Source organism: Streptomyces sp. NPDC001828, from assembly GCF_042892175.1.
GTDB lineage: Bacteria > Actinomycetota > Actinomycetes > Streptomycetales > Streptomycetaceae > Streptomyces.
In genome coordinates, this window is record NZ_JBIATV010000012.1 from 1 (window position 1) to 56,386 (window position 56,386).

51 protein-coding genes are annotated in these 56,386 nt (G+C 72.3%); 32 read left to right on the plus strand and 19 right to left on the minus strand.

Going from position 1 to position 56,386, the window contains the following annotated elements; genetic code table 11:
* The first annotated feature begins 564 nt into the window (after positions 1-564).
* The 7 genes from ACFYZA_RS28785 (at position 565) to ACFYZA_RS28815 (ending at position 11,264) form a co-directional block, all read left to right on the plus strand.
* A complete protein-coding gene (locus ACFYZA_RS28785) occupies positions 565-1,329 on the plus strand; it encodes a MerR family transcriptional regulator (protein ID WP_388493539.1) in 765 nt (254 codons plus the stop codon).
* Between the two features lie 521 nt (positions 1,330-1,850).
* The gene (locus ACFYZA_RS28790; protein ID WP_388493540.1) at positions 1,851-2,549 is read left to right on the plus strand and encodes a pentapeptide repeat-containing protein; all 699 of its coding nucleotides are present in this window, start codon (positions 1,851-1,853) and stop codon (positions 2,547-2,549) included.
* 106 nt (positions 2,550-2,655) lie between these two features.
* Positions 2,656-2,988 carry a hypothetical protein gene (locus tag ACFYZA_RS28795; protein ID WP_388493542.1) on the plus strand — a complete coding sequence of 111 codons (333 nt, stop codon included), beginning with the start codon at positions 2,656-2,658 and terminating at the stop codon, positions 2,986-2,988.
* Between the two features lie 13 nt (positions 2,989-3,001).
* Positions 3,002-4,366, plus strand: a complete 1,365-nt coding sequence (gene eccD, locus ACFYZA_RS28800) for a type VII secretion integral membrane protein EccD (RefSeq protein ID WP_388493543.1) — start codon at positions 3,002-3,004, stop codon at positions 4,364-4,366.
* A 552-nt stretch (positions 4,367-4,918) separates the two neighbouring features.
* Entirely contained in the window at positions 4,919-5,842 is a 924-nt protein-coding gene (locus tag ACFYZA_RS28805; protein ID WP_382600580.1) for a type VII secretion protein, read from the plus strand.
* A complete protein-coding gene (eccCa, locus tag ACFYZA_RS28810; protein WP_388493545.1) occupies positions 5,839-9,840 on the plus strand; it encodes a type VII secretion protein EccCa in 4,002 nt (1,333 codons plus the stop codon). The genes ACFYZA_RS28805 and eccCa overlap by 4 nt, the downstream gene beginning before the upstream one ends.
* Positions 9,837-11,264 carry a DUF6177 family protein gene (locus ACFYZA_RS28815; protein WP_388493546.1) on the plus strand — a complete coding sequence of 476 codons (1,428 nt, stop codon included), beginning with the start codon at positions 9,837-9,839 and terminating at the stop codon, positions 11,262-11,264. The genes eccCa and ACFYZA_RS28815 overlap by 4 nt, the downstream gene beginning before the upstream one ends.
* Before the next feature lie 165 nt (positions 11,265-11,429).
* Here ACFYZA_RS28815 and ACFYZA_RS28820 read toward each other — a convergent pair whose 3' ends face one another.
* Positions 11,430-12,518: a PP2C family protein-serine/threonine phosphatase gene (locus ACFYZA_RS28820; RefSeq protein WP_388493548.1), complete on the minus strand. Its 1,089-nt coding sequence runs from the start codon at positions 12,516-12,518 to the stop codon at positions 11,430-11,432.
* A gap of 99 nt (positions 12,519-12,617) precedes the next feature.
* On the minus strand, positions 12,618-13,733 hold the full coding sequence (locus ACFYZA_RS28825; RefSeq protein ID WP_388493549.1) for a Ku protein: 1,116 nt from the start codon (positions 13,731-13,733) through the stop codon (positions 12,618-12,620).
* A 59-nt stretch (positions 13,734-13,792) separates the two neighbouring features.
* Here ACFYZA_RS28825 and ligD point away from each other — a divergent pair, with 59 nt between their 5' ends.
* Complete coding sequence (gene ligD, locus ACFYZA_RS28830) at positions 13,793-14,677, plus strand: non-homologous end-joining DNA ligase (RefSeq protein WP_388493550.1); 885 nt, start codon at positions 13,793-13,795, stop codon at positions 14,675-14,677.
* Positions 14,674-15,594, plus strand: coding sequence for an ATP-dependent DNA ligase (locus tag ACFYZA_RS28835; RefSeq protein ID WP_388493552.1), 921 nt, complete (start codon positions 14,674-14,676; stop codon positions 15,592-15,594). The genes ligD and ACFYZA_RS28835 overlap by 4 nt, the downstream gene beginning before the upstream one ends.
* A gap of 46 nt (positions 15,595-15,640) precedes the next feature.
* Here the strand turns inward: ACFYZA_RS28835 and ACFYZA_RS28840 are convergent, their stop codons facing one another.
* From ACFYZA_RS28840 to ACFYZA_RS28850, 3 genes are all read right to left on the minus strand, one after another.
* Positions 15,641-16,786 carry an RNA polymerase sigma factor gene (locus ACFYZA_RS28840; protein ID WP_388493777.1) on the minus strand — a complete coding sequence of 382 codons (1,146 nt, stop codon included), beginning with the start codon at positions 16,784-16,786 and terminating at the stop codon, positions 15,641-15,643.
* A 20-nt stretch (positions 16,787-16,806) separates the two neighbouring features.
* A complete protein-coding gene (locus tag ACFYZA_RS28845; RefSeq protein ID WP_382600593.1) occupies positions 16,807-17,214 on the minus strand; it encodes a YciI family protein in 408 nt (135 codons plus the stop codon).
* 149 nt (positions 17,215-17,363) lie between these two features.
* Positions 17,364-18,167 (minus strand): nuclease-related domain-containing protein, encoded by an 804-nt coding sequence (locus ACFYZA_RS28850; RefSeq protein WP_382600595.1) that lies wholly within the window; start codon positions 18,165-18,167, stop codon positions 17,364-17,366.
* Between the two features lie 155 nt (positions 18,168-18,322).
* On the opposite strand from ACFYZA_RS28850, the gene ACFYZA_RS28855 reads away from it, so the two are divergent.
* From ACFYZA_RS28855 to ACFYZA_RS28890, 8 genes are all read left to right on the plus strand, one after another.
* A complete protein-coding gene (locus ACFYZA_RS28855; protein WP_382600597.1) occupies positions 18,323-18,625 on the plus strand; it encodes a zinc-ribbon domain-containing protein in 303 nt (100 codons plus the stop codon).
* A gap of 226 nt (positions 18,626-18,851) precedes the next feature.
* Positions 18,852-19,475 (plus strand): class F sortase, encoded by a 624-nt coding sequence (locus tag ACFYZA_RS28860; RefSeq protein ID WP_388493554.1) that lies wholly within the window; start codon positions 18,852-18,854, stop codon positions 19,473-19,475.
* A gap of 73 nt (positions 19,476-19,548) precedes the next feature.
* A complete protein-coding gene (locus tag ACFYZA_RS28865) occupies positions 19,549-20,322 on the plus strand; it encodes a hypothetical protein (protein ID WP_388493778.1) in 774 nt (257 codons plus the stop codon).
* Positions 20,319-21,638, plus strand: coding sequence for an ATP-binding protein (locus tag ACFYZA_RS28870; protein ID WP_388493555.1), 1,320 nt, complete (start codon positions 20,319-20,321; stop codon positions 21,636-21,638). Before ACFYZA_RS28865 ends, ACFYZA_RS28870 begins: the two co-directional genes overlap by 4 nt.
* Before the next feature lie 100 nt (positions 21,639-21,738).
* Complete coding sequence (locus tag ACFYZA_RS28875) at positions 21,739-22,080, plus strand: SH3 domain-containing protein (RefSeq protein ID WP_382594324.1); 342 nt, start codon at positions 21,739-21,741, stop codon at positions 22,078-22,080.
* Positions 22,081-22,251: 171 nt separating this feature from the next.
* The gene (locus ACFYZA_RS28880) at positions 22,252-23,640 is read left to right on the plus strand and encodes an FtsW/RodA/SpoVE family cell cycle protein (RefSeq protein ID WP_382594321.1); all 1,389 of its coding nucleotides are present in this window, start codon (positions 22,252-22,254) and stop codon (positions 23,638-23,640) included.
* A complete protein-coding gene (locus ACFYZA_RS28885) occupies positions 23,637-25,100 on the plus strand; it encodes a penicillin-binding transpeptidase domain-containing protein (protein WP_382594318.1) in 1,464 nt (487 codons plus the stop codon). The genes ACFYZA_RS28880 and ACFYZA_RS28885 overlap by 4 nt, the downstream gene beginning before the upstream one ends.
* Before the next feature lie 58 nt (positions 25,101-25,158).
* Positions 25,159-25,626 carry a DUF3291 domain-containing protein gene (locus ACFYZA_RS28890; protein ID WP_167156959.1) on the plus strand — a complete coding sequence of 156 codons (468 nt, stop codon included), beginning with the start codon at positions 25,159-25,161 and terminating at the stop codon, positions 25,624-25,626.
* Between the two features lie 3 nt (positions 25,627-25,629).
* Here the strand turns inward: ACFYZA_RS28890 and ACFYZA_RS28895 are convergent, their stop codons facing one another.
* Together ACFYZA_RS28895 and ACFYZA_RS28900 are read right to left on the minus strand one after the other, a co-directional pair.
* Complete coding sequence (locus ACFYZA_RS28895) at positions 25,630-26,229, minus strand: Uma2 family endonuclease (protein ID WP_388493557.1); 600 nt, start codon at positions 26,227-26,229, stop codon at positions 25,630-25,632.
* Positions 26,230-26,349: 120 nt separating this feature from the next.
* Positions 26,350-27,456 carry a ferritin-like domain-containing protein gene (locus ACFYZA_RS28900; RefSeq protein WP_189761812.1) on the minus strand — a complete coding sequence of 369 codons (1,107 nt, stop codon included), beginning with the start codon at positions 27,454-27,456 and terminating at the stop codon, positions 26,350-26,352.
* Positions 27,457-27,646: 190 nt separating this feature from the next.
* Between ACFYZA_RS28900 and ACFYZA_RS28905 the strand changes: the two genes are divergently transcribed.
* The 4 genes from ACFYZA_RS28905 to ACFYZA_RS28920 all read left to right on the plus strand — a co-directional run bounded on the left by ACFYZA_RS28905 (position 27,647) and on the right by ACFYZA_RS28920 (position 30,911).
* Complete coding sequence (locus tag ACFYZA_RS28905) at positions 27,647-28,576, plus strand: diiron oxygenase (RefSeq protein WP_167156964.1); 930 nt, start codon at positions 27,647-27,649, stop codon at positions 28,574-28,576.
* Between the two features lie 29 nt (positions 28,577-28,605).
* Complete coding sequence (locus ACFYZA_RS28910; RefSeq protein ID WP_382594307.1) at positions 28,606-29,331, plus strand: TetR/AcrR family transcriptional regulator; 726 nt, start codon at positions 28,606-28,608, stop codon at positions 29,329-29,331.
* 10 nt (positions 29,332-29,341) lie between these two features.
* Positions 29,342-29,641, plus strand: a complete 300-nt coding sequence (locus ACFYZA_RS28915; RefSeq protein ID WP_388493559.1) for a hypothetical protein — start codon at positions 29,342-29,344, stop codon at positions 29,639-29,641.
* A 100-nt stretch (positions 29,642-29,741) separates the two neighbouring features.
* Positions 29,742-30,911, plus strand: a complete 1,170-nt coding sequence (locus ACFYZA_RS28920) for an NlpC/P60 family protein (protein WP_388493561.1) — start codon at positions 29,742-29,744, stop codon at positions 30,909-30,911.
* Here the strand turns inward: ACFYZA_RS28920 and ACFYZA_RS28925 are convergent.
* The 5 genes from ACFYZA_RS28925 to ACFYZA_RS28945 are packed head-to-tail and all read right to left on the minus strand — an operon-like array spanning position 30,908 to position 36,459.
* Entirely contained in the window at positions 30,908-32,149 is a 1,242-nt protein-coding gene (locus tag ACFYZA_RS28925) for a styrene monooxygenase/indole monooxygenase family protein (protein ID WP_388493563.1), read from the minus strand. The two genes, ACFYZA_RS28920 and ACFYZA_RS28925, sit on opposite strands and share 4 nt — an antisense overlap.
* Before the next feature lie 48 nt (positions 32,150-32,197).
* The gene (locus ACFYZA_RS28930) at positions 32,198-32,815 is read right to left on the minus strand and encodes an ATP/GTP-binding protein (protein ID WP_388493565.1); all 618 of its coding nucleotides are present in this window, start codon (positions 32,813-32,815) and stop codon (positions 32,198-32,200) included.
* A complete protein-coding gene (locus tag ACFYZA_RS28935) occupies positions 32,796-33,203 on the minus strand; it encodes a DUF742 domain-containing protein (protein ID WP_382594295.1) in 408 nt (135 codons plus the stop codon). Before ACFYZA_RS28935 ends, ACFYZA_RS28930 begins: the two co-directional genes overlap by 20 nt.
* Positions 33,200-33,718 carry a roadblock/LC7 domain-containing protein gene (locus ACFYZA_RS28940; protein WP_382594292.1) on the minus strand — a complete coding sequence of 173 codons (519 nt, stop codon included), beginning with the start codon at positions 33,716-33,718 and terminating at the stop codon, positions 33,200-33,202. The genes ACFYZA_RS28935 and ACFYZA_RS28940 overlap by 4 nt, the downstream gene beginning before the upstream one ends.
* Positions 33,715-36,459 (minus strand): nitrate- and nitrite sensing domain-containing protein, encoded by a 2,745-nt coding sequence (locus ACFYZA_RS28945; RefSeq protein ID WP_388493566.1) that lies wholly within the window; start codon positions 36,457-36,459, stop codon positions 33,715-33,717. Before ACFYZA_RS28945 ends, ACFYZA_RS28940 begins: the two co-directional genes overlap by 4 nt.
* Before the next feature lie 337 nt (positions 36,460-36,796).
* Here ACFYZA_RS28945 and ACFYZA_RS28950 point away from each other — a divergent pair, with 337 nt between their 5' ends.
* Complete coding sequence (locus tag ACFYZA_RS28950) at positions 36,797-37,615, plus strand: hypothetical protein (RefSeq protein ID WP_388493568.1); 819 nt, start codon at positions 36,797-36,799, stop codon at positions 37,613-37,615.
* Here ACFYZA_RS28950 and ACFYZA_RS28955 read toward each other — a convergent pair.
* A complete protein-coding gene (locus ACFYZA_RS28955) occupies positions 37,612-38,064 on the minus strand; it encodes a MarR family winged helix-turn-helix transcriptional regulator (protein ID WP_388493780.1) in 453 nt (150 codons plus the stop codon). The genes ACFYZA_RS28950 and ACFYZA_RS28955 overlap by 4 nt on opposite strands.
* Before the next feature lie 294 nt (positions 38,065-38,358).
* On the opposite strand from ACFYZA_RS28955, the gene ACFYZA_RS28960 reads away from it, so the two are divergent.
* Both ACFYZA_RS28960 and ACFYZA_RS28965 read left to right on the plus strand, forming a co-directional pair.
* Positions 38,359-39,192, plus strand: coding sequence for a lysozyme (locus ACFYZA_RS28960; RefSeq protein ID WP_382594285.1), 834 nt, complete (start codon positions 38,359-38,361; stop codon positions 39,190-39,192).
* 124 nt (positions 39,193-39,316) lie between these two features.
* Complete coding sequence (locus tag ACFYZA_RS28965) at positions 39,317-40,120, plus strand: trypsin-like serine peptidase (protein WP_382594282.1); 804 nt, start codon at positions 39,317-39,319, stop codon at positions 40,118-40,120.
* A gap of 34 nt (positions 40,121-40,154) precedes the next feature.
* Here the strand turns inward: ACFYZA_RS28965 and lon are convergent, their stop codons facing one another.
* Entirely contained in the window at positions 40,155-42,569 is a 2,415-nt protein-coding gene (gene lon, locus ACFYZA_RS28970) for an endopeptidase La (protein WP_382594279.1), read from the minus strand.
* A gap of 280 nt (positions 42,570-42,849) precedes the next feature.
* Between lon and ACFYZA_RS28975 the strand changes: the two genes are divergently transcribed.
* Complete coding sequence (locus ACFYZA_RS28975) at positions 42,850-43,524, plus strand: GNAT family N-acetyltransferase (protein WP_388493570.1); 675 nt, start codon at positions 42,850-42,852, stop codon at positions 43,522-43,524.
* A gap of 30 nt (positions 43,525-43,554) precedes the next feature.
* Here ACFYZA_RS28975 and ACFYZA_RS28980 read toward each other — a convergent pair whose 3' ends face one another.
* Positions 43,555-44,376: a rhomboid-like protein gene (locus ACFYZA_RS28980; protein ID WP_388493572.1), complete on the minus strand. Its 822-nt coding sequence runs from the start codon at positions 44,374-44,376 to the stop codon at positions 43,555-43,557.
* 255 nt (positions 44,377-44,631) lie between these two features.
* On the opposite strand from ACFYZA_RS28980, the gene ACFYZA_RS28985 reads away from it, so the two are divergent.
* The 4 genes from ACFYZA_RS28985 (at position 44,632) to ACFYZA_RS29000 (ending at position 51,480) form a co-directional block, all read left to right on the plus strand.
* A complete protein-coding gene (locus ACFYZA_RS28985; RefSeq protein ID WP_388493574.1) occupies positions 44,632-45,300 on the plus strand; it encodes a spermidine synthase in 669 nt (222 codons plus the stop codon).
* A 90-nt stretch (positions 45,301-45,390) separates the two neighbouring features.
* Entirely contained in the window at positions 45,391-46,128 is a 738-nt protein-coding gene (locus ACFYZA_RS28990) for a response regulator transcription factor (RefSeq protein ID WP_053730675.1), read from the plus strand.
* A complete protein-coding gene (locus tag ACFYZA_RS28995) occupies positions 46,125-47,315 on the plus strand; it encodes an ATP-binding protein (RefSeq protein WP_382594228.1) in 1,191 nt (396 codons plus the stop codon). Before ACFYZA_RS28990 ends, ACFYZA_RS28995 begins: the two co-directional genes overlap by 4 nt.
* 280 nt (positions 47,316-47,595) lie before the next feature.
* Positions 47,596-51,480, plus strand: a complete 3,885-nt coding sequence (locus tag ACFYZA_RS29000; RefSeq protein WP_388493575.1) for a multifunctional oxoglutarate decarboxylase/oxoglutarate dehydrogenase thiamine pyrophosphate-binding subunit/dihydrolipoyllysine-residue succinyltransferase subunit — start codon at positions 47,596-47,598, stop codon at positions 51,478-51,480.
* A 98-nt stretch (positions 51,481-51,578) separates the two neighbouring features.
* On the opposite strand, the gene ACFYZA_RS29005 is transcribed toward ACFYZA_RS29000, so the two are convergent.
* Positions 51,579-51,815 (minus strand): DUF6191 domain-containing protein, encoded by a 237-nt coding sequence (locus ACFYZA_RS29005; protein WP_382594222.1) that lies wholly within the window; start codon positions 51,813-51,815, stop codon positions 51,579-51,581.
* 259 nt (positions 51,816-52,074) lie between these two features.
* On the opposite strand from ACFYZA_RS29005, the gene ACFYZA_RS29010 reads away from it, so the two are divergent.
* A complete protein-coding gene (locus ACFYZA_RS29010; RefSeq protein WP_018102711.1) occupies positions 52,075-52,260 on the plus strand; it encodes a DUF6104 family protein in 186 nt (61 codons plus the stop codon).
* Positions 52,261-52,300: 40 nt separating this feature from the next.
* Here ACFYZA_RS29010 and ACFYZA_RS29015 read toward each other — a convergent pair whose 3' ends face one another.
* Positions 52,301-53,119, minus strand: coding sequence for a hypothetical protein (locus ACFYZA_RS29015; protein ID WP_388493578.1), 819 nt, complete (start codon positions 53,117-53,119; stop codon positions 52,301-52,303).
* A 237-nt stretch (positions 53,120-53,356) separates the two neighbouring features.
* On the opposite strand from ACFYZA_RS29015, the gene ACFYZA_RS29020 reads away from it, so the two are divergent.
* Together ACFYZA_RS29020 and ACFYZA_RS29025 are read left to right on the plus strand one after the other, a co-directional pair.
* Entirely contained in the window at positions 53,357-54,289 is a 933-nt protein-coding gene (locus ACFYZA_RS29020; RefSeq protein ID WP_388493580.1) for a DUF4097 domain-containing protein, read from the plus strand.
* Position 54,290: 1 nt separating this feature from the next.
* On the plus strand, positions 54,291-55,307 hold the full coding sequence (locus ACFYZA_RS29025) for a helix-turn-helix transcriptional regulator (protein WP_388493581.1): 1,017 nt from the start codon (positions 54,291-54,293) through the stop codon (positions 55,305-55,307).
* Between the two features lie 286 nt (positions 55,308-55,593).
* On the opposite strand, the gene ACFYZA_RS29030 is transcribed toward ACFYZA_RS29025, so the two are convergent.
* Both ACFYZA_RS29030 and ACFYZA_RS29035 read right to left on the minus strand, forming a co-directional pair.
* Positions 55,594-56,145 (minus strand): Clp protease N-terminal domain-containing protein, encoded by a 552-nt coding sequence (locus ACFYZA_RS29030; protein WP_388493583.1) that lies wholly within the window; start codon positions 56,143-56,145, stop codon positions 55,594-55,596.
* Positions 56,145-56,354 carry a helix-turn-helix domain-containing protein gene (locus tag ACFYZA_RS29035; RefSeq protein ID WP_053730665.1) on the minus strand — a complete coding sequence of 70 codons (210 nt, stop codon included), beginning with the start codon at positions 56,352-56,354 and terminating at the stop codon, positions 56,145-56,147. Before ACFYZA_RS29035 ends, ACFYZA_RS29030 begins: the two co-directional genes overlap by 1 nt.
* Between the last annotated feature and the right edge of the window lie 32 nt (positions 56,355-56,386).

Below are 56,386 nucleotides of genomic sequence, written 5' to 3' on the forward strand. Positions count from 1 at the left end.
CGGGCGCTTCCCTTCGGTATTTCGTGTTCCCGACTCTATCAGACTCTTTCGTGTCCGATTTCCTCGGTGCCTTTCAGGTTCTCCCTCTCGGGTTTCCCTTTCCGGCGGCTCCGACTCTATCAGATCCTTTCGGTCCTGATTCCCGGTCGAAATCGGGTTGTCTTCCCGGCTGTTGGGCCGTTTCGACGTTCCGAACTCTAGCGGATCCGTCCGGCGATTCGTAATCGAGTCTCCGGTCCGGCCGGAAATGGAATTCGGCATGCCGAATTCACCCCGGTCGGGGGCCGTGCTGAGTTGGGAGTGCCGCAGAATCTGCGGCGGATGGTCGGCGCGGAACCGTCCCGGCTGCGCGACAACTCGGAGAACATTACACGAGGTTCCAGGGGGTCTGTGTCCGCCCCCTCGCCTCTCTGTGCGGTCTCCCCGAGTCCCTTCACCTCGGCGGCGCAGAGGCTCGGCGGCGCGACGGCAGGGCGGCGGGGCTTGCGGCTTCCGTTGCGTCAACTCCTACCGTCCTCGGTGTGGCCGGAGACGGACTCCGGCCCGGTGATGGGAGGCACGGCCATGGCCTGGTCGATCGCGGATGTGTCCCGGATGTCCGGGGTGACGTCCCGGACGCTGCGGCACTACGACGAGATCGGTCTGCTGCCGCCCGCCTGGATCGGGAGCAACGGGCACCGCTACTACGAGCAGGCCGATCTGCTGCGGCTCCAGCAGATCCTGCTGATGCGCGAGCTCGACCTGGGCCTCCGGGAGATCCGGGCGGTGCTGGACAGCCAGGTCGACCGGGTGGCGGTCCTCCGCGAGCACCACCAGCGGCTGCTCGCGGAACGGGACCGGCTCGGCACCCTGGCGCGCACGGTCGGCCGCACCATCGGCGAACTGGAAGAGGCAGAGGAGAACGACGACATGGCGACGATCAATCGCCCGGAGAATCTGTTCGAGGGGTTCGAGCCCTCGGCGGAGGAGAACGACAAGGTGCGCGAGCGGTGGCCGAAGGCGTGGGAGCAGTCCCGGCAGGCCGTCGACTCGATGACCGCCGAGGACACGGAGCGGTGGCAGCGTGAGGTGACGGCGCAGATGATCCGGTTCGCGGAGTTCATGGTGGCCGGCACTCCGGTCGACGACCCCGCGGTCCAGACAGAGGTCGGCCTCCACTACCGGAGCGTCTGCCGGTTCTGGACGCCGAACGCGGTCGCGTACAAGGGTCTTGGACGGACCTATGTCGAGGAGGCGGGGATGCGCGCCAACTACGACAAGATCGCCGACGGTCTGGCCGAATACCTGCGGGACGCGATGGTCGCGTACGCCGACGCCAAGCTGAGCTGAGCCAAGCTGAGCTGAACCGACGGCCGACCGACGGCCCGGCATGACGTCGGGGGGCTGCAGACCCCCGATCGCCCGGGCCCCGTCGCCCGTCCCGGCTGTGCCAAGTTGGTAACCGTTCGTCTCGCCGCCGCTTCGCCAGGCCGTCGCGCACCTGGGATTTCCGGGGTTCGGGCGGACCCGGACGGGCGGGATCGGCGTTGCGCGTGCAATCCCCTTTGGGTACACATGGACGAGGCGCGCCACGGTGTCGGCCGGGTGTTCGGATCCGGCGGGCGGTCGGGGGTGGATGTCACTTCAACGCCAGTGGCCACGAGCAGGAGTCCGACGCCCACGGGGGGGCATGACGGCGGTCCGCTTGGGTGGACGCTACTTATACGGGGGACCACAGACATGGATCACAACTTGGACCGGCACCCGCACCGCGTACGCGACGGCCGCGGCCGCGCGGTGAAGGCCGCCGTGGCCGGGTTCGCCGTCGACGCCATCGGCTGACCGAGATCGTGTCCCGGGATGCCTCGGTCGTGGGTGCCGAGTTCGTGCGCATCGACTTCTACCGCTGCCACATGGAAGGCGCGGAGCTCGACGGCGCGGATCTGACCGGGGCCTGCCTGGTCAAGGCCGTCCTGGACGGGGGCTTCCTGCGGGGCGCGCGGCTCGACGGCGCGGACCTGGGCGGCGCCGAGCTGTACGAGGCCGATGCCCGGGGAGGCTCGCTGCGCGGTGCCCGGCTCGACGGGGCCTCACTGGTCCACACCCAGTTGCAGGGCGCCGACCTCACGGGCGCCTCCGTGAAGGAGACCTGCTTCGAGGTCGTGGTCGACGAACACACCGTCCTGCGTGGCCTGTCCGGCTCGGTGTACGGGCCGGTGCTCGTGGAGAGCGAGGGGCGTCGGCGCGAAGTGGGCGGGCGAGCGCTGGAGTTGTGGCTCGGCGGCCGTGGCGCCGATGTGCGGGTGATCGACCCGGCGTCGCCGAAGGTCACGTACTACGCGAAGATCTCCGAGGGACACCCTCGTGAGAGCCCGCGCGGTATTGCCCGGCGGCGCATTCTCGACGGGGTCGGCTGCGACGAGGCTTTCACGCGGAATCTGCGCTGGGAGCCGACCGACTACCTCCGCCTCTACGAACTCGGGCACAACGAGATCGACCATGTGGAGATCACGGAGGTGGAAGCGGACGCTTTCGTCCTGGCCGTGATCGCGGAATTCGGGGGGCGATGAGCATGATTGACGCCCCAACAGAACCAGCCCGCACCGTTGTTGTCGCGGTGCTGTTCACGTCGAGGCACCGTAAGTCGAGGCACCGTAAGAAGGAGATTCACCGCGCATGACTGCCGCGCAGGACTACGACAGCCAATTGCTGGAGTCAGTTTCGGTACGGCGCCGGCGGCTTCGCGATGCCCTGTTGTTCGGGGGGCAGCGCGGGCGGCGGTCGGTCGACGAGCGGCTCGGGAAACTGTTCGCCGGAATCGTGATCGCGGCGGTGTTGTGCGCGGGGTGTGTGGGCTGGTCGTTCATTTCGCACAAACTCATCGGCAAGACCCCGTACGGGACTTCGGTTCAGCCGACGTCGACGCCCTCTTCGCAGGCCTCATCCCCGCCCTCTTCTCCCGCTTCTTCATCCGCTTCTTCGCCCGCCGTGAAGTCTTCGGCCCGATGATAGGTTCGCGCACGTGATAGCTACGGGATCGGTGAGCCGTACGGCATTGAGCCGGGTCACTCTGGTAGGTGCACAGCGTCGGGTCGATCTCGTTCTGCCGGCCGAAGAGCCCATTGGGCTGTTGCTGCCGGAAGTCATGCGCCTGCTCGGGGACGCCCCCGGAAGCCGGCCGATGCTGCGGCATCTGACGACGGCCGACGGTTCGGTGCTCGCGCAGGACTCGACGCTGGCGTCCGCGGGTGTGCCCGATGGCGCGGTGCTGCGGCTGGTGCGGGTCGAGGACGCGCCGTCGGCGCCCGTCGTGCACGACGTCACCGACGAGGCCGCGGACGATCTCGACGTACGGGCCTGGCGCTGGCGGCCGTCCGCGCGGCGCGCGGTCGCGGGGTTCGCGACGCTCGGCTGGGCGCTCGCCGCCGGGGCGCTCGCGCGCCAGGAGTTCACGCTGTCCTCGGTCGGTGCGGTGCTGCTCGCCGTGGCCGGGGCCGGCGCGGTCGCGGGGGCGGTGCTCGGCCGCGTCGGGCAGCGCGGGCCCGCGACCACACTGATCGTCACGGCCGGGGCGCTCGGCGTGCTCGGGGCGTGGACGCTGGCCGACGCGTACGGCTGGTCGGGCGGGGCCCGGCTCGGCGCGGTCGGCGCCGCCCTCGCGGTGGCCCTGCTGCTGCTCGGGCTGTTCTCGCCGCTCGGCCGTGGCGGGCTCATCGGAGCCGGGGCGGTGGCCGGGGGCGGTGTCTGCTGGGAGGCCGTGCTCGCGTCGCAGTCGGGTGCGGGGACCGCACTCGGGCAGGCGCGGGCCGGGGCGATCGTGCTGGTCGTGTCGGCCCTTGTGCTCGGGGTGCTGCCGCGTCTCGCGCTGATGGCGTCCGGGCTCTCCGGCCTGGACGACCGGCGCTCCGGCGGCGCTTCCGTCAGCCGCTACCAGGTGTCGACCGCGCTGGCGGCCACCCACCGCGGGCTCGCCCTCGCGACGGTCGTCGTGGCCGGCTGCGCGGCGGTCGCCGGGACGCTGGTGCTGCGTACGCCGACCGTGTGGACGGTTCCGCTCGCCTCCGTCCTCGCCGTGGTGCTCGCCCTGCGCGCGCGGGCCTATCCGCTGGTCCCGGAGGTCGTGGGCCTGTTCGCGGCGGCCGCCGCGGTGGCCGGGCGGCTCGTCTGGGTGTGGTGGGAGCGCAGTGGCACGGCCGGTCCGCCGGCCGTGCTCGTGGTGCTCGCCCTGGCGCCGGTCGCGGTGCTCCTGATCCAGCCGCCGGACCATGTGCGGGTCCGGCTGCGGCGGTTCGGCGACGCGCTGGAATCGATCGGCGTGATCGCACTGTTCCCGCTGGTGCTCGGGGTGTTCGGCGTGTACGGGCGACTGCTCGGCACGTTCGCGTAGGTACGCGTAGGTATGCGCAGAGGTCGGGATGTGGCTGTGGGCGGTGCGGACTGGCAGCGCGATGTGCTGCGCGAGCTGGGCGGGAACGGCTCGGCGCCGGTAGCGCCCCCGGGCACGGATGCCCCGGCGGCGTACTCGGGTGATTCGCCCGCCGCACAGCCCGGTGCGGGGCATGCCACAGGGTCCGGTCCCCGGCCCTACGCCGGTCCTGCGGAGGGGGCCTTCCGGATACGGCCGCTCGAAGCCCGGCAGGACGGTGGACCCGACGAGGGGCCAACTGCCTTTCCTGGCAAGGGAGTTGAGCTTTCCAACACGGCTGACGCCGGACCCGGCCGCCCCTCGGCCCCCGCAGCCCCCTCGGCACCTCCAGTCCCCTCGGCCCCCGCGGCCCCCTCGGCACCTCCTGCGCCCTCGGCCCCCGCAGCACCCGCCCCCGCCGATCCGAGGGAGGCCGCCCCCGCGCGCGCCCGGCGGCCCGGTGCCCCCGGCTCCGGGCGGCCCGCGACCCTTCCCGGGATACGCGTCCCCGGCGGGCGCGACACCGCCGTGCCGATGACCACCCCCGAGTCCGTGCCCACCGTCGATCCCCGGCTCGCCGTGGCGCTCGGGCGGCCCGTGCACGGGGACTCGGTGGCCAAGCGGGCCGGGCGTTCGGTGCGCAAGCTCGGTGCCTCCGCCGCGCAGGACGTCGCCGAAGAGACGCGGATCGGGCGGGAGTTGCAGCAGCCCGTCACGACCGGGCGGCTCATCGCGGTCACCTCCATCCGGGGCGGGGTCGGCAAGACCACCGTCGCCGCCCTGCTGGCCCGCAGCTTCAACCACTACCGGCACGATCCCGTGCTCGCCCTGGAGGCGGACGGCGCGCTCGGCACCCTGCCGGTGCGGCTCGGCGCCGAGTCGGTGCGCTGGTCCTGCGTCGACCTCGCGCACATCCTCACCCCGGCGATGCAACTGACCGACGTCACCGGCTACCTCGTGCCGATCGCGGACGGCGGCTGGCTGCTGCCCGCGAGCCAGGGCCGCCTCGGCGCACCCCTGAACATGCGCACGTACCGCACCGTGACGCTCGCGCTGCGGCGCTACTTCGCGGTGAGCGTGGTCGACTGCGAGACGCTGCCGGGCGAGGTGGCGCGTACCGCGATGGACACCGCGCACGCCCGGGTCGTGGTCGCCCCGATGACCGCGGAGGGCGTCGGCGGCACCCGGCTCGTGCTCGACTGGCTCGCCCAGCTCCCGCACGCGGCGCTCGCCACGACCGTGGTGGCTCTCACCGCCAACTCGCCCGACACGACACTGGACTTGAAGACCGCCACCGCGCATCTGCGGGAGGCGGGCGTCAGCGTGGTCCCGGTCCCCTACGACCGGCATCTGGCCCAGGGAGGCCCCATCCAGACCGCACTGCTCGGCCGGGCCACCCGGCGGGCCGCCGTCGCGCTGGCCGCCGAAGCGATGGAGCGGGCGGTGAGGGCACGATGACACCGCACCTGGTCCACCGCCCGGCCCGTTCGACCCGGCCGGCCGCACCGGCCGCGCCGCGCGCCATCGAACCGCCGCCGAACCTGCCCGAGGGCAAGACCGGCACGGCCGCCACCGCGCTGCTGCCCATGGCCGGCGTGATGAGCTCGGTCGTCATGATGACGGTGATCCGCAACAGCCAGTTCGCGGGGCTCGGCGCCATCGTCCTGGTCGTGGCGCTGCTCGGCGCGGTCGCGCTGTTCCTGTCCCAGCGGGGCAAGGCGCAGCGCACCCGGCGCACCCAGCGCGAGCGCTATCTGGAGTACCTGGAGGAGCAGCGCGAGGAACTCAGCGCCGTGGAGCGGGAGTCGAGGCTGCGGGCCCGGCTCCTGAACCCGCCGCCGCAGGCCCTGTACGACGTGCTGCGGGATCCGGCGCGGCTGTGGGAGCGCCGGCGCGGTGACGCCGACTTCCTGCGGGTGCGGGTGGGCACCGGCACCGTACCGGCGCAGGACCTGTCGATCGGGCAGAACAGCGCGCAGGGCGTCCTCACACCGCCGGACCCGTTCATGCTGAACGAGGCGCGGGCCCTGGTGGCCCGGTACGCCACGGCGACGGAGTCGCCGTTGACGGTGCCGCTCGACCGGGCCGCGGACGTGAGCGTGGTCGGCGACCGCGAGGGCGTGCTGCGGGTCGCGCGGGCGCTGCTCGTGCAGGCGGCCGTCACGCACGCCCCCGACGATCTGGCGATCGCCCTGGGGGTGCCGGGCGAGCTGCTCGCGGACTGGGAGTGGGCGAAGTGGCTGCCGCACGTCCTGGACGCGCTGGAGAGCGACGGCCCGGTGGCCGCGCGCCGGATCGCACCGAGCATGCCGCAGCTGGCCCGTCTGATGCGCTCGGACCTGCGCCGCCGTGCCTCGTACGCGGCGGAGGTGCGCCGGGGTCTGTCGGACCGCGACGCGCTGACGATGACCGACCGGCTGCTCGTGGTGAGCGACGCGTACGGGTCTCCCGCCGAGGAACTGCCCAGGCCCGACGCGGCAGTTGGGCTGACCGACATGGGTGTGACGGTGCTGCATCTGCTGGAGCGGCAGGTGGACGAGCCGGACCACGTCGGCGTACGGATCAGCGTGGACGGCGACAGCGTCACGGTCGAGGACCTGCGCGATCCGGCGAACCCGGCCCCGCCGGTGTCGTACGGGCTCTGCGACGAGGTGGGCCCGGCCGGCGCCGAGGGCCTCGCGCGGATGCTGGCGCCGCTGCGGCTCTCGGCGGAGTCGGTGGCCGACGGCACCCCGGTGACCGGCCCGGTGGACTTCCCTGCGCTGCTCGGCATCGACGATCCGGCGGACCTGGACATCGACCGGCTGTGGGCGCCGCGCGGCGAGCGGGCGTTCCTGCGGGTGCCGATCGGCCTCGACGACCGGCACCAGCCGGTGCTGCTCGACCTGAAGGAGTCGTCCGAGCTGGGCATGGGCCCACACGGCCTGTGCGTGGGCGCGACCGGCTCCGGCAAGTCCGAACTGCTTCGCACCCTGGTGCTCGCGCTGGTCGCCGGGCATCCGCCGGAGGATCTGGCGCTCGTCCTGGTCGACTACAAGGGCGGCGCGACCTTCGCCCCGTTCGCCGAACTGCCGCACGTGGCCGGGGTGATCACCAACCTGGAGAACCAGGCCGGTCTCGTCGAGCGGGTGCACACCAGCCTGGCGGGCGAGGTCAAGCGGCGTCAGCAGGTGCTCAAGGACGCGGGCAACGTCGCCGACATCGGCCACTACGCCGCGCTGCGCGCCGAGCGGCCCGGTCTCGAACCGCTTCCGCACCTCTTCGTGGTGATCGACGAGTTCGGTGAACTCCTCACCGCGAAGCCGGACTTCATCGACCTGTTCCTGTCGATCGGCCGGATCGGGCGTTCCATCGGCGTCCATCTGCTGCTGTCCAGCCAGCGCATCGAGGGCGGCAAGCTCAAGGGCCTCGACACCTATCTCTCCTACCGGCTCGGCCTGCGGACGTTCTCCGCCGACGAGTCGCGCACGGTCCTGGACACCACGGACGCCTTCCATCTGCCGCCGCTGCCCGGATTCGGCTATCTGAAGGTCGACACCTCCACGTACGAGCGCTTCAAGGCGGGGTACGTCTCGGGCGCCCACCGGGGTCCCGCCGTGCTGGAACAGCAGGACGACACCCCGCTCGCCCGTCCGTACGAGGCCTTCAACTCCCCCGCACAGGAAGCGAGTCCGGAGGATTCGGAGCCCCGGATGCGCGAGCGGGAGACCGGGCCGACCGTCATGTCGGCGATGGTCGACCAGCTGCGCACGGCCGCCGCGCCGGTCCGCCGGATCTGGCTGCCGCCGCTGCCCGGGGCGATCAGCCTCGACGCGGCGGCGGGCCCGCTCCAGGTGTCCGAGCACGGCCTGCGACTCAGCCACGCCCCGGGGCCGATGCGGGTGCCGCTGGGGGTGCTCGACGATCCGGGCCGGCAGTGGCAGGGTCCGTGGACCCTCGATCTGACGGTGGCCGGCGGGCACGTGGCCGTCATCGGCGGCCCGCAGTCCGGCAAGACGACCCTTCTGCGCACCCTCGCGCTCTCCCTCGCCCTGACCCACACCCCGGCCCAAGTCGCGCTCTACGGGCTCGACTTGGTGGGCGGCGGGCTCGCGGCGCTCGCGGGCCTTCCGCACGTCGGCGGGATCGCGGGCCGCGCCGACCACGAGCGGGCCGCGCGTACGGTCGCCGAGGTGCGGGCCATGCTGGCCGCCCGCGAGGCGCTGTTCCGCGAGCACGGCATCGACTCCGTGGACGAGCTGCGCAGCCTGCGCGCCCAGGGCCGCCTGCCCGAACTCGGCTCAACCGACGTGGTGCTGCTCATCGACGGATACGGGGCGCTGCGCGACGAGTTCGACGACCTGGACGACGCGCTGGCCGACCTGCTCAAGCGCGGCAGCGGCTACGGCATCCACGTCGTGGCGGGCATGCTGCGCTGGAACGACGTGCGGATCGCGACGCAGTCCATGTTCGGTACGCAGCTGGAGCTGCGGCTCAACGACCCCTCCGACTCGGCGATCGACCGCAAGCTGTCCCAGACGCTCGCCGTGGACTCTCCGGGGCGGGTCCTCACCCACGGCAAGCTGTTCGCGCAGGCCGCGCTGCCGCGCACCGACGCGGTGGCCTCGGCGGCCGACCTCGGGCCCGCCCTGGAGGACGCGGCCCGCACGGTACGGGCCACCTGGCACGGTGAACTCGCCTCTCCGGTAAGGGTGTTGCCGACCCGGCTGCCCGCGCAGCGGCTGCCCTCGCCGGTGGCCGAGCCGAGGCGGATCCCCATCGCGGTCGACCAGGACGCGCTGGATCCCGTACTCCTCGATCTGTTCGAGCACGACCAGCACCTGCTGATCCTGGGCGACAACGAGTGCGGCAAGACCAATCTGCTCAAGCTCATCGCCCAGCAGTTCACCGCCCGCTACAGCGACGAGGAGCTGGTCTTCGCCGTGTTCGACCCGCGTCGCGGTCTTCGCGGGGTGGTGCCCGAGCCGTACCGCGGGGGCTACGCGCACAACGCGAAGATCAGCGCGGGGCTCGCCTCGGGGATCGCCACCGAGCTGGAGAAGCGGCTGCCGGACGAGAGCGTGGACCATGACGCGCTGCCGGACGGGCCCTCGTTCGCGGGGCCGCGCATCGTCATCCTGGTCGACGACTACGACATCCTCACCACGGCCGGGCAGCAGCCGCTGACGCCGTTCCTGCCGTACATCTCCTCCGCGCAGGACATCGGGCTGCACTTCGTGGTGGCCCGCCGCGTCGCGGGTTCCTCGCGCGCGCTGTACGAGCCGTTCCTGACCACGCTGCGCGAGACGGGCACGGCCGCGCTCGTGATGACCGGCGACCGCACCGAGGGCCAGCTGTTCCCCGGCCTGTACGCGTCCGCGCAGCCGCCGGGCCGCGGCTATCTGGTGCGCCGCGGCCGGCGCCACCAGCTCGTCCAGACCGCCCTCGCCCACCAGGAAGAAGCCGAACTTTCGTGACCAAGGACGTCATCGCCCTCACCCCGAAGATGCCGGACACCTGGGCCCTGCTCGCCGGGCTCTACGCGGGCGGGCCCGGGCTCGCCGTGGACACCGGCAACGACGGGGCGGTGGTCCAGCTCTGCGCGGCGGACGGGCGCCCGCTGGTGTCCCTGGAGGCGCCGCTGCTCGTGCAGGTGCCCGGCGAGGCCGAGCGGCTCCTGGGCGGTCAAGTCCCGGTCCCCGAGGGCGCGTTCTGGTGGACGGAGGCGCGGGCCTCCACGGCGGCGCCCGAGGCGGAACGCCTCGCCGGGTCGGTCGCCGGGCGGCTCACCACACTGCTCGGCGGCGCCGCGTGGCCGCCCGGCGCGGCCAACACCGAGGTGGTGCCGGTCGAGCAGGACCCCGGGGTCACCGCGCGGCCGGTGGCCGGCGGGGCGCATCCGACGGTGGACGTCCTGACCGGGTCGACGGCGGTGGTCATGTGCGACCGGCCGCTCATCGCGCTGAGCGCCTGGCTCTCGCACATCCTGCGCGCGTCCGTCGAGAGCCGCCGGGCTCTGCAGATCGTCACCCCGCCGGGTGTGCGGCTCAGCCTTCCGCTGCGCACGGCCCTGACGGGCGCGCCCAACCGCTGGGTGGTGAAGGACCCCGACTGCGGTTACTACGACGGGCTTTCGGGCGCGGTGCTGCGCTGGCAGGACGGTACGTTCGCGCCGGCCCGGGACGCGGACGGGCGGGCGGTGGTCGCGGAGGCGTTCGGCGCGCCCGAGCCCACCTCGGAGCGGCAGCTGGTCGTCGCGTTCCGCACGGTGCACCACGCGGACGAGAACCTGGTTCTGGGCCGCGCACTCGAAGCCGCCTGGCAGGCTCTGACCGGCGCGGCTCCGGCGGGCTGGGGCACCGCCGAGCCCATCAACCTCCCTTGGTCCACACGGCAGTTGACCGATCTGGCCCGCGACCGGGCGCCCGAGCCGACGCACCTGCTCGCGGTGGGCGATCCGGCGCGGCCCGCGCTCGCGGGGCTGCGGGTGACCCGGGTCGAGCGGGGGGTGGCCGCGGACGCCACGCTCACCCTCGGGTACGGGGCGTCCGAGACTCCCCCGCTGGACGCCGTCCAGGCGCTGGCGGAGACCCTGGCCGACCGGCACGGGCTCGCCCATCTGCTGGTCTCCCTGCGCAGGGGGCGCCGCGATCTGGCGATGCCGGGACACTTCGAGGCGCCGCCGGTCCCGGTGTCGTACACGCTGGGTGCGGCGGGGGTGCGCGCGGCGGGCCTCGCGCACGCCTCACGCCCTCCGCTGGCCCTGCGCCCCATGCCCCTCGGCCCCGCGGCCGAGCCCGCGCTGCACTTCGTGCTGGGGGACGGTACGGATGCGGGGGCTTGGCCGGTGCTTGAGCGCCTCCTGTCCCACATCGAGGCCGGCTCGGCCTCGGCCCCGTAGCCCCTCCGGCGCGGCCACGCACGGTCTACGGACGCATGCCCGTCCCCCGCGAGGGGCTTGCGCTTCCGCGTGTGCGTCGTCGGGTGCGGGCCGTCGTGGGCTGATCGCGCCGATCCCCGCGCCCCCCGTAGGCGGGGGGCCGGGACCCTGGTTCGCGGGGTGGGGTCAGTCCCTGTGGCGGAGCAGGAGCATTGCCGCGTCGTCGTGCAACGGCCCCTCCGTGTGGAGGATGAGGTCGCGGCGCAGGGCCTCCAGGGCCGCCTCGGGGTCGGGGTCCTTCAGCAGGGGCGTGCGGGCTCCCAGGGGGTAGAACGCGCCCTCTCGGTCGCGGGCCTCGGTGACGCCGTCGGTGTACAGGAGGAGCTGGTCGCCGGGGGCGAAGGCGACCTGGAAGGGCTGGGGGCCCTCGTCCGGGCCGAGTCCGAGGCCGAGCGGCAGCGCGTACTGGTCGGGTTCGGGGAAGGACACCGAGCCGTCCACCCGTACCAACAGGGGCGGCGGATGGCCGTAGTTGAGGAACACCGCCCCGTTCGCGGGGTCGAGCTCGGCGATGATCGCGGTGACGAACTTCTCGCCCTGCAGGGTCCGCCCCGCCGCCCGTTCGATCCGCGCGCCCACCCCCTTGAGGTCGGGCTCGTCGTGCGCGGCCTCCCGGAACGCGCCGAGCACCACCGCCGCCGTCTCGACCGATTCGAGCCCCTTGCCCTGCACGTCCCCGATGATCACGCGCACCCCGCTGGGCCCCGACACGACCTCGTACAGGTCCCCGCCGATCCGTGCCTCCGCGACCGCCGAGGTGTACGAGACGGCGGCCCGCAGATGCCCGGCGCTGCGCGGCACCGGGCGCAGCAGCACCCGTTGGGCGACCTCGGCGATGGAGCGCATGCCCGCGAGTTCGGCCTCGCGGCGCTGGCGCATCACGCTTCCGACGGCGGCCACCGCCGTGACGCCCGCCACGGCGGCGAGCGACGCGAAGCCGCGCCGCTCCTCGAAGAGCTCGCTGTAGATCCCGAGCCCGACCCCGGCGCCCAGCGCGATCAGGCCGACGACGACCGTACGCCGCCAGCCTCCGACCAATCCGGCGAAGGCGGGCCCGAGCGCGACGAGGGGCAGCAGTCCGACCGTGGGGCCCGCGATCAGGTTGGCCACGACGACCAGCGCCATCACGGCGTACGGCAGCACCGAGAGCACCACGGGGTCGGGGCTTGACCGCCCTTCGGTACGGGCGTGGCCGTCGCCGCTTCTTCGCACCATGGCCGCACCCCTTTCACACCCTTGGGCAACCATTTCGCCAGCGCGGGCCCGCCGCAACCCCTCCGTTACCGAATCGAGGCCGCGCGCCGGGGTGCGGAGTCAGGCGCTGGCCCGCTTCCGGGGCGTCGCCTTCTTGGCCGCGGTCTTCTTGGCGGTCGTGGCCGTGGACTTCTTCGCGCCGGTGGACTTGGGGCTGGCCGCCGCGGACTTCTTGGCGGCGGTCTTGGCGCTGCCGGTCTTCGCGGCGGTGCTCTTCCTGCCCTGCGCGGTCCTGGTCGCGGTGGCCTTCTTCGCCGAGGCCGTCGACTTGGCGGCCGTCTTCGACGCCGTCTTCCTCGCGGGCGCCGGCTTGCGGCCGGTGGCCTTGCGCGAGCTCAGCTCCGTGACCTCGGCGACGTCGTCGCCGTCCGCCTCCGCGCCACTCTCGGCGCCCTCGCCGCGCGAGGCCTTCGCGGCCTTGACGCTGTTCTCGAGTGCCGCCATCAGGTCGATGACCTTGCCGCCCTTGGCGGCGGGGGCCTCCGGGGCCGGGGCGACCGCGCCGTCCGCCTTCGCCGCGATGAGCTCCTCGACGGCGGTGCGGTAGTCGTCGTGCAGGGTCGCCATGTCGACTTCGCCGAGCGTGTCCATCAGGGCGTCCGCCAGGTCGAGTTCGGCCTCGCGCACGCTCACGTCGGCCTCGGGGGCGGCTTCGTCGGAGGCCCGGATCTCGTCCGGCCAGAGCAGTCCGTGCATGGCGATCACGTCGTCGACCACCCGCAGCATGCCGAGCCGCTCCCGCCCGCGCAGCGCGAACTTGGCGATGGCCACCTTCTTGCTCCGCTTGAGGGCCTCGCGCAGCAGGGTGTACGGCTTCGCGGCGGGCACTCCGTTGGCGGAGAGGTAGTACGCGGCGTCCATCTGGAGCGGGTCGATCGTGTCGGCCGCCACGAACGCGACGATCTCGATCGTCTTGGCGGTGGGCAGCGGCAGCGAGGCCAGATCGGCGTCGGTGATCGGGATCATCGAGCCGTCGGCGTCCTCGTACGCCTTGCCGATCTCGTCCTGGCTCAGCTCCTCGCCGTCCAGCTCGCACACCTTGCGGTAGCGGACCCGGCCGCCGTCCGACGTGTGGATCTGGCGGAACGAGATCGAGTGGTTCTCGGTGGCGTTCACGACCTTGATCGGGATGCTGACCAGGCCGAACGAGATCGCACCGTTCCAGATGGATCGCACGGTTTCTCCTCTTCGTCCCCGAGGAGTGGTTTTGCGGGGGTTCGTGGGACTCTCATCGTATGACGCCGATCACGGAGGTGGAGGGGCGGCGGATCGCCCTCTCGAATCTGGACAAGGTGCTCTACCCGGCCACCGGCACCACCAAGGGCGAGCTCCTGCACTACTGCGCCTCCGTATCGGGCCCGCTCCTGGCCCATCTGGAGAACCGCCCGGTGTCGTTCCTGCGCTTCCCGGACGGCCCCGGAGGCCAGCGCTTCTTCACCAAGAATCCTCCGCCGGGCACCCCCGCCTGGGTGAAGACCGCCGAAGTACCGCGCTCCGAGGACAAGGCGGCCCGCCAGGTCGTGGTGTCGGACCTCGCGACCCTGATGTGGGCGGCGAACCTGGTGGTCGAGTTCCACACCCCGCAGTGGCGGGCCGACGCCCCGGCCCTGGCCGACCGGCTCGTGCTCGACCTCGACCCGGGCGAACCCGCGAGCATCGTCGAGTGCTGCGCGGTGGCGCTCTGGCTGCGCGACCGGCTCGCGGCGGACGGCCTCGGCGCGTACGCCAAGACCTCGGGTTCCAAGGGGCTGCATCTGCTCTCGGCCCTTGAACCGACCCCCTCCGAGCACGTCTCCGCGTACGCGAAGACGCTGGCCAAGGAGGCCGAGGCGGCCCTGCCGGGGTTGGTCACGCACAAGATGGCGAGGGCGCTGCGGCCCGGCAGGGTGTTCGTCGACTTCAGCCAGAACGCCGCCGCGAAGACCACCGCGACGCCCTACACCGTGCGCGCCAAGGAGCGTCCTACGGTGTCGGCGCCGGTGTCCTGGGCGGAGGTCGAGTCCTGCGCGGCCCCGGACGACCTGGTGTTCCTGATCGACGCGATCGGGCCCCGCCTGGAGCGGGACGGCGATCCGCTGGCCCCGCTCGCCGATCCCGACGAGGCGGGCCGGCTGCCGTGAGCGCGGACCGGGACCCGTCGGGGGTCGCCCTGCGGCCGCCGGTCGACGTCATGCGCCCGCGGCCCGAGGACGAGATCCCCGGGGCCGACACCACGCCCGGGGGTCTGCAGTACTCGCTCAAGCTCGACGGATTCCGCGCCCTCGCCTTCGTCCTCGACGGCGGGAAGGTCTTCCTGCAGTCCCGTTCGCGAAGGGACCTCTCCAGGGAGTTCCCGGAGATCGCGGCGTCCCTGCGCGATCAGCTGCCGCCGGGAACCGTCCTCGACGGCGAGTTGTGCGCCTACCGCGACGGGCGGCTGAGCTTCACCGATCTGCTGCGGTCCCACGGTGACCGCGAGCGGTCGGGGGTCCCGGTGTCCTACATCGCGTTCGACATCCTCGCCGTGCCGGGCCGGGACGTGCGGACCCTGCCGCTGCGGGACCGGTGGGAGCTGCTCGGGGCGGCGCTGCGGGACGTGGGCCCGCCCGTCCAGCGGGTCCTCGCCACGCTGGACGAGGACACGGCCCGCGCCTGGTTCCGTGATCTGAGGGCCGTGGGCGTCGAGGGGATCGTGGCGAAGGCGCTGGACTCCCCCTATCGGCCAGGGGGGACCCGGGCCGGGACCCGGGCCTGGCGGAAGATCCGGCACTCCGACACGCGCGACGGCGTGCTCCTCGGTGTCTTCGGCCCGGCGCAGCGCCCCCGGGCACTCCTGGTCCGCCTCCCCGACGACCGCGCCGTGCGGACGTCACCCCGCCTGACCCCGCCGCAGGCCCGGCAGGTGGGCGAGCTGGTGCGCGACCGCCTGGGCGGGCCGGTGGACCACCCCGAACACGGGCCCGTACGCATGCTCACCGAGCCGCTCCTCGTGGAGCTGCGCGAGGCGGCCGGCCGCCAGGAGGGCACCCGGTTCGTCCGCGTACGGTCCGACGGGTGAGCTGCGGCCCACCGCATGAGGTACGGCGCGAAGGGCGGGTGCCGGGTCAGCGGGGGCGGCGGGCGTTGAGGCGGGCGGCCTGGCGCGTCAGGTGGTCGCGCTCGGCGAGGTTGGGGGCCTGGTGGGCGGCCTCGGCGTACAGCCGTGCCGCCGTCTCCAGGTCGCCTGCTCGCTCGTGCAGGTAGGCCGCGACCGCCGTGTGGCGGGGCAGCGAGGCATCGAGGGGCGCGAGCGCCGCCAGGCCCGCGCGCGGGCCGTCGGCCTCACCGACGGCCACCGCCCGGTTGAGCAGGACCACGGGGCTGTCGGTCAGGCGCACGAGCTCGTCGTACCACTCGACGATCTGCACCCAGTCCGTCTCCTCGGCGGCGAGCGCGTCGGCGTGCAGGGCCGCGACGGCCGCCTGCGCCTGGAACTCGCCGAGGCGGTCGCGAGCGAGGGCCGCCTGGAGGATCGCGACGCCCTCGGCGATCAGGGCCGTGTCCCACTTCGCGCGGTCCTGTTCGGCGAGCGGCACCAGGCTGCCGTCGGGCGCGGTCCGGGCGGCGCGGCGGGCGTGGTGGAGCAGCATGAGGGCGAGAAGGCCCGCCACCTCGGGGTGGTCGATCGCGGCCGAGAGCTGACGGGTGAGCCGGATGGCCTCGGCGGCGAGGTCGATGTCGCCGGAGTAGCCCTCGTTGAAGACCAGGTAGAGAACGCGCAGCACGGTGGCGACATCGCCGGCCTGGTCGAACCGCACCTGCGAGACCGTCCGCTTGGCCCGGCTGATGCGCTGCGCCATGGTCGCCTCGGGCACCAGATGGGCCTGGGCGATCTGACGGGTGGTCAGGCCGCCGACCGCGCGCAGCGTGAGCGCGACCGCGGCCGACGGCGTGAGCGAGGGGTGGGCGCACAGGAAGTAGAGCTGGAGGGTGTCGTCCGCCGCGGGCGCGGGCCCCGGCACCGGCTCCTCGCCGATGCGGTCCTCGCGCCGGCGCCGGGCGGCGTCCGAGCGGGTCGCGTCGAGGAAGCGACGCCAGGCCACGGTGACCAGCCAGCCCTTCGGGTCCCGTGGCCGCTCGGCCGGCCAGACGCGGACCGCCTCGACCAGGGCGTCCTGCACGGCGTCCTCGGCCGCCGCGAAGTCCGCTCCGCGACGGACGAGCACGGCGAGCACGCTCGGCGTGAGGCTCCTCAGGAGCGCCTCGTCCACGGCCTCGTCCACGGCGGCGCTCAGTCCGTGACGGTGGAGTGCGCGCCCAGGAACGGGCGCAGCTCCAGCCACTCGTGGATCGGCTTCCCGCCCGCGCCGGGGGCGGCCGACAGTTCCCCGGCCAGCTCCACGGCCCGCTCGTAGCTGTCGACGTCGATCACCATCCAGCCCGCGATGACGTCCTTGGTCTCGGCGAACGGGCCGTCGGTGACGGGCGGGCGCCCCTCGCCGTCATAGCGGACGAACGTCCCCTCGGGCGCGAGGGCCTGGCTGTCGACGAACTCGCCGGTCTTCTCCAGGCGGGCCGCGAACTCGTTCATGTACTGGACGTGCGCCGAGATCTCCTCCGGCGTCCACTGGGCCATCGGCACGTCGTTCACGGAAGCCGGGGCGCCGCGGTAGTGCTTCAGGAGCAGGTACTTGGCCATGGTGGTTCTCCTCGGTACGGGTGCGGCCCATTCTGGCCGCGTTCACTCCGGGGACGGAGCCGGCCACGGGTTCTCGACATCGCCGCCCGAGTTTTTTTCGGGCCCGGTGCGCGGGCTTCACGCGGCCCTGGAGCCGCGCTTGCCGGCACTCACACCCGCAGCCAGGTCCTGCGGTCCCGGGCCGTCCAGTACAGGGATTCCACATCGGCGGGTTTCAGTACGCCGCCCGCGCGGGCGAGTTCCGCAAGGTCGGCGTCCTTCAGGACGCTGACGTCGGGGACGGCGCCCGGCGCCCGCTCGACCCGGTCCGCGTCGATCAGGAGCAGCGCCGCCCGTACCGCCGTCGCCAGGGCGAGCGAGGCGCGTTCGGCCTGGTGGCGGGCGTCGCGCAGCAGCGGCAGTGGTGCGGCCCTGCCCACGGTGACCAGCGGGTCGGCGATCCGCACCCGGTGGCGCCGGGTGTCGAGGGAGCGCAGGGTGAACACGCCCGCGGGCCCGACGAGCAGGTGGTCGATCCTGGCCGCGCCGGGCAGCGGCACCGAGTGCAGGACCCGCCAGCCCGCGCCTTCGAGCCGTTCGAGCGCGGCCCCGGCGAGCTGCTGTGCGGCGAGTTCGCGGCGGCGCGGGCCGGCCCGGAACCGGTGGGCTCCGCCGTTCCGCTCCAGCTCGCCGATGAGCGCCTCGCCCGGCCGGTTGGGCGCGAGGTCGTCGTCGGGGTGCAGGGAGAGCCGGACCAGCTCGGAAGGGGTCGGCACGGGCGGCGGCCCGACGGTCGGCTCACCCACGACGTACGGGCGCAGCGCGGCCAGCACCTCGGCCCCGCGGTCGTCGAGCAGCAGCGACACGTGTCCGGTGTCGCGGTCGTACCAGGCGACGCTGCGCCCGTCCGGGAGGCTGACGTACAGTCGCGCCTGTCCGTGCCGGTGTACCGGTGTGACCCGCAGTCCTGCCATGCCCCATCACCCCACCTCGACCCATGGGAACAGCCCGATGCCCATGAGGGCAATAAGTCGTGTGGGCGTCGTCACAACACGATGGACGCAGGCGGTCATGGCCACGACACTTACGCGCGACACGACGTCAGGAAACACGGGAGGGGAACCACTCAATGATCATCTTCGGCACCCGCGGCTATCTCTACCAGCTCGCGATGCTCACGCTGGTGTGCGGCAACTGCGGCAATCCGTCGGCGCACGCGATCCGCAAGTACGTCACGAAGTTCACGCTGTTCTTCGTGCCGCTGTTCCCGATCTCGACGAAGTTCCGCACGCAGTGCACGTTCTGCGGGCTCGAGCAGCAGATCAGCAAGGAGCAGGCCGAGGGTCTGCTGGCTCAGCCGGTCGCGCCGCAGCAGGCGTACGGGCAGCCGCAGCCGGGCCAGATGCAGGCCCAGAACCCCTACCAGCAGTAGCCCCTGGGGCTCCGCCCCAGACCCCGTTCGCGCCTGAACGGCGCTCGTCCTCAAACGCCGAACGGGCTGAAATGCCCTCGGTGCCGACCAGCACCAAGGCATTTAGGGGCGCGGGGAACTGCGCACAGGCCCGCGCGGCAGGCGTAACCGCACCGTCTGGTTACCTACGGCGGGCCGTTACATATGCGCCGCAATGTCGCAATGGCGGGGCTTTAGCGTCATCCCCATGACCACGCCCCCGCCCCGCGCCATCCGCATCGCGGCCGCCTCCGTGCTCGCCCTCGGCCTCGGCGGCGGCCTGATGGCCTGCGCCCACGACCCCGTCGCCAAGGCCCCGGACGTGCACGTGCGGAACGCCGCCACCACGCAGGCCAAGGCGGCCGTCGGTCCGCTGCGGGCCGCCGAGCCGACCCGGCTCGTCATCCCCTCCGCGAAGGTGGACGCGAGCCCGGTGCTGCGGCTCGGGGTGGACTCCGCCCAGGAGCTCCAGGTGCCGCCGGTGGACGAGGCCGAGCGGGCGGGCTGGTACACCGGCAGCGTCACGCCCGGCGAGAACGGCGCTTCGGTGCTGGTCGCGCACTACGACACCGCCAACGGCCCGGCCCTGATGCGGAACGTGAAGGACATGAAGGTCGGCGACGTGATCGAGGTCGGCCGGGCCGACGGCTCCACCGCGGTGTTCAGGATCAGGGAGACCCAGCAGGTCGAGAAAAAGGACTTCCCGACGCATAAGGTTTATGGGAGGACCGATCGCCCCGAGCTCCGCCTCATCACCTGCGGCGGCCCCATCGTGGACGGTCACCGCTCGGCCAACATCATCTTCTATGGCGACCTGGTCAAGGCCGAATAAGGCACCGGGGCTCCGGCGAGGGCGCGGCAGAAGGTGAAATAGCCTGGGGTTCCCGCACGACAGGAGCACCTTGATCCGCCACCGCCGCACAGCCCTCCTGGCACCCCTGCTGACCGCAGTGGGTGCTCTGCTGCTGTCCGGCTGCGGCGGGGCGGGCCACCTGGAGAGTTCGGGTGCGACGCCGTCGGCCGTCGGGCCGATCCACCTGTGGCCGGACCTGCCGCCCGCGACCGCGACGCCCAACGACTACGGCGAGACCGACACCGAGCAGGTGCCCGGCATCAAGGTGACCGGCGGCGACGTCCGCAGGCTGAACCCGGTCGCGGTGGTGCAGGCCGAAGTGAAGGCGCACCCCAACACCTACAGCGGCGAGGACGGGCTCTATGACGAAACGGTCCGGCAGCTGAACGCCTGCAAGCAGAAGCCGGCCGGCTGCCCGGTGCTCAAGCCGTACTACCGGGACCTGACCGGGGACGGCAAGGACGAGCTGATCCTGGGCATCCGGATGCCCGACCAGAACCTCGCGGTGCGCTGCTACATGCCGGCCAAGGACGGGGGCCTGATCCGGATCATGTCCACGGTCGACCAGATCATCAGCGTCGATCTGGCCGGCCGCGACGTGATCCTGCGGTCGGTGTCGGCGGGCATGCCCGGATACGAGTACCGCACGGCGTGGTCCTGGGACGACCACCAGCAGGCGATGCTCCCCACCCGGGACGAGATCGTGCGCAACAAGCCGGGCGGCAAGCACCCCGCGCCCACCGGGGGCGGCCCGCTCGCGCCGTCGCCGAAGAAGAAGCCGCCGGCGGCGAGCCCGTCGGCCACCCCCACGGCGGACGCACCATGAAACTGCCCCGGATAGCCCGGCTGCGGCTGCCCGCGTGGACCGCGACCCTCACCTGGAAGGCAGCGGTGTTCATCACCGTGATGTGCTGCGCCCTCGCGTCGCTGCTCGGCGTCCTGGTGCACGTGTCGGTGACCCGGCAGACCGTGGGCGAGGCCCGCCACAAGGCGCTCGACCGGCTCACCGACGTCACCCGGATGTACGAGGCGGGCGAACAGCTGCCGCCCGGCGCCGCCCTGGACCCGCCCGAGCTGCCCCCCTCGCTGCGCGCGCTCGCGGTCTCCGGCAAGCGCGGCACCCTCGTCGACGACGACCAGGGCCGCCCCACCATGTGGGCGGCGGGCCCGGCCGACGGCAAGGCGCTCGCCGCCGAGATCGACTACACCCAGAGCGCCCGCACCATCAACGGCCTCGACAAGGCCATCCTCGGCTCGTCCATCCTCGCCATCGGCGCGACCCTGCTCGTCGGCGTCTTCGCGGTCACCCGGATCACCCGGCGGCTGCACCAGACGGCCACGGTGGCCCGCCGGATCGACGCGGGCGACCTCGACGCCCGGGTCAACGACCCCCGCACCAGGGACCCCTCGCGCCCCCAGGACGAGGTGGCCACGGTGGCCGGCGCCCTGGACACGATGGCCTCCACGCTCCAGGGCAAGCTCCTCAGCGAGCAGCGCTTCACCGCGGACGTGGCACACGAGCTGCGCACCCCCCTGACGGGTCTGCACGCGGCGGCCGAGCTGCTGCCCGAGGGACGCCCGGCCGAGCTGGTCCGGGACCGGGTGCAGGCGATGCGCTCGCTCACCGAGGACCTCCTGGAGATATCCCGGCTCGACGCCGGAAGCGAGACCGTCGACCTCGACCTCCAGGAGCTGGCACCCGTGGTGGAGCGCCTGGTGCGCGCTTCGGTCGCCTCGGGGACCGCCGAGGCGGACACCACCCTGACGGTGGTGCGGGGCACCTGTGTCGAGACCGACAAGCGCCGCCTCGAGCGGGTCCTCGGCAATCTGCTCGCCAACGCCCACAAGCACGGCAAGGCCCCGGTCGAGCTGACGGTCGACGGCCCGGTCGTCACCGTTCGCGACCACGGCACCGGCTATCCGGACTACCTCCTGGACCACGGACCGCAGCGCTTCCGCACGGACGCCGGCAGCAAGGGCCACGGGCTCGGCCTGACCATCGCGGTGGGCCAGGCCGCCGTGATCGGCGCGGAGCTGAGCTTCCACAACGCCCCGGACGGCGGCGCGGTGGCCCGGCTCGAACTCCCGGAGTACGTCAGCTTCGAGGTGCCGGGCACCGACGGGGCCCCGCACGGCGCGTGACGCCTCGTCACGCTTTGCGATGTCGAAGGGGCGAATTTAGTGTGAGGCAGGCGAACTGAGGGTCGTTCACCCGCGGCCCCGCCCCGTTCCAGGAGGCACCATGTCCCTGCGTTCATCCCTTGCCGCACTCGGTCTGTGCGTGGCCACCGGAGCCGTGGCCGTCCTCGCCACGGCGTCCCCCGCCGCCGCCGAGGAGTCCGCGCACAACGAGTACAAGGGCCGCGTCACCGCCAAGTCCGGCCTGATCCTGCGCGACCGGCCGACCCGGAGCAGCCGGATCGTCGGCAAGGCGCCGTACGGCTCGATCGTGCACATCTTCTGCAAGACCGGCGGCGACCGGGTCAACGGGAACGACCGCTGGTACCTGCTCACCGACGGCACCTGGGCGTGGGGCTCGGCCTACTACATCGACAACATCGGGGCCGTACCGCGCTGGTGCTGAGCCCCCCGGGCAAACGCGTCTTGGCGGACGCGAACTCGTCGCGGACGGGCGGCTCTTCGGAGCCCCCGTCACCCGGACGGGCCAGGCGGCCCGCGACACCGGCGCCGCCCGCCCGCTCGGCACCTCCCGACATACACGGACATAAGGCTGCGGCTTGCTACGTTGCGTGCCATGACCGCACCGTCGGCGGCGGACGCCTCCCCGCCCGAGCTGGGCCTCCCCAAGCGGCGGGGCGTCGAACTCTTCCTGCTCGTCGGTGCCGTCCTCGTCGTGGTGCTCGGCTACCTGAACGTCGGGCTCGCCCGCACCGGCACGATTCCGCCCGACGCGGCGCGCTACGGAGCCGGACTCGGCCTGCTCGCGCTCCTCGCCCACCTCGTGGTCCGCTTCGGCGCCCCCTACGCCGACCCGCTGCTGCTGCCGATCGCGGTGCTGCTCAACGGGCTCGGCCTGGTGCTGATCTACCGGCTCGACCTCGCGACGCCGGGCAGCCGGGCGGCCCCGGCCCAGCTGGTGTGGTCGACGCTGGGGGTCGGCCTCTTCCTCGCCGTCGTGCTTGTGCTGCGCGACCACCGCGTCCTGCAGCGGTACGCGTACCTCTCGATGGCCGCGGGCCTGGTCCTCATGCTCGTCCCGATCCTGTTCCCCGCGATCAACGGCGCCAAGATCTGGATCAGGGTCGCCGGCTACTCCTTCCAGCCGGCCGAGCTCGCCAAGATCCTGCTCGCCCTCTTCTTCGCCGCCTACCTGGCCGCCAACCGCAACGCCCTCGCGTACACCGGCCGCCGGATCTGGCGGCTCCAACTGCCCACCGGACGCGTGCTCGGCCCGATCGTGGCGATCTGGCTGCTGAGCGTCGGCGTCCTCGTCCTCGAACGCGACCTCGGCACCTCGCTGCTCTTCTTCGGCCTGTTCGTGGTCATGCTGTACGTCGCGACCGGGCGCACCGGATGGATCGCGGTGGGCCTGCTGCTCGCCTCGGCCGGGGCGGCGGCGGTCGCCCTGTTCGAGCCCCATGTGCACGCCCGGGTCACCGACTGGCTGAACCCGTACGCCACCATCGAGGCGGGCCTCGGCCCCAGCCAGCTCGCCCAGTCGCTGTTCGCCTTCGCGGCCGGCGGCACGCTCGGCGCGGGGCTCGGGAGCGGCCACTCCGTCCTGATCGGCTTCGCCGCGAAGTCCGACTTCATCCTGGCCACGGCGGGCGAGGAGCTGGGCCTGTCCGGGCTGACCGCGATCTTCCTGCTCTACGCCCTCCTCGTGGCCCGGGGCTACCGGGCCGGGCTCCGTCTGCACAGTCCGTTCGGCCGGCTCCTGGCCATCGGGCTCGCCTCGATCCTGGCGCTCCAGGTGTTCGTCATCGCGGGCGGTGTGATGGGCCTGATCCCGCTCACCGGCATGGCGATGCCGTTCCTCGCCCAGGGCGGCTCGTCCGTGGTGACCAACTGGATCATCGTGGCGCTGCTCATCCGGATCAGTGATTCCGCCCGCCGCCCGCTCCCCGCGGTCGAGCCGGGCGTCATCGCACAGCCCGAACCGGTGGAGGGAACAGCCAAGTGATCCGGTACATCCGGCGGGCCGCCGCCTTCTGTCTGTTGCTGCTCGTGGCGCTCCTGGTGAACGCGGCCCGCGTCCAGGTCCTCCAGGCCGACGCGCTCGACAACAACCCCGCCAACCGCCGCCTGGCCATTGCCCGTTACCACCAGCCGCGCGGCGCCATCGTGGTCGGCAAGGAGAGCGTCACCGGGTCGAGGGACAGCGGCCAGCAGCTGCGGTACGAGCGGACGTACAAGAACGGCCCGCTGTACGCGCCGGTCACCGGGTACGCCTCGCAGACGTACGGCACGACGCTCGTCGAGAACGCGGAGGACGGCGTGCTGTCCGGCACCTCCTCGCTCCTCTCGGTGTTCCCGCTGTGGAACGACGTGACGCGGGGCCGGCACTCCGGCGGGCGGGCGGTCACCACCATCAAGGCGTCCATGCAGCGGGCCGCGTTCGACGGCCTGGGCGGCAAGAAGGGCGCGGTCGCGGCGCTCGAACCCGCGACGGGCAAGATCCTGGCGCTGGTCAGCAGCCCGTCCTACGAGCCCGGGGTGCTCTCGGGCACGGGCAGGGCGGTGGCCGGCGCCTGGTCGCGGCTCACGGCCGACCCGGCCCAGCCGATGCTGAACCGGGCGATCCGGCAGACCTATCCGCCCGGCTCCGCCTTCAAGATCGTGACGGCGGCGGCCGCGCTCGACGCGGGGGTGGTCACGGACGTCGACGCGCCGACCGACACCCCCGATCCGTACGTCCTGCCCAACACCAGCACCACACTGCCCAACGAGGCGAGCGGCTGCGGCAACGCCTCGCTCGCGTACGCGGTCACCGTCTCCTGCAACACCGTGATGGCACAGCTCGGCGTGAAGGTGGGGCTGCCCGGAATGCTGGACGCGGTACGGAAGTTCGGCTTCAACGACACGAGGCTGCGCATCCCGTCGGGCGCCGCGAAGTCCAACTTCGACACGAGGATGAGCCCCGACCAGCTGGCCCTGTCCTCCATCGGCCAGTTCGACACGACGGCCACCCCGCTCCAGATGGCGATGGTCTCGGCGGCGGTCGCCAACGGCGGGGACCTCAAGTACCCCTATCTGGTGGACCGTACGACGACCTCGCGCGGCTCGACCGTGTCCACGACCGTGCCGCGGACCTATCAGCGCGCGATGAACCCGGCCACCGCGATGCGGTTGCAGCAGATGATGGTGGACGTGGTGCGGACCGGCACCGGCACCAGCGCCGCGATCCCGGGAGCGACGGTCGGCGGCAAGACCGGCACCGCGCAGAACGGCATCGGCAACATCGGCAGCCCGTACGCCTGGTTCATCTCCTGGGCCCAGGCGGACGGCGCGGTCCGTCCGGCCGTGGCGGTCGCGGTCGTCGTCGAGGACGCGTCGGCGAAGCGCGGCGACATCAGCGGCGGCGGGGACGCGGCACCGATCGCGAAGGCGGTGATGGAGGCGGCGCTGGCGGACAAGCCATGACATCTCGCTCCGCGAAATGAGCTGACGGGTGAGCGAGTTGGCCGCTTAGGGTACGCGCATGACAGATGCGGACGAGCGTTACGAGCTGGCTCAGGTCAACATAGCCCGGCTCAAATACCCCTTGGAATCAGTTGAGTTGACGGACTTCGTGACCGCACTCGATCCGGTGAACGCGGTCGCGGACGCCGCCGACGGCTTCGTGTGGCGCCTTCAGAGCGACAGCGGGAACGCGACGGACGTCCCCGTGTTCGGCGACACCTCGATGATCGTGAACATGTCGGTGTGGCGGGACGAGGCGTCCCTGAAGGCGTTCATGTACGCGGGCAGGCACCGGGAGCTGCTGGCCCGCCGCTTCGAGTGGTTCGAGCGGATCGAAGAGGCGCTGGTGGCGCTGTGGTGGGTCCCGGCGGGACACCGCCCGACGGTGGAGGAGGCCGAGAAGCGCGTCCTGCACCTCCGCGACCACGGCCCGACCCCCCACGCCTTCACCCTGCGGTCCGGCTTCCCGGCGGGTCCGGGGCTGTGACGGTCAGCGGCGGCGGTCCAGTGCGGTCAGATCGATCTCGACGGGGAAGGGGAGGTCGACCTTGAGTTCCTTGCGGAAGGTCCCGATCGGGCTGTAGGCCCGGGTCGCCGGGTCCAGCTCGAAGACGTACACCACGGGCTGACCGTCGGACAGCTCGACCCGCCAGAAGTGCTGGACGCCCGCCCGGGCGTACTTGCGGGGCTTGACCTCGCGGTCCCGGTCCACCGATTCGGCGGACGCCACCTCGACGGCCAGCAGGACGTCCTCCGGCTTGAACCAGGTCTGCCGAGGACCGGTGTCCGCGTCGACGGGGACGACGAGGACATCGGGCTCGGGCCGGTTGCGCGGGTCCAGCTTCACGGTCATCTCCCCGATGGCCTCCAAGTGCTCCGGCGCCTGCCGCGTCAGCTCGTGCACCAAGAAGTAGATCGCGCGCATGTGAAACCAGGTCTGCGGTGCCCTGAAGACAAGACTCCCGTCGATCAGCTCCGTGTGCGGAGGGAGACCCGGGAGCAGGTCCAGGTCGTCCGCCGTCCAGCCGGCCGCCGGCGGCCGGGGCCACCGGTACTCGCTGTCCAGCTCGTACTCGCCCGCAGCGCTCATGCGCGGAGTCTGTCTCGCGCCAACAGCCTGCTCAGCGGCTATCCGGAGAGTGCCACCCGAAAGGGTGGGCGCCGGTCGCGCCATTGACGGCCGAGGCGGCGCGACCGGCACCGGGTGGTGTCAGGACGAGGCGCCCGCCTCGATCGCCCCCTCCACCTCCGCGACCCGCGCCGCCTCCTCGGCGGCGAAGCGCTCCTTGTCCAGCTGTTCGGCGATCTCCTCGTCCTGGGCCATCAGGAGGTCGAGGTTGGAGTCGCCGAGGTCGAAGACGCCCATGTCGACGTACGCCTTCTGGAGGCGCTCGCCCCACAGGCCGATGTCCTTCACGCAGGGGACGATGCGGCTGAAGAGGAGCTTGCGGAACAGGTGGAGGAACTCGCTCTCCTCGCTGAGCTGTTCGGCCTCCTTCTTCGGGATGCCGAAGTTCTCCAGGACCTCCACCCCGCGCAGCCGGTCGCGCATCAGATAGCAGCCCTCGATGACGAACTCCTCGCGCTCCTTGAGCTCCGCGTCGGACAGCTGCCGGTAGTAGTCGCGCAGCGCCATGCGGCCGAAGGCCACGTGGCGGGCCTCGTCCTGCATGACGTACGCCAGGATCTGCTTGGGCAGGGGCTTGTCGGTGGTGTCCCGGATCATGCCGAAGGCCGCGAGCGCCAGGCCCTCGATGAGCACCTGCATGCCGAGGTAGGGCATGTCCCAGCGGGAGTCGCGCAGGGTGTCACCGAGCAGCGCCTGGAGGTTGTCGTTGACCGGGTAGAGCATGCCGAGCTTCTCGTGCAGGAAGCGGCCGTAGATCTCGGCGTGCCGGGCCTCGTCCATGGTCTGGGTCGCCGAGTAGAACTTGGCGTCCAGGTCGGGCACGGACTCCACGATGCGGGCGGCGCACACCATCGCCCCCTGTTCGCCGTGCAGGAACTGGCTGAACTGCCAGGACGTGTAGTGCAGTCGCAGCTCACCCTTGTCCCGGTCGGTCATCTTGGCCCAGTGCGGGGTGCCGTAGAGGGTCATCGCCTCGTCGGGGGTGCCGAGGGGGTCGTACGGGTCGACCTCCAGGTCCCAGTCGATGCGCGTGGCGCCGTCCCACTGCTTGTCCTTGCCCTTCTGGTAGAGGGCGAGCAGACGGTCGCGCCCGTCGTCGTACTCCCAGCTGAAGCGGGCGGCGCCGGAGGCCGGCACCTGCCAGAGGGGTTCCTGCGGGGCCTTCACATAGAGGTCGTGCGTCGACACGTGCGGCTCCTTCGCCTCGCGGACGGCATCGTCCAGCGGCTCAACTTCTGCACACTGCTGTGCAGTTGGCAGGTTCACACGGTGGTAGACGCGGGGTCAACAAGTCGCGCACAAGGGATTGACGCGCTTGCTGACAAGCAGTCTCATAAGGAGTGACCGTAGGTAACCCAGCCACGAGGTGCCGCAAGCCATGACTACCGTGACCGAACGCGATGCGCTCCGCGACGCACTCGGCCTGCTCAGGGACCGTGAGCAGGTGGCCGAGCGGCTGCTCGAATCCTCCGCCAAGCACTCCTTCGACCCGGACAAGGAGCTGGACTGGGACGCCCCCGCCGAGGACGGGAAGTGGTTCTGGCCACCGGAGTTGCTTTCTCTGTACGACACCCCGCTCTGGCGGAAGATGTCCGAGGAACAGCGCATGGACCTGGCCCGCCACGAGGCCGCCTCGCTCGCCTCGCTCGGCATCTGGTTCGAGATCATCCTGATGCAGCTGCTCGTCCGGCACATCTACGACAAGTCGCTCACCAGCAGCCACGTCCGGTACGCGCTCACCGAGATCGCCGACGAGTGCCGCCACTCGATGATGTTCGCCCGCATGATCAAGAAGGGCGGGGCGCCGACGTACCGGGTGCCGAGGATCTACCACAACCTCGCCCGCGTCCTGAAGACCGTCTCCACCACCCCGGGCTCCTTCGCGGCCACCCTGCTCGGCGAGGAGATCCTGGACTGGATGCAGCGCCTGACCTTCCCGGACGAGCGCGTCCAGACCATCGTGCGCGGCGTGACGCGCATCCACGTGGTCGAGGAGGCCCGCCATGTCCGTTACGCCCGCGAGGAGTTGAGGCGCCAGATGGTCTCCGCGCCGCGCTGGGAGCGGGAGTTGACCCGGGTCAGCTGCGGCGAGGCGGCCCGCGTCTTCGCCACCTGCTTCGTCAACCCGCAGGTGTACGAGAACGTCGGCCTCGACCGCCGCGAGGCCGTGGCCCAGGTGAAGGCGAGCGGTCACCGCCGCGAGGTCATGCAGAGCGGCGCCGGCCGCCTCACGGAATTCCTGGACGACATTGGCGTCCTGAACGGGGTCAGCCGACGGCTGTGGAAGAGCTCGGGACTCCTGGCGTAAAGCCCGATCGCGGGGATTACGCTGCCCGTATGACCTCTCCCGCCGCCACCCCCGCGTACCGCAGGCTCAGCGTCGAGGAGCGTCGCACCCAGCTCCTCGGCGCGGCCCTGACGCTCTTCGCGCACCGGGCGCCGGAGGACGTGTCGCTCGACGACGTGGCCGAGGCCGCCGGGGTCTCGCGGCCCCTGGTCTACCGCTACTTCCCGGGCGGCAAGCAGCAGTTGTACGAGGCCGCGCTGCGCTCGTCGGCCGACGAGCTGGAGCTGTGCTTCGCCGAGGCGCAGACCGGGCCGCTCACCCAGCGGCTCACCCGGGCCCTCGACCGCTACCTCGCCTTCGTCGACGAGCACGACGCCGGGTTCTCGGCGCTGCTCCAGGGCGGCAGCATGGCCGAGACGTCCCGGACGACGGCGATCGTCGACGAGGTGCGGCGGGCCGCGGCCGAGCAGATCCTGGTCCACCTGGAGGTGGCCGAGCCGGGCCCGAGGCTGCGGATGATGGTGCGCACCTGGATCGCGGCCGTCGAGGCGGCCTCCCTGATCTGGCTGGACGAGGACAAACAGCCCCCGCTGCCCGAGCTCCGGGACTGGCTGGTGGACCATCTGGTCGCGCTGCTCACCGCCACCGCGGCCACCGACGCGCAGACCTCGGCGGCGGTGCGCGGCGCGCTGTCGCACGAGTCCCCCGAGGGCGCGGCCGGGGTGCTGGCCCGCCGGGTGATACCCGTCGTGAGCGAGGCGGCCCACCTGCTGTGAGACTTGGGGGGTGCGAAGCGAGAACACCCTCTTTGTGGGCGGCCCCCTCGACGGGCGCGTCCTGCCGGTACTGACCGGCCCGACCGGCAAGCCCCCGCAGTGGTACGAGGTGCCCGTGCCCGATGCGGAGGGCGGCCCGGCGACGGTGCACGCCTACCGTCTGGAGCCGGCCTCCCACACCAAGCGGCTCGGGCTTCCGCGCGGCTGGAAGTACACCTACGTACCCGAGGGCCGCGAGCCGCGCCGCTGGCCGTGGCCCAAGAAGGGCCCCGGCGCAAGCCCCCGCACCGGGCTGCCGCCGCACGAGTGAGCCGAATCCACCGTTCACTTCTCCCACCAGGATTGTCGTGCGAGCGCGTGCCACGATCCGGTGGGGCCGGACCGACCGGTTCCGGACCGGAGGTGAGCACATGTCAGCTCGTGTGCGCTCGGTGTGTGCGGTGGCCGTCGCCGCGGCCCTGGCGACGGCGGCGGTGGGCCCGCTCGCGGTCGCGGCCCCGCGGCCGCCCGGCGAATCGTCGGCCGTGCTGCCCGGACAGCCCCCGGAGACCTCGGCCCTGGCACTCCTGACCCAGCTCCAGACGCTGTACCGGCAGACGGAGGAGGCGACCGAGGCGTACAAGACCACCGACGTCGAGCTGAAGCGCCGCGAGGGCGAGGACAAGAAGCTGAGCGCCTCGCTCGCCAAGGCCCGCGCCGCGCTCGCGCGGAGCCGCGGCGACGCCGGACGCCTGGCCCGGGAGCAGTACCAGGGCCGCAGCGACCTCTCCACGTACCTGCGCCTGCTGCTGGCCGACGACCCGCAGAGCGCCCTCGACCAGCGCCACGTCCTGGACCGGGCGGCCGGCGAACGGAAGGCCGCGCTGGACCGGCTGGCCCGTGGCGAGCAGCGGGCCAACGAACTCGCCCGGGCCTCGCGGCAGGCCCTCGACGAGCAGCAGGCCCTGGCCAAGCAGCAGCAACAGGCCAAGGAAGACGTCGAGTCGCGCCTCAAGGAGGTCGAGAAACTGCTCTCCGGCCTCTCCCCCGACCAGCTGTCCGAGCTCACCCGCCTGGAACAGCAGGGCACGGAGCGGGCCCAGCAGAGCCTGCTCTCCTCGGGCGCCCTGAGCGGGACCCGGGCCCCCTCGTCCGAGGGCGACCGGGCACTGACGTACGCCGTCGACCAGATCGGCAAGCCCTATGTGTGGGGCGCGGAGGGCCCGGAGTCCTACGACTGCTCGGGGCTCACCTCGCAGGCCTGGGCGCACGCGGGCCGCTCGATCCCGCGCACCAGCCAGGAGCAGTGGGCCGAGCTGCCCCGCGTCGCGCTGACCTCGCTGCGGCCGGGCGACCTGGTGATCTACTTCCCCAAGGCCACCCATGTGGCGATGTATCTGGGCGACGGCCTGGTGGTACAGGCGCCGCGCCCCGGCACCCGCGTCAAGGTCTCCCCCATCGCCGCGAACCCGCTGCTCGGCGCGGTCCGCCCGGACCCGGCGGCGGGCTCGCTGTCCTCGTACCGCCCTCCGAGGCTCCCCGAGGGGGCGTCGGAGGGCGCGGACACGGGGTACTCGACCGACGCGGAGCCCGCCAACTAGCCCTGTGCGGCCGCCACTTCGGCCAGGTAGGCGGCCGTCTTCTCCGGCTCGTAGAAGAAGTTCTCGAAGTCGGCCGGGTCGTTGAAGCCGTTGGCGAAGCGGTCGGCGGCGGGCTGGAGCTCGCCGGCCGCGCCGATCAGGTTCAGGACGTGCTCCGGCGGCACCCCCAGCATGGCGTTGGTCCACTTCGTCACGTGCTGGGCGGTGTCCCAGTAGCGGTCGAAGGCCGACCGCATCCACGCCTCGTCGAACTCCCTCTCGCCGTGCTCGACGATCGAGGACAGGTACGAAGCGGCGCACTTGGACGCCGAGTTGGAGCCCTGGCCGGTGATCGGGTCGTTCGCCACGACGACGTCACCGACTCCGAGCACCAGTCCGCCGCCGGGCAGCCGGCCGACGGGGTTGCGCACGGTCGGGGCGTAGCGGCCGGCCAACGTGGCACCCGCGTCGGTCAGTTCGACCTTGGTGGCCCGGGCGTACTCCCACGGCAGGAACTTCTCCATCAGCTCCAGGGTGAGCGCGAGGTGCTCGTCGGGGTCCTTCACGCCGTTGAACACGTCGAGGGGGCCGCCGGGGACGCCCTCCCAGAACAGGATGTCCGCGCGGCCCGAGACCGTCAGGGTCGGCATCACGAACAGCTCGCCGACGCCGGGCACCAGGTTGCAGCGCACCGCGTCGAATTCGGGGTGCTCCGGGCGCGGGCCAAGGCCGTGCACGTACGACACCGCGAGCGCGCGCTGCGGCTCGGCGTACGGGGAGCGCGCGGCGTCGCGGCCGAACATCGAGACGAGCTCGCCCTTGCCCGCGGAGACCAGGACCAGGTCGTAGGTGCGCGCGAAGAAGTCGAGGTCGGAGACGGCGGCGCCGTGGATGACGAGCTGCCCGCCGCGCTGCGCGAAGGTCTCCATCCAGCCGGCCATCTTGACCCGCTGGTCCACGGACTGCGCGTAGCCGTCCAGCTTGCCCACCCAGTCGACGGCCCGGGAGGAATCGGGGGCCGCGACCGAGACGCCCACGCCCTCGATGAGCGGGGCCTGGGACTCCCAGAAGTTCAGCGAGAGGTCGCGCTCGTGCTGGAGCGCGGTGTGGAACATGCACTGCGTGGACATGACCCGGCCGGACCGGATCTCGTCCGCCGTGCGGTTCGACATCAGGGTGACCTCGTACCCCTGTGCCTGCAGTCCGAGGGCCAGCTGAAGACCGGACTGGCCGGCTCCGACTATGAGTATTCTCCGCATGCGGGACCGTTCTCCGTTGTGTGCGTTGCGTGCCGTGGGGGGCGGCGTCTATTCCGGGCAGGCTTCCAGCGCGTGGGCCACCAGGCCGAGCAGGGAGTCGATGACCGAGAGCCGGTCACGCGCATCCATGATCACCACCGGGATGTGCGGCGGCACGGTGAGCGCCTCGCGCACGTCCTCGGCCTCGAAGGACTCGGTGCCCTCGAAGTGGTTGACGGCCACGACGTACGGAATGCCGCAGCTCTCGAAGTAGTCGAGCGCGGGGAAGCAGTCCGTGAGGCGCCGGGTGTCGGCGAGCACGATCGCGCCGATCGCCCCGCGCACGATGTCGTCCCACATGAACCAGAACCGCTGCTGCCCGGGCGTGCCGAACACGTACAGGACGAGGTCGTCGTCGAGCGTGATGCGGCCGAAGTCCATGGCGACGGTGGTGGTCAGCTTCTCCGGCGTCGCCGACAGGTCGTCGGTGGCCTCGCTGGCCCGGGTCATCACCGCCTCGGTCTGCAGCGGGGTGATCTCGGAGACCGCCGATACGAAGGTGGTCTTGCCCACGCCGAAGCCGCCCGCGACCACGACCTTCGTCGCGATGGGGGCCCGGCTGCGGTCCTGCTGCCAGGGCAGCAACTCCTCCTCGGAAGCGAGGAGTTCAGAGACGGCGGAGTCCACCGAGCACCCTTTCGAGCAGTGCGCGGTTGGGCCGGCCCGAGCCGTGCCCGGTCCCGTACACGCGGATTCTTCCCTGGTCGGCCAGGTCGCTGAGGAGCACCCGGACCACGCCGAGGGGCATCTTGAGGAGGGCGGAGATCTCGGCGACGGTACGCATCGCGCGGCAGATCTCCACGATGGCCAGCATCTCCGGCATGACCCGGTGGGTGCGCCCGCCGAGCTCCTTGCGCTCGGGAGGCGCCTCGATGGCCGCGACGAACGTCTCGACGAGCAGCACATGGCCGAACCGGGTGCGGCCACCGGTCAGCGAGTACGGGCGGACACGGGCGGGCTTCCTGTCCGCACCGCGTATCGGGAGCCGCGCGGATTTCTCGGCGGGCGCGTTCACTGGGCGGCCTCCATCGACTGGCGCAGCGCACTGCGGACTTCGGGGGTCAGAACGTGTCCGGCACGGCCCACGAAGAGCGCCATGTGGTACGCGACGACGCTCATGTCGCAGTCCGGAGTGGCGTGCACGCCGAGCAGCGAGCCGTCGCTGATGGACATGACGAAGACGCTGCCCTCCTCCATCGCGACCATCGTCTGCTTGACGCCGCCGCCCTCCATGAGGCGGGCGGCCCCGATGGTGAGGCTGCCGATGCCGGAGACGATGGTGGCGAGGTCGGCGCTGGAGCCGCGCGGGCCCTGCCGGGCGGCCGTGACCTGGCGCTGCTCGGGGTCGGACGAGAGCAGCAGCAGTCCGTCGGAGGAGACGACCGCGACGGAGTGGATCCCGGGCACCTCCTCGACGAGGTTCCCGAGCAGCCACTGGAGATTGCGGGCCTCGGTGCTCGCTCCGATGGTGCCGGTGCCGGTCGCCGCGCTGCCGGGCCTGCCGATACCGGTGGTGCCGGTCGCACTCATCTGCGTACCTCCTCGACTGTCTCCCCCGTGTCCGTGTCTGCCTGCTGTTCGGTCTCTTCGAGTTCCGCCGCCACATCGCGCCGGCCCTCGGTCGCGCCCTTCTGGAATCCGCCGAGCCTGCGGCGCAGCGCCTCGGCGGCATCCGTGCCCCCCTTGCGCTCCTGTACCCCGCCCGCCCCGGCCTGCACGACCTTCGGCGTCCGCTTGGGCAGCCCCTTGTCCGTCAGGCGCTGGGCGGGCTCGGCCTCGGGGGCCGGCTCGTTCGCCGCTTCCGGCGCGGGCGTGGGCGCGGACTCCGGCGCGGGCGCGGATCGCGATACGGCGGGCCGGGGGCCGGGCGTCTCGGGCCGGGGCTCGGGGAGCCGCATCTCGAAGGTGGGCTGATCCAGGGGGAGTTCGGGGTCCGCGAGGGGCTCCCCGGGCTCGGCCGGGGCGGCGGCGTCGGCCTGCCGCGAGGGCGCTGCGGGCTCGGCCGGCTGCGCGGGCTGGGCGTGTGGCGTCGGCTCGGCGTGTGGCGCGGGCTCGGCCGGTTGCGCGGGTTCGGCGTGTCCCACGGGCTCTGCGACAACGGGCCTGAGGACCTCGCCCGAGCGTTCCGTGCGCTCCGGCAGCACGTTGGAGTTGGCCTCGGCGAGGGCGCCCGGCAGCGTGAAGCGCGGGGCGTCGCCCACCGGCGGCAGCAGCTGGGGCGCGGCCACCGGCGGAGTGGTCGGCAGGATCGCCTCGGGCAGCACCACGACCGCCGCGACCCCGCCCTGCTTCTGCTCCCGCAGCTCGATGCGTACGCCGTGCCGGTGCGCGAGCAGCGCCGAGACGTGCAGCCCGAGGCCGCCCGCTTCGGTGCCGGGCTCGCCGGGCTCGTACGAGGAGGGGTCGGCGAGCCGGCGGTTCAGCTCGGCGCGCCGCTCGGGGGGCACTCCGATGCCCTCGTCCTGGACCGAGAGCATGATCTCGCCGTTCTCCAACTGCCAGCCCGAAAGCTCCACTTGGGCTTCCGGCGGCGAGAACGCGGTGGCGTTCTCCAGGAGTTCGGCGACCAGGTGGCTCAGGTCGTCGGCGGCGAATCCGGCGACCTGGGCGTGCGGCGGCAGGGCCTGGATGACGACCCGCTCGTACCGCTCGATCTCGCTGACCGCGGCCCGCATCACGTCGACCAGCGGGACCGGGCCCGGGTGGTTGTGGTGGTGCTCGGTGCCGGCCAGGACCAGGAGGTTCTCGCCGTGGCGCCGGATGACGGTGGCCAGGTGGTCGAGCTTGAACAGGACGCCGAGCTGGTCCGGGTCCTGCTCGCGCTCCTCAAGACTCTCGATGACGGTGAGCTGACGCTCAATCAGGCCAAGGTTGCGCAGTGCCAGGTTGACGAAGGCGTGTTTGACGGTGCCCTGAGCGCGTTCCAGCTGGACGGTCAACTCCCGTACCTGGGAGCGCAGTCCGTCCTTCTCGGCGGCAAGACGGGCGAGCCGGCCGCGCTGCTTGCCGAGGTCCTGGTCGAGTTCGGCGACCCGGGAGTGCTGCTCCACGAACTTGGTGTGCAGCTCGTTGAGGGACCGTACGACCTGGGCGAACTCGTCGTTGCGCCCGGTGAAGCGCACCGGCTCCTCGGTCTCGGGCGCCTCGGCGAGCCGGGCCGAGCCGCGCCGCAGCACGGCGAGCGGGCGGGTCAGGCTGCGGGCGGTGGCGGCCGAGACGCCGATGGCGAGCAGCAGCAGCGCGCCGATGAGGCCGGTCCGGATCTCCAGAGCGCTCACGTCGTCGTCGCGCAGCCCCTCGAACTTCTTGACCTGCGCGGTCGCCAGGGCCGCCTCCGCACCCCGCATCCGGTCGATCCGCGCCGAGAGCGCCGCGTTCACCGCGTCCGGGTCGGACTTGCGCTCGGCGGCACTGAGCTGGGGCTGGTCGGTGAGCCGGGTGAGGAAGCCGTCGGCGGCCTCCACCTCGGGGCCGGTGACGGTGCTGGCGAACCGGTCGCGGGCATCCGCGCCGGCGGCCTGGTCGAAGTCGGCGAGGGCGGACTGCTCGCGCACGTGGGCCTGCTGGGCGGCGCCGCTCAGCGCGTCCCGCGCCCGGGCCGCGTCCCCGTCGTCCTTCTCCTTCTGTACGTACTTGCCGGCGACGGGGTCGAACACCCGGGAGGACGGACCCGGCGGCACCGCGAGCGCGCCGAGCAGCAGTCCCCGGGTGGCCGAGGCCTGTTCGACCGCACGCCCGAGCGCACCCGGCGCCCGGGCGGCCTCGGCGGCGCGCGGGGGCGTGCGGTCGGCGAGCTCGTCGGCGACGGCGAGCAGCGTGGCGATCACGTCGGAGTACGCCTTCTGCGCCTCCAGGGCCGTGCCCTTGCCGGTGAGCGCGGTGCGGCGCAGGGCCGGCACGGTGGCGAGGTCGCGCGCGAGGCCGTCGGGGGCGGTGGCGCGGAGTTCGTCGATCTGGCGGTCGACGCGGGCGGCGGGCTCCTTGAGGGCCGCTTCCTTGCCGGCGGGCCTGCCCCCGGCGACGTACCGCGTGACGCCGTCGCGCTCGTCACCGAGCGCGTGGGCGAGGCTGATCGCCTGCTGGTCGAGCTGGGCGAGGGTGACCAGGTGCTGGGAGTCCTTGAGGTCCGCGGAGGCCGCGAACAGGGTGGGCGCACCGGCTCCGAGCACGGTGAGGGAGACAACGGCGACGGAGACGACCAGGCGGCTCCGCACCCGGACGGTGCGTTGTGCGCGTGTGCCGTCGTTGCCCCGAGGCCGCTTGTTCTGCACCGGTGCTCTCAATCTTCACTCGTGTTTGCCAGTCCACCAAGGAAGCCAAGGTGACGACTGGTCATGACGAGTAGTCACTGCTCGGCCACCTGAACGAGTGAACATCACTTCGGAGTTGACCATCAACTCCCCCGGAATGCCCGGCCCCGCTCCGCCGTGGCGCCGGTTGGAACTTCCGCGCGGCCTTTGGCAGGATGCCCGCCCACAGCTCGGCGGAGTGGCGGATTCCTCCCGGGATTATGCGGTTCGGCCGCCGTCCGGGACCAATTGACGGAGTGTCCGGCGGCGGCTCCGGTGCCATGGAGGCACCGTGGAGGGCTCGTGCAGACTGGCCGGCATGCGCATCCAGCTGATCACCGTGCCCGGAGACCCCGACCGCCCCAACGAGGACTGGGCGGCCACCGCGCTGCCCGCTTCGGGCCTGGGCGGGCTGCTCGTCGTCCTGGACGGCGTGACTCCGCTGCCCGGCAACGGCGACTGTGTGCACGACGTGCCGTGGTTCACGGCCCGGCTCGGCGGCGCGCTGACCGAACTGTCCGCTTCACGCCGGGACATGACGCTGCGGGAGATCCTGGCGGCCGCCATCCGGCGCACCGCGGATGCCCATCGCGACACGTGTGACCTTTCTCACCCGCGCACGCCTCAGGCAACCGTGGTGGTCGCGCGGTGGGACGCGAAGGACCTGGAGTACCTCGTCCTGTCGGACTCGGCGCTGCTGCTCGAATCCGCCGACGGCTCGGTGCGGGCGGTCCTGGACGACCGGCTCGACCGGGTGCCCAGGGCGTCCCTGGTCAGCGACGCGGTCGCGGACGCGCTGGTCCGCAACAAGGAGGGCGGCTTCTTCACGGCGGCCGCCGACCCGTCGGTGGCGGCCCGCGCGGTGACCGGCCGGGAGCCGCTCGCCTCCGTGCGCTCGGTCCTCGCTCTGACGGACGGCGCGACCCGCTGGGTCGACCGGTTCCACGAGGGCTCGTGGGCGGACTGCGTGGCGCTCGTCCGCAAGGCGGGGCCGGAGGGTTTGGTCGAGCGGGTGCGGGAGTTGGAGACGGGGGACGTCGAGCGGGCGTTCCTGGGCCGGAGCAAGCGGCACGACGACGCGACGGTGGTGGCGGTGGGGTTCCAGCCCCCCACTCCACCCCGGCCCCGGGGGGTCTAGCTCTCCGCCGCCGCGTTCAGCTGGTGCAGCAGGCGGGCCAGTTCGGAGATTTCCAGGCGGTCCCAGTTGGCCAGGCGCCGGACGTAGCTCTCGCGGCGGGCGTCGCGGACCCGCCCGAACCTCGCCGTGCCCTCGGAGGTGATGCGCACCAGGGAGGCGCGGCCGTCGGCCGGGTCGGGCTCGCGGGCGACCAGGCCGAGGTCCTCCAGGGCGTGCAGCTGGCGGCTCATCGTCGCCTTGCCCACGCCGAAGTACCCGGCGAGCTCGGTGGCCCGCTGCGGACCGGCCTCGTCGAGGCGCACCAGCAGGCCGTACGCCGCCGGTTCGAGATCGGGGTGCACCTCGCGGGCCATCTCGCCGGACGAGGCCCTGGCCCGCCGCAGGAAGACGGCCAGCTCGCGTTCGAGCGCGAGGAACTCCTGGTCCGGACCGTGCACATCGGCTCCCATGCCGTAGGTGTGTCGTGACGGCACAGTATTTCCCAGCGGGCTGTGTGCCCGGCATCCCGGCTGGCGCCCGCACCGGCCCCGGCTGAAAGTTTCCGCCGGGCCACGCCGTTCCCGCAGCGTGTCGCCACCACCATAGGTCTGAACCAACGGCATAACCTGAAGGCCCTTTCCCGCCACGGTCTACGTGCGTAGCGTCGTCTCCGGCATCCCTGACATGTCCACAGCGATACGTCGTCGCCATGTCGACCCAGGACGTCACCTCCCCACCCCCACACAGCCTTTCGGAGGCACGCAATGCCCGTGCACAGATCCGGAACGGCCCGCCGCGGCCCCATCGCCGCGGCCGGGATCCTCCTCTCCTCCCTCGCACTGGTCCTCGGCTTCACCGGTACGTCGAGCGCCGCCGACATCCCCGCGCGCGGCTCCGCGACCCTGGGCATGGGCGTCGCCAAGCACGACGGGGTGGGCGGGCTGCCCCGCGACATCCGCGACGTACAGGCCGCGCAGACCGAGGGCGTCGACACCAGCAGCCACAACGGCAACGTCGCCTGGCCCACCCTGTGGAACAGCGGCGTGAAATGGGCCTACGTCAAGGCCACCGAGGGCACGTACTACACCAACCCCAACTTCGCCCAGCAGTACAACGGCTCCTACGACGTCGGCATGATCCGCGGCGCGTACCACTTCGCGACCCCGGACACGACGAGCGGCGCGGCCCAGGCCGACTACTTCGTGAACCACGGCGGCGGCTGGTCGCGCGACGGCCGCACCCTGCCGGGCGCGCTCGACATCGAGTGGAACCCGTACGGCGCGGCCTGTTACGGCAAGTCGGCGGCCGGCATGGTCAGCTGGATCGGCGACTTCCTCGACCAGTACCGGGCCCGTACCGGCCGGGACGCGGTGATCTACACCGCGACCAGCTGGTGGACCCAGTGCACCGGCAACTCGGCCGCCTTCGGCGCCAGCAACCCGCTCTGGATCGCCCGCTACAACACCGACCCCGGCACCCTGCCGGCCGGCTGGGGCTACCAGACGATGTGGCAGTACACCTCTTCCGGCCCCACGGTCGGCGACCACTCCCGGTTCAACGGGGCGTACGACCGGCTGCAGGCGCTCGCCAACGGCTGACAGCGGCCCAGCGCCCGAGCGGGCCCCCGGCACCGCGTGTGCCGGGGGCCCTTCGCGTCCCCGTACGGAGCACCCGTCGCACACGTGACCCCCTCCCGCGCGCGGCATGCGCAAGGATGGGGGCATGCGCAGGTTGGGAGCGGTGTGCCGGGTGGTTGCCCTGATCACGGTCGTCACGGTCGGCGGCGCGGGCTGCGGCTGGTCCGCGGCCTCCTCGCCGCAGTCCGAGCGGTCCCCGGACGAGGCCGCGGCCCCGCCGCCGGGCACCCAGAGCAGCGCGGTGCCGGCCGGCAAGGTCGCGTCGGTCGGCGTGCTCGTCAACGGCGCCGACCACGCCTGCACGGCGAGCGTGGTGGCCAGCCCGCACGGCAACGTCGTCGCCACCGCCGCCCACTGCGCGACCGGGCTTCCGCTGGACACCCTGGAGTTCGCGCCGGGCTTCTCCGGGGCGGCCACGGGGACCTTCCCGTACGGCAAGTGGAAGGTGCGGGCGGTGCAGGTCGACGAGCGGTGGACCGCGGACCACGAGGACGCGGCGGACTACGCCTTCCTCACGGTGGAGCCGGACGCCCGGGGCCGCAGTCTGCAGAGCGTGGTCGGCTCCTCGACGCCCGAGTGGGGCGCGGGCCCCGACCAGCGGGCGACGGTCGTCGGCTACCCGGACGAGGACCACAACCCCGGCAACCGGCCGGTCATGTGCACCACCGACGTCCACCGGGACTCCGACGAGCCCGCGATGCTGCGCATGGAGTGCGGCGGTTTCTGGGTCGGCACCAGCGGCAGCCCCTGGCTGATCGACTACCAGGGGCCCGACCGGCTCGGCCGGATCATCGGCGTCCTGAGCGGCGGCGACACGGACGTGGAGTCGACGGCGGCCCTGTTCGACGCGAAGGCCCGCTCGGTCTACGAGCGGGCCACCCAGGCGTGAGCGGGGCCGGGGGCGCTCCCCCGGCCCCGCCGCCTCACGCCGCCGAGGCGACCGCGACCTCAGCCGGGGCGAGGGCGATCTCCAGGACCTGGCGGACGTCCGTGACGGGGTGGACCTCCAGCTTCTCCAGGACCTCCGCCGGGACGTCGTCCAGATCCGCCTCGTTCCGCTTGGGGATCACCACGGTGGTGATCCCGGCCCGGTGCGCGGCGAGCAGCTTCTGCTTGAGGCCGCCGATCGGCAGCACCCGCCCGGTCAGCGACACCTCGCCGGTCATCGCCACGTCGGTGCGGACCTGCCGCCCCGAGAGCAGCGAGGACAGCGCGGTGACCAGCGTGATGCCGGCGCTCGGACCGTCCTTGGGGACCGCGCCCGCCGGGAAGTGGACGTGCACGCCCCGGTCCTTCAAGTCCGCGACGGGAAGCTCCAGTTCGGCCCCGTGCGAGCGCAGGAAGCTCAGCGCGATCTGCGCGGACTCCTTCATCACGTCGCCGAGCTGACCGGTGAGGGTCAGGCCCGCCGCGCCCGTCTCCGGGTCGGCTAGGGAGGCCTCGACGAACAGGACGTCACCGCCGGCCCCGGTGACGGCGAGCCCGGTGGCCACACCGGGCACCGCGGTCCGCCGCTCGGCCGGGTCCTGGGCGGACTCGGGCACGTGGTGCGGGCGTCCGATCAGCTTGCGCAGATCGTCGGGGGCGATGGTGAACGGCAGCTCCTGGCCGCCCAGTTCGTGCTGGGCCGCGACCTTGCGCAGCAGCCGGGCGATCGAGCGCTCCAGGTTGCGGACGCCCGCCTCCCGGGTGTACTCGCCCGCGAGCCTGCGCAGCGAGGCGTCCTCGAGGACGACCTCACCGGGTTCGAGACCGGCCCGCTCCAGCTGGCGCGGGAGGAGGTGGTCGCGGGCGATGACGACCTTCTCGTCCTCGGTGTAGCCGTCGAGCCGGACCAGCTCCATGCGGTCGAGCAGGGCCTCGGGGATGGCTTCGAGGACGTTGGCGGTGGCCAGGAACACCACGTCGCTGAGGTCGAGCTCGACCTCCAGGTAGTGGTCGCGGAAGGTGTGGTTCTGCGCCGGGTCGAGGACTTCGAGCAGGGCGGCGGCCGGGTCGCCCCGGAAGTCGGAGCCCACCTTGTCGATCTCGTCGAGCAGCACGACCGGGTTCATCGACCCGGCCTCCTTGATGGCCCGCACGATCCGGCCGGGCAGGGCGCCGACGTAGGTGCGGCGGTGGCCGCGGATCTCGGCCTCGTCGCGTACGCCGCCGAGCGCGACGCGGACGAACTTGCGGCCCATGGCGTGCGCGACGGACTCGCCGAGCGAGGTCTTGCCCACTCCGGGCGGACCGACGAGCGCGAGCACGGCGCCGCCGCGGCGGCCGCCCACGACCCCGAGCCCCCGGTCGGCGCGGCGCTTGCGCACCGCGAGGTATTCGGTGATGCGTTCCTTGACGTCCTTCAGACCGGCGTGCTCGGCGTCGAGAACGGCCCGCGCGCCCCGGATGTCGTACACGTCCTCCGTGCTCTCGTTCCAGGGCAGTTCGAGGACGGTGTCGAGCCAGGTGCGGATCCAGGAGCCCTCGGGCGACTGGTCGCTGGAACGCTCCAGCTTGTCGACCTCCTTGAGGGCGGCCTCGCGGACCTTCTCGGGCAGGTCGGCGGCCTCGACGCGGGCGCGGTAGTCGTCGCTCTCGTCCTCGTCGCCGCCCTCGCCGTTGAGCTCGCGCAGCTCCTTGCGTACGGCGTCGAGCTGGCGGCGCAGCAGGAACTCGCGCTGCTGCTTGTCCACGCCCTCCTGTACGTCCTTGGCGATGGACTCGGCGACCTCCTGCTCGGCGAGGTGCTCGCGGAGCTGCTCGGTGGCGAGCTTCAGGCGGGCCACCGGGTCGGTCGTCTCCAGGAGCTCGACCTTCTGGGTGGTGGTGAGGAAGGGCGAGTATCCGGAGTTGTCGGCGAGGGCGGACACGCCCTCGATCTGCTGGACGCGGTCGACGACCTGCCAGGCCCCGCGCTTCTTCAGCCAGTCGGTGGCCAGTGCCTTGTATTCCTTGACCAGTTCGGTCACCTGGCCCGGCAGAGGCTCGGGCAGGGCCTCCTCGACCCTGGCCCCCTCCACCCACAGGGCCGCGCCGGGCCCGGTGGTGCCGGCGCCGATGCGCACGCGGTGGCGGCCCCGGATGAGGGCGCCGGGGTCGCCGTCGGAGAGCCGGCCGACCTGCTCGACGGTTCCGAGCACACCGGTCGCGGCGTACGTCCCGTCGATCCGCGGCACGAGCAGCACCTGCGGCTTCCCCGCATCGGGCCGGGCGGCGGCCTGGGCGGCCTCGACGGCGGCCCGCACCTCGGCATCGGACAGATCCAGCGGAACGACCATGCCGGGCAGCACGACCTCGTCGTCGAGCGGCAGCACGGGCAGGGCGGTCGGTGTGTACGCCGTGGACTCGGTAGCCATGATCTCCCCTTCGGCAGTCAAGTTGAGCTATGCCGACTCAATGCATGTGAGTCGAGGAATGTTCCCCGGGGCGTGTTCGCTCTGAGCGATCACTCGGGGCGACCCCGGTGACCAGGCACGGAGGGCTCGGCAGCCGCCGGTCGCGCAGGGCGACGGCTGCCGCGCCCGCCGGACCGCGCCGCACCGTCGGCCGCCCGGCAGCCATAAGACGCGAGACAAACACCCACCCTCGCTTGTAAGGTTCCCTACACCACTTCATCCATTACCACCGGGGGCGGACATGACGACGACAGCGACGGCAGCGGCGGCGGACCCGGCCGGGACGGCCACCCTCGTACGGGCCTGGATCGACGGCTGGGTCGTGTCGCGCGGGGCCTCCGATCCGATGGACCGCCCCTGGGGCTGGACCATCGACGCCGGACAGGCCCACCACGTGTCCCGGCACGTGCTGCCGGAGCCCGCCGAGGCGGACGTCCGCGCGCTGGTGGCCGCCACGACCGCACCCGGGACGTGGCTGAAGCTGTTCGCGGACGACGACACCGTGCGGCCCTGGCTCGGCGCGGGCTGGCAGTTCGACCAACCCGGCTTCCTGATGTCCCTCCCGCTCGCCGCCGAGCGGCCCGAGGTGCCGGCCGGCTACACCCTCACCTCGTGGACCCGGGGCGGCGTGACCCGGGTCCTGGTCCGCACCGCCGAGGGGCACTTCGCCGCCCGCGGCCAGATCGCGCCGACCGGCCCGACCGCCGTCGCCGACCAGATCGAAACGGCTGCGGACCACCGGCGCCGGGGCCTGGGCAGCCTGGTGATGCGAACCCTGCAGAACACCGCCCACGAGGCGGGCGCCACCACCGGAATCCTGGTGGGCACCCCCGAGGGCCGCACCCTCTACACCTCCCTGGGCTGGGAGACCCGCTCCCCCATGGCCAGCCTGCACTTCAAGCCGTCGGCGGGCTGACCGGCGCCGAAGGGCCGGGCGCGGCCCGGGTCAGGACGCCGGGGCGAGCCGTACCCGGCGCACCGCCGGCCAGCAGGCGACGCCCACCAGGAGGGCGACCGGGTGACCCCAGGCCGCCAGGGGTTCGGCCATGTCCAGGAGGTCCTGGAGGAGCAGGGCGCCGACCACGGCCAGGACGGTCCAGCGCAGCAGCGGGGCGAGCAGGCCCGCGAGGGCGCCGACCGTGGCCATCAGGCCGAAGCTGATGCCGTAGTCCAGGCGGTGCAGCGAGCTCGCGGGGAGGTGCCCGGCCAGGACCGAGAGGGCGACCGGGATCTCGGTGGCGAGGGTCGCCACGACATGGCCAAGCAGGAAGACACCGGCCGTGCGCCAGCCGCCGATGCGGCGCTCCAGGGCGGCCAGGACGAAGATGAACACCATCGCGTACGGGGAGGCGATGCCGCCGGCTATCCACAGCGCGCTGGCGAAGATCGCCAGGACCGGTGTCGTCGACAGGTGGGCCACATCGGTGCTCGACCCGCGCAGCAGGGCGCTCACCGTGTGCGGGTCGCCGTACTGGCTGTAGAGGGACGTCACCAGGAGCAGCACCGCGTAGCCGAAGGCGAACGGCGTCGCGATGGGCGAGGGGAGCACACGTCGTACCCGGGCGAGGCCGCCCCGCACTCCCGTGACGGGCGGCTCCGCGAACCCCGTCGGCCCGGCGACCGCCGGCTCCCCGGCACCCGAAGCGGGCGGCTCCGCCGTCTCGGACCAGGGCCGCTGGGACGGGAGCGCCTCGAATGCGGGGCCCGAGGCGGTGGCGGGCAGCGGCGTCGCCGACGCGGCCGGCTGCCGGGTTTCGAGCGGGTGCACCGGGAGAGGCCCCTTCCCCGGGACACCGTGTACGCGCCCCGAATCAAGCCACGCCCGCGTTCTTCGGCCGTGTTCCGTTCTCGCTTACGTGCCTTACAACGGCTCACCTTCCGTGATCGACTCCGACCGCGTCTATGGCGTGCGCCACACCGGACAACCTTTGACACATCTTGAGCGTCCGGGGCGCGCCGCGCCACCCGTCCGCGACGCACAACTCGCGTGCGCGGCACGGCCGGACACGGCATCCTCGCGGGCATGGACCACATCGCCACCCTCGACAGGCGCCAGGGACCGCACGGGGAAGTCGTGCTGCGGCGGCGCGGAGCGCATTTCGAGATCATCGCCAACGGGTGCTTCCTCATGGACACTTCGGACGGCCGCTCGGAACGCCTGCTCATCGATGCGGCGTACGACACACTTCTGCCAGGTACGGCCCGCCCTTCGGTTCTGATTGGCGGCCTCGGCGTCGGCTTCTCCCTCGCACATGCGGCGCAGGACCCGCGCTGGGGCCAAATCGCCGTGGTGGAGCGGGAAGAGGCCATCATCGACTGGCACCGCGCGGGTCCGCTCGGCGCCATTTCGGGCCCGGCTCTGTCCGATTCGCGTACCCGGATCATCCAGGCGGATCTGGTCGATTACGTGCGTACCACCCAGGACACCTTCGACGCGCTCTGCCTCGACATCGACAACGGGCCCGACTGGACGGTCACCGAGGGCAACGGTGGACTGTACTCACCGGCCGGACTCGCCGACTGCGCAAGGCGGTTGAGACCCGGCGGGGTGCTCGCCGTATGGTCCGCGCAGCCGTCCGCCGGCTTCGAGCAGGCGCTCCGGAATGCCGGATTCACCGGGGTAAATACCGAAGAGATCCGAGTTGCCCGGGGCGTCCCTGACGTGGTCCATCTCGGCGTTCGCCCTGCGTAGCCGAGATACGGAAAGTGCCTCTAGTCTCTGACCGACACAGGGGATCACCCCACGGATCCCCGGGCGAGCACAGTCAGGGCGGGGCAACCGATGGAGCAGACACACACCGGCCACAACGGCGTCGCGGCGACCCCCGGCGCCCAGCGCAGGGTGCTGGTCGTCGAGGACGACACGACGATCGTCGACGCCATCGCGGCCCGTCTGCGGGCCGAGGGCTTCCAGGTGCAGACGGCCGTCGACGGGCCCGCGGCCGTCGACACGGCCGAGGCCTGGCAGCCGGACCTGATGGTCCTCGACATCATGCTGCCGGGCTTCGACGGCCTGGAGGTCTGCCGCCGGGTCCAGGCCCGCCGGCCCGTGCCGGTCCTCATGCTGACGGCCCGCGACGACGAGACCGACATGCTGGTCGGGCTCGGCGTCGGCGCCGACGACTACATGACCAAGCCGTTCTCGATGCGCGAGCTCGCGGCCCGGGTGCACGTCCTGCTGCGCCGGGTGGAGCGGGCCGCGCTGGCCGCCACCACGCCGCGCACGGGCATACTCCGCCTCGGCGAGCTGGAGATCGACCACGCGCAGCGCCGGGTCCGGGTGCGCGGCGAGGACGTCCATCTGACGCCGACCGAGTTCGACCTGCTGAGCTGCCTGGCGAACACCCCGCGTGCCGTCCTCTCGCGCGAGCAGCTGCTGGCCGAGGTGTGGGACTGGGCGGACGCGTCCGGCACCCGGACCGTGGACAGCCACATCAAGGCGCTGCGCCGCAAGATCGGTGCCGAGCGGATCCGCACGGTCCACGGCGTGGGTTACGCGCTGGAGACCCCGGCGCCATGAGCCGGGCCGGAGACCGGGCCCGGCAGCTGCGCGGCAGCGGCGAGCGGCCCGGCTGGGACGAGCCCGCCAGACGCGGCAGATGGGCCAGGGCCCGGCGCGGGCTGCGCGGCCGGGTAGCGGCGGGGCTGCGGTCGGTGTCCATATCGATCAAGACGAAGCTCGGCACGCTCGTGGTGGTCTCCGTGTTCATCACCACAGGGCTGCTCATGGTGGCCCTGCAGACCCGCACCGAGCTCCGCTTCATCACCGTCTTCTCGGTGATAGCGACGCTGCTGATCACCCAGTTCGTCGCCCATGGGCTCACCGCCCCGCTGGACGAGATGAACACCGTCGCCCGCGCCATCTCGCACGGCGACTACACCCGCCGGGTGCGCGGCGCCGACCGCCGGGACGAGCTCGGCGACCTCGCGGGCACGATCAACCGCATGGCCGACGACCTGGAGGCCGTTGACCGGCACCGCAAGGAACTCGTGGCGAATGTCTCCCACGAGCTGCGCACGCCCATCGCGGCGCTGCGCGCGGTCCTGGAGAACGTGGTGGACGGCGTCTCCGCCGCCGACCCGGAGACCATGCGCACGGCCCTCAAGCAGACCGAGCGCCTGGGCCGTCTGGTCGAGACCCTCCTGGACCTGTCCCGCCTGGACAACGGCGTCGTGACGCTGCGCGCCCACCGCTTCGAGGTGTGGCCGTACCTGTCGGGGGTCCTCAAGGAGGCCAACCTGGCGGCCGCCCAGCGCAAGCTGTCCTCCGGCTCGGGCAACCACCAGCGCACCGACGTCCATCTGCACCTGGACGTGTCGCCGCCCGAGCTGACCGCGCACGCGGACGCGGAGCGGCTGCACCAGGTGGTGGCGAATCTCATCGACAACGCCGTCAAGCACTCCCCGCCGCACGGCCGCGTGACCGTACGGGCGCGGCGCGGCCCGCAGCCCGAGTCCCTCGACCTGGAGGTCCTGGACGAGGGGCCCGGCATACCGCAGTCCGAGTGGCACCGGGTCTTCGAGCGGTTCAACCGCGGCACCGCCACGGCCCCGCACGGCCCCGGCAGCGACGGCGGCACGGGGCTCGGCCTCGCCATCGCGCGCTGGGCGGTGGATCTCCACGGTGGCCGGATCGGCGTGGCCGAATCCGCTCGGGGCTGCCGGATCCAGGTCACCCTCCCGGGCACTCCCCGCCAGCAAAGTTGACGTAAAGTTCGAACCGGAAGCGGCCGTTCTGCGTGGTCATCAGCGGAAGCGGTCGTTCAGGGTGCGGGCCAGGGGGCCGTAGCCGCGCTGTCGTGTACCCGGAGCGGCTCGGGCAGTAGCGGAACCACGCTTGTTTCCCGCCATTTCGCGCCCTGAAACCAGGGTTCCGGTGTGACTTACGCGACTGTGGCAAGCCCGGCCTGCACGTCCAGGCCGGCAAGGCGTAGCCTTTATTTCCGCTGTCCATCACCTTGTGAAGCGGAAGAGGGCGGTTACCGCCGTGTCGTCTCAGTCCCCCAGTAATTCGAGCGTCTCGACCGACCAAGACGGGCAGGGCAAGAACCCTGCGGCCGGCTTTGGTGCCAATGAGTGGCTTGTCGACGAGATCTATCAGCAGTACCTCCAGGACCCCAATTCGGTCGACCGTGCCTGGTGGGACTTCTTCGCCGACTACAAGCCGGGTGCCACCGGCACGGCGGACAACCCTGTTCAGGGTGCTCCCACCGCAGCCGCGGGGGCTGCGGCAGCCGCGCCTGCCGCAGCTGCTCCGGCCGCTCCCGCGGCCCCGGCCCAGGCCGCCCCGGCACCCGCGGCGCCGGCCACCCCGGCCGCCGCCCCGGCGCCGGTGAAGGCCGCGGCTCCGGCCGCCACCCCGGCCCAGGCTCCGGCTCCGGCTCCGGCTCCGGCTCCGGCGAAGCCCGCGGCTGCCGCCGCGCCCGCCGCCAAGCCCGGTGCAAGCACCGGCTCCACCGGAGCGGCTGGCGCCGCACAGCCTGCTGGCGCCACGGAGGCCCCCGCCGGTCCCGAATACGTGACGCTGCGCGGTCCCTCCGCCGCGGTCGCCAAGAACATGAACGCCTCCCTTGAGGTGCCCACGGCCACGTCCGTGCGCGCCGTCCCGGTGAAGCTCCTGTTCGACAACCGCATCGTCATCAACAACCACCTCAAGCGCGCCCGGGGCGGGAAGGTCTCCTTCACCCACCTCATCGGGTACGCGATGGTGCAGGCCATCAAGGCCATGCCGTCGATGAACTACTCCTTCGTCGAGAAGGACGGCAAGCCGACCCTGGTCAAGCCGGACCACGTGAACTTCGGTCTGGCCATCGACCTGGTGAAGCCCAACGGCGACCGCCAGCTCGTCGTCGCCGGCATCAAGAAGGCCGAGACGCTCAACTTCTTCGAGTTCTGGCAGGCCTACGAGGACATCGTCCGCCGGGCCCGGAACAACAAGCTGACGATGGACGACTTCACGGGCGTCACCGTCTCGCTGACCAACCCCGGCGGCCTCGGCACCGTCCACTCCGTGCCGCGTCTGATGCCCGGCCAGTCGGTCATCATGGGCGTCGGCTCGATGGACTACCCGGCCGAGTTCCAGGGCACGTCGCAGGACACCCTGAACAAGCTGGGCATCTCGAAGGTGATGACCCTCACCTCGACGTACGACCACCGGGTCATCCAGGGCGCCGCGTCGGGCGAGTTCCTGCGGATCGTCGCCAACCTGCTGCTCGGCGACAGCGAGTTCTACGACGACATCTTCGAGGCGCTGCGCATCCCCTACGAGCCGGTCCGCTGGCTCAAGGACATCGACGCCTCGCACGACGACGACGTCACGAAGGCCGCCCGCGTCTTCGAGCTGATCCACTCCTACCGGGTCCGCGGCCACGTCATGGCCGACACCGACCCGCTGGAGTACCGCCAGCGCAAGCACCCCGACCTGGACATCACCGAGCACGGCCTCACCCTGTGGGACCTGGAGCGGGAGTTCGCGGTCGGCGGCTTCGCCGGCAAGTCCCTGATGAAGCTGCGCGACGTCCTCGGCGTCCTGCGCGACTCGTACTGCCGCACCACCGGCATCGAGTTCATGCACATCCAGGACCCCAAGCAGCGCAAGTGGATCCAGGACCGCGTCGAGCGCTCGCACTCCAAGCCGGAGCGCGAGGAGCAGCTGCGCATCCTGCGCCGCCTGAACGCGGCCGAGGCGTTCGAGACGTTCCTGCAGACCAAGTACGTCGGCCAGAAGCGCTTCTCGCTCGAGGGCGGCGAGTCGGTCATTCCGCTGCTCGACGCCGTCATCGACAGCGCCGCCGAGTCGCGCCTGGACGAGGTCGTCATCGGCATGGCCCACCGCGGCCGGCTGAACGTCCTGGCCAACATCGTCGGCAAGTCGTACGCGCAGATCTTCCGCGAGTTCGAGGGCAACCTCGACCCGAAGTCGATGCACGGCTCCGGCGACGTGAAGTACCACCTGGGCGCCTCCGGCACCTTCACCGGCCTGGACGGCGAGCAGATCAAGGTCTCGCTCGTCGCGAACCCCTCGCACCTGGAGGCGGTCGACCCGGTCCTGGAGGGCGTCGCCCGCGCCAAGCAGGACGTCATCAACAAGGGCGGCACGGACTTCACGGTCCTGCCCGTCGCCCTGCACGGTGACGCGGCCTTCGCGGGCCAGGGTGTCGTCGCCGAGACCCTGAACATGTCGCAGCTGCGCGGCTACCGCACCGGCGGCACGGTCCACATCGTCATCAACAACCAGGTCGGCTTCACCGCCGCCCCGGAGTCGTCGCGCTCCTCCATGTACGCCACCGACGTGGCCCGCATGATCGAGGCGCCGATCATCCACGTGAACGGCGACGACCCGGAGGCCGTGGTCCGCGTCGCGCGGCTCGCCTTCGAGTTCCGCCAGACGTTCAACAAGGACGTCGTGATCGACCTCATCTGCTACCGCCGCCGCGGTCACAACGAGGGCGACAACCCGCAGTTCACCAACCCGCAGATGTACAACCTGATCGACAAGAAGCGCTCGGTGCGCAAGCTCTACACCGAGTCGCTCATCGGTCGCGGCGACATCACCCTGGAAGAGGCCGAGCAGGCCCTGCAGGACTTCCAGGGCCAGCTGGAGAAGGTGTTCGCGGAGGTCCGCGAGGCCACCTCGGCGCCGGGCGAGATCCACTCGACCGACGCGCAGGCCCAGTTCCCGGTCGCGGTGTCCACGGCGGTCTCCCAGGAGGTCGTCAAGCGCATCGCCGAGTCGCAGGTGAACATCCCCGACCGGATCACCGTGCACCCGCGTCTGATGCCGCAGATGCTGCGCCGCGCCGCCTCCGTCGAGGACGGCACGATCGACTGGGGCATGGGCGAGACCCTGGCCATCGGCTCGCTGCTCATCGAGGGCGTCCCGGTCCGGCTCTCCGGCCAGGACACCCGCCGCGGCACCTTCGGCCAGCGCCACGCGGTCCTGGTCGACCAGGTCACGGGCGAGGACTACACCCCGCTGATGTACCTGTCCGAGGACCAGGCGCGTTACAACGTCTACGACTCGCTGCTCTCCGAGTACGCGGCGATGGGCTTCGAGTACGGCTACTCGCTGGCCCGTCCCGAGTCCCTGGTGATGTGGGAGGCGCAGTTCGGCGACTTCGTCAACGGCGCCCAGACGGTCGTGGACGAGTTCATCTCCTCGGCCGAGCAGAAGTGGGGCCAGACCTCCGGCGTCACGCTGCTCCTGCCGCACGGCTACGAGGGCCAGGGCCCGGACCACTCGTCCGCCCGCCCGGAGCGCTTCCTCCAGATGTGCGCGCAGAACAACATGACGGTCGCGATGCCGACGCTGCCGTCGAACTACTTCCACCTGCTGCGCTGGCAGGTCCACAACCCGCACCACAAGCCGCTCATCGTCTTCACCCCGAAGTCGATGCTGCGTCTGAAGGCGGCGGCGTCGAAGGCCGAGGAGTTCACCAACGGCGGCTTCCGCCCGGTGATCGGCGATGAGCACGTGGACGCCAACGCGGTCCGCAAGGTCGTCTTCTGCGCGGGCAAGGTCTACTACGACCTGGCCGCCGAGCGCGACAAGCGCGGCGCGAACGACACCGCGATCATCCGCATCGAGCGCCTCTACCCGCTGCCGGGTGCCGAGCTCCAGGCGGAGATCGCCAAGTTCCCGAACGCCGAGAAGTACCTGTGGGCCCAGGAGGAGCCGGCGAACCAGGGTGCCTGGCCGTTCATCGCGCTCAACCTGATCGACCACCTGGACCTGGCCGTCGGCGCGGACGTGCCGCACGGCGAGCGCCTGCGCCGCATCTCGCGCCCGCACGGCTCGTCCCCGGCGGTGGGCTCGAAGAAGCGCCACGAGCAGGAGCAGGAGCAGCTGGTGAACGAGGTCTTCGAGGCCTAGCACCGGCAGGCCGGCGACCGGTCACCACTGGTCGCCGACGGCTGTACGCGGCGAAGGGCCCGGCATTCCGATTCCACGGGATGCCGGGCCCTTCGGCGTCAGCGCGCCTGGCTCACGCCGTCCTCGTCCCCGTCGCCATCGCCGTCCCCGTCATGAGCGTGCCCGGTGCCCCCGCCCGGGGGCACCCGTATGACGACGCTGCCACTGGCCAGGTCTATCGGGCCGCGCCCGGGGTCGGAGTCGCCGACCTCGTCGAGGGTGATCTCCTGACGCCGGCGCTCCTCTTCCGTGTGCCGCCGCCCGGGCGCGAAAAGCTCGTCGAGCCCACCGAACATCCGAAGCCACCTCCGTCAGCCGTCCCGTACTCCCATAACGCCGTGCGGTGCCCGTCGGATCCCGGTCATGGCTGCCGGATCCGCCGGCCGCGCCCCGGGAAGGCCCCGCGGGAGCGCACGGGGACGGTGCCCTCGCTGTACCCCCGTCCCGCCGGGCGAACCGGGCGCTCGAGGCCGCCCGCGCGACGGCCGTTCCGTCCCCGTACCGGCCGCCGGATACCCTGAGGGCCGAACATCCGGTACGTCCCAGGAGCAAGTTGTGTACTTCACCGACCGCGGCATCGAGGAGCTGGAGAAGCGGCGCGGCGAGGAGGAGGTCACCTTCGAGTGGCTCGCCGAGCAGCTGCGCACCTTCGTCGATCTGAACCCGGACTTCGAAGTCCCGGTCGAGCGGCTCGCCACGTGGCTGGCCCGGCTCGACGACGACGAGGACGAGGACGAGTAGGCCGAAGCGGGGGCTCGGGCCCCCGGACGCGTAATACGCGTCAGCGGCCCGGCCGGGCCCGCATGCGGTCGTACGCGAGACCAAGTGCGCCGTGGGCCACCAGAATCGCGCCCGCCGTCGTCCAGCCGCCGCTGCGCCGGGCGAGGCCCCAGGCCGTGAGCGGGAGGCCGGCGGCGAGTTGGGCGGCGCCGGTTAGGCGGGCCTTGGGGCCGCGCAGCCAGGGGCCGAGCGGGCCGTCCTCGACCGCGTCGAGTTCGGCGCGTACGGCATCGCGCCAGCCGGACCATTCGATCGGCTCGGCGCCGTGCGCCGCGGCCACCGAGCGCAGCCGGTCGGTCGGTTCGCCCGGGCCGAGCCCGGCGGGCAGGACCACGCCCGTGCGGGCCAGGACCGCGATCAGGCCGAGGAGCCGGGCCCGGGCGTCGGCGGCCGAATCGGGGCGGGTGAGGCCGTCGAGCGCCTCCATGTCGTGTACGGGATCCAGGCCGAGCCGGGCCGCGAACGTACGCATCGCCTCGCTCTCGCCGAGCGGCGTGCCGTCGGACAGCCAGACGTATCCGACCGTACGGCGAAAGCCGGAAGCCAGGGTGTAGCCGGCCCGGGAGTCGTCCCACCACAGCGCGATCGCGGGCCGCCCCGCGCCGACCGTGAGCGCGCCCGCCCAGCCCGCGAGCACCTCGTCGACGGGGCCGGCACCGGTCAGCCAGGGCTTGGCCGCGGGCACGAGCACGCTCCAGCCGTCTCCCGCCGGGGCCAGCAGCATGCGCTCGCGCAGCAGATGGGCGACCGGGCGGACCGCCGGGGGTTCGGCGCGGCAGAGGAGCAGGGCGCCGGGGGCGGCGGTATCGACGACGGTCATGATCGATACGCTAGGCCATTTTTGGGGTGATTTCCCTCTATGCAGGGGCGTATGGGCCCATAGTGCGGGGGCGGATCCGCTCGCACCGGGCCGTCGCGCGCGGCCTTGACTTTCCACAACCGCGATATATCGTGTCTAACGAGAGACGCGATATGTTGCGTCTCTCCTGGAGGGCATATCCACCGTATTGCACCCGTGTCATGCCCTGTCCGGTCACAGCGCCCAGGAGGTCAGCACATGTCCGAGTCCACGTGGGCCGTCCCAGATTCGCGGAAGCTCACCTTCGACGCGACCGACGGCCCGGTGACCAAGGTCCAGGTCCGCATCGTCAACGGAACAGTGAACGTGGTCGGCACCGAGGAAAGTTCCGCCCGCCTGGAGATCTCGGGGGTCGAGGGGCCCCCGCTGATCGTGACGCGGGACGGCTCCACGCTCACCGTCGCCTACGACGACCTGCCCTGGCGCGGCTTCCTCAAGTGGCTCGAACGCAAGGGCTGGAACCGCAGCGCGGTGGTCTCGCTCGCGGTGCCGGCGGACGCGGACGTCGAGGTCGGCACGGTCGGCGCGGGGGCCGTGGTGTCCGGGGTACGGGGACGTACGGAGGTACGCGGGGTCAGCGGCGACCACACCCTGGTCAAGCTCGCGGGCCCGGTCCGGGCCGAGAGCGTCACCGGCAACCTGGAGGCCCAGGCGGTCACCGGTGACCTCCACTTCAAGTCGGTCTCCGGTGATCTGACGGTCATCGAGGGCGCCGGAGGCCGTGTGGCGGCGGAGTCGGTGAGCGGCGACATGCTGCTCGACCTCGACCCCGGCACGAAGGCCACCGACATCCGGCTGACGACCGTCTCCGGCGAGGTGGCCATCCGGCTGCCACACCCGGCCGACGCGCATGTCGAGGCCAACACCGCGAGCGGGGCCGTCTCCAGCGCGTTCGAGGACCTGCGGGTCAGCGGGCAGTGGGGCACGAAGAAGATCACCGGCACGTTGGGGGCGGGCAACGGCACGCTGCGGGCGACGACGGTCTCCGGCTCGATCGCGCTGCTGCGCCGGCCGGCGGACGAGGAGCCGCCCTTCGCGGAGGACCCTGTCGAGCAGGCGCCGCCCTCCACCGAGGCGTCCTCCGCCGATGACCAGTCCGGCTCGGCCGGCCCGAACAAGAAGGTGCTCTGACATGCCCCCGGTCTTCGCCCACGGACGCCTGCGTCTCTACCTCCTCAAGCTGCTCGACGAGGCTCCGCGCCACGGGTACGAGGTGATCCGCCTGCTCGAAGAGCGCTTCCAGGGCCTGTACGCACCCAGCGCGGGCACCGTCTACCCGAGGCTGGCCAAGCTGGAGGCCGAGGGACTCGTCACGCACACCACCGAGGGCGGCCGCAAGGTCTACTCGATCACCGACGCGGGCCGCGCGGAGTTGGCGGGCCGGGGCGGTGAACTCGCCGACCTGGAGCTGGAGATCCGCGAGTCCGTCTCCGAACTCGCCGCCGAGATCCGTGACGACGTACGCGGTGCGGCGGGCAGCCTGCGCGACGACATGCGCCGGGCGGCCCGTGAGGCCCGTACGGGTCAGACCTCCCCGGGTGCGGGCACGGGCCGTGGCGCCCGGAAGGGCTTCCCCGAGGCCTCCGACTTCCTCGACGGCGCCTGGGGCGACGCGGAGGGGTGGCAGCAGGCCAAGGAGGAGTTCAAGCGGGCGAAGCAGGAGTGGAAGGAGCAGGCGCGCCGGGCCAAGGACGAGTCCCGGCGGGCCCGCGACGAGGCCAGGGAGGCGCGCCGCCAGGCCAAGGAGGCGCAGGAGAACGCGCGCGAGGAGATGCAGCGGGTGGCCCGGGACGTGCAGCGCCAAGTGCAGGAGCACTTCGCGCGCGGCGACTGGCCGACGGGTGTGCGCGAGGGGCTCGCCGAGATCACGAAGGAGCTGGGGCGGTTCGGGTTCGGCCAGGCGGCGCCGCCCGTGGCGGATGAGCGGGTGGATCTCGGCAAGCCGGGCGCGGTTCCGGAGTGGGCGCGGGAGGAGTCGTCCGGTGACCCGGCGCGGGACCTCGACCGGCTGCTCGACCGGTTCCGGGACGATATCCGGGATGCGGCCCGGGATCACGGGGTGACGGAGCCTCAACTGCGGCAGGCGCGCCGCCACTTGGCCGAAGCGGCGGCCCACATCGGCGCGGCCCTCCGCCCCCCGCGCCCCTGAGCGACCCGACCCTGGGGCTCCGCCCCAGACCCCGTTCGCGCCTGAACGGCGCTCGCCCTCAATCTCCCCCAAGGCCTCAAGGGCCAGGGGGGACCCCCATGACGGGCTGGGCATGTCTGCACCGTCCAGCACCGAGGCCTTCAGGGGCGCGGGGAACTGCGCGACCAGCCACACACGGTCCGCAGCCGAAGCACTCTCCCCCGGAGGGTTGCGGGAAGGGGCGGGGCGGGGCGAAAACCCTCCCAAGCCCCACCCGGAGGGCGAGCCCGGGGTCAGGGCGCAGGGGTCAGGGGGCCGGGGTGGACAGCACCCGCTCCAACCCCGCGTACGTCCCGCCGCACTCCGCCAGAGCCTCCCCCGCCAGCCCCGGCAGCACCGCGAGCGCGAGCAACAGATGCTCGTCCCCGATGTGCTTCTGCTTGCGGGCGACCGCGAGCCTGAGGGACTTCTCCAGTACCTTCTTCGAGCCCTTCGTGAAGGACGGCCGGCCCGAGGGCCACGCCTTGCCGAGGGCGTCGCCGGACAGCGCGCCGGGGCCGTGGGCCTCCTCCACCCTCGCCACGATCTCCTGGACGGAGATGCCGAGGCCGGCCAGCGCGTCCTCCTCCGCCCTGGACATCCCGCCCCGGCGCCGCCCGGCGGCCAGCGCCTCGGCGAGTTCGGCGCGGCGGCCGGTCACGCCGAGGGAGGCCAGCGCGAAGGACGCCTTCGTGCCCTCGCGGTCGAGGAGGGCGAGGAGCAGATGCTCCTCGGTCACCACCGGGGACCCCGCTCGCGACGCGTGCTCGACCGCTCCCGCCACCACCCCACGGGCATCCGCCGTGAATCGCTCGAACATCAATTCCTCCCGTGCTTCTTGTGGACGGCCTGGCGGCTGACCCCCAGCTCGGCGGCGATCTCCTGCCATGACCAGCCCTGATTGCGGGCGCTTCGTACCTGTACGGATTCGAGCTGTTCCAGCAGCCGTCGCAGCGCGGCGACGGCCCGCAGTCCGACCCTCGGGTCGCGGTCGCCGGCTCGTGCGGCGAGATCGGTGGCCTCGGTCATGCCTGTCAACTTACATTGACAGGCACCTACCG

Coding starts and splice junctions, on each gene's coding strand:
- ACFYZA_RS28785 (WP_388493539.1), top strand. CDS start 565: ATGGCCTGGTCGATCGCGGATGTGTCCCGGATGTCCGGGGTGACGTCC.
- ACFYZA_RS28795 (WP_388493542.1), top strand. CDS start 2,656: ATGACTGCCGCGCAGGACTACGACAGCCAATTGCTGGAGTCAGTTTCG.
- ACFYZA_RS28805 (WP_382600580.1), top strand. CDS start 4,919: ATGACCACCCCCGAGTCCGTGCCCACCGTCGATCCCCGGCTCGCCGTG.
- eccCa (WP_388493545.1), top strand. CDS start 5,839: ATGACACCGCACCTGGTCCACCGCCCGGCCCGTTCGACCCGGCCGGCC.
- ACFYZA_RS28820 (WP_388493548.1), bottom strand. CDS start 12,518: ATGGTGCGAAGAAGCGGCGACGGCCACGCCCGTACCGAAGGGCGGTCA.
- ligD (WP_388493550.1), top strand. CDS start 13,793: ATGACGCCGATCACGGAGGTGGAGGGGCGGCGGATCGCCCTCTCGAAT.
- ACFYZA_RS28845 (WP_382600593.1), bottom strand. CDS start 17,214: ATGGCCAAGTACCTGCTCCTGAAGCACTACCGCGGCGCCCCGGCTTCC.
- ACFYZA_RS28850 (WP_382600595.1), bottom strand. CDS start 18,167: ATGGCAGGACTGCGGGTCACACCGGTACACCGGCACGGACAGGCGCGA.
- ACFYZA_RS28855 (WP_382600597.1), top strand. CDS start 18,323: ATGATCATCTTCGGCACCCGCGGCTATCTCTACCAGCTCGCGATGCTC.
- ACFYZA_RS28860 (WP_388493554.1), top strand. CDS start 18,852: ATGACCACGCCCCCGCCCCGCGCCATCCGCATCGCGGCCGCCTCCGTG.
- ACFYZA_RS28870 (WP_388493555.1), top strand. CDS start 20,319: ATGAAACTGCCCCGGATAGCCCGGCTGCGGCTGCCCGCGTGGACCGCG.
- ACFYZA_RS28875 (WP_382594324.1), top strand. CDS start 21,739: ATGTCCCTGCGTTCATCCCTTGCCGCACTCGGTCTGTGCGTGGCCACC.
- ACFYZA_RS28880 (WP_382594321.1), top strand. CDS start 22,252: ATGACCGCACCGTCGGCGGCGGACGCCTCCCCGCCCGAGCTGGGCCTC.
- ACFYZA_RS28890 (WP_167156959.1), top strand. CDS start 25,159: ATGACAGATGCGGACGAGCGTTACGAGCTGGCTCAGGTCAACATAGCC.
- ACFYZA_RS28895 (WP_388493557.1), bottom strand. CDS start 26,229: ATGAGCGCTGCGGGCGAGTACGAGCTGGACAGCGAGTACCGGTGGCCC.
- ACFYZA_RS28905 (WP_167156964.1), top strand. CDS start 27,647: ATGACTACCGTGACCGAACGCGATGCGCTCCGCGACGCACTCGGCCTG.
- ACFYZA_RS28910 (WP_382594307.1), top strand. CDS start 28,606: ATGACCTCTCCCGCCGCCACCCCCGCGTACCGCAGGCTCAGCGTCGAG.
- ACFYZA_RS28920 (WP_388493561.1), top strand. CDS start 29,742: ATGTCAGCTCGTGTGCGCTCGGTGTGTGCGGTGGCCGTCGCCGCGGCC.
- ACFYZA_RS28925 (WP_388493563.1), bottom strand. CDS start 32,149: ATGCGGAGAATACTCATAGTCGGAGCCGGCCAGTCCGGTCTTCAGCTG.
- ACFYZA_RS28940 (WP_382594292.1), bottom strand. CDS start 33,718: ATGAGTGCGACCGGCACCACCGGTATCGGCAGGCCCGGCAGCGCGGCG.
- ACFYZA_RS28950 (WP_388493568.1), top strand. CDS start 36,797: ATGCGCATCCAGCTGATCACCGTGCCCGGAGACCCCGACCGCCCCAAC.
- ACFYZA_RS28955 (WP_388493780.1), bottom strand. CDS start 38,064: ATGGGAGCCGATGTGCACGGTCCGGACCAGGAGTTCCTCGCGCTCGAA.
- ACFYZA_RS28960 (WP_382594285.1), top strand. CDS start 38,359: ATGCCCGTGCACAGATCCGGAACGGCCCGCCGCGGCCCCATCGCCGCG.
- ACFYZA_RS28965 (WP_382594282.1), top strand. CDS start 39,317: ATGCGCAGGTTGGGAGCGGTGTGCCGGGTGGTTGCCCTGATCACGGTC.
- lon (WP_382594279.1), bottom strand. CDS start 42,569: ATGGCTACCGAGTCCACGGCGTACACACCGACCGCCCTGCCCGTGCTG.
- ACFYZA_RS28975 (WP_388493570.1), top strand. CDS start 42,850: ATGACGACGACAGCGACGGCAGCGGCGGCGGACCCGGCCGGGACGGCC.
- ACFYZA_RS28985 (WP_388493574.1), top strand. CDS start 44,632: ATGGACCACATCGCCACCCTCGACAGGCGCCAGGGACCGCACGGGGAA.
- ACFYZA_RS28990 (WP_053730675.1), top strand. CDS start 45,391: ATGGAGCAGACACACACCGGCCACAACGGCGTCGCGGCGACCCCCGGC.
- ACFYZA_RS28995 (WP_382594228.1), top strand. CDS start 46,125: ATGAGCCGGGCCGGAGACCGGGCCCGGCAGCTGCGCGGCAGCGGCGAG.
- ACFYZA_RS29005 (WP_382594222.1), bottom strand. CDS start 51,815: ATGTTCGGTGGGCTCGACGAGCTTTTCGCGCCCGGGCGGCGGCACACG.
- ACFYZA_RS29015 (WP_388493578.1), bottom strand. CDS start 53,119: ATGACCGTCGTCGATACCGCCGCCCCCGGCGCCCTGCTCCTCTGCCGC.
- ACFYZA_RS29020 (WP_388493580.1), top strand. CDS start 53,357: ATGTCCGAGTCCACGTGGGCCGTCCCAGATTCGCGGAAGCTCACCTTC.
- ACFYZA_RS29025 (WP_388493581.1), top strand. CDS start 54,291: ATGCCCCCGGTCTTCGCCCACGGACGCCTGCGTCTCTACCTCCTCAAG.
- ACFYZA_RS29030 (WP_388493583.1), bottom strand. CDS start 56,145: ATGTTCGAGCGATTCACGGCGGATGCCCGTGGGGTGGTGGCGGGAGCG.
- ACFYZA_RS29035 (WP_053730665.1), bottom strand. CDS start 56,354: ATGACCGAGGCCACCGATCTCGCCGCACGAGCCGGCGACCGCGACCCG.